General features: G+C 39.4%; 60 protein-coding genes, 1 pseudogene and 1 riboswitch (1 of these 62 running past the window's edge). Of the genes and pseudogenes, 28 read left to right on the forward strand and 33 right to left on the reverse strand.

What is annotated here, in order from left to right; translation table 11 throughout:
* From BFP77_RS14970 to BFP77_RS14980, 3 genes and pseudogenes are all read right to left on the reverse strand, one after another.
* A pseudogene (locus BFP77_RS14970) lies at positions 1-128 on the reverse strand (IS1595 family transposase); the annotation flags it as partial.
* A gap of 59 nt (positions 129-187) precedes the next feature.
* The gene (locus BFP77_RS14975; protein WP_257212985.1) at positions 188-736 is read right to left on the reverse strand and encodes a CIA30 family protein; all 549 of its coding nucleotides are present in this window, start codon (positions 734-736) and stop codon (positions 188-190) included.
* Between the two features lie 109 nt (positions 737-845).
* A complete protein-coding gene (locus tag BFP77_RS14980) occupies positions 846-1553 on the reverse strand; it encodes a class I SAM-dependent methyltransferase (RefSeq protein ID WP_099574862.1) in 708 nt (235 codons plus the stop codon).
* A 450-nt stretch (positions 1554-2003) separates the two neighbouring features.
* Between BFP77_RS14980 and BFP77_RS17410 the strand changes: the two genes are divergently transcribed.
* The 3 genes from BFP77_RS17410 (at position 2004) to BFP77_RS14990 (ending at position 4173) form a co-directional block, all read left to right on the forward strand.
* Positions 2004-2711 (forward strand): hypothetical protein, encoded by a 708-nt coding sequence (locus BFP77_RS17410; RefSeq protein WP_257212986.1) that lies wholly within the window; start codon positions 2004-2006, stop codon positions 2709-2711.
* 66 nt (positions 2712-2777) lie between these two features.
* The gene (locus BFP77_RS17415) at positions 2778-3590 is read left to right on the forward strand and encodes a hypothetical protein (protein ID WP_257212987.1); all 813 of its coding nucleotides are present in this window, start codon (positions 2778-2780) and stop codon (positions 3588-3590) included.
* 199 nt (positions 3591-3789) lie between these two features.
* Positions 3790-4173, forward strand: a complete 384-nt coding sequence (locus BFP77_RS14990) for a winged helix-turn-helix transcriptional regulator (RefSeq protein WP_099574863.1) — start codon at positions 3790-3792, stop codon at positions 4171-4173.
* 10 nt (positions 4174-4183) lie between these two features.
* On the opposite strand, the gene BFP77_RS14995 is transcribed toward BFP77_RS14990, so the two are convergent.
* Positions 4184-5401, reverse strand: a complete 1218-nt coding sequence (locus BFP77_RS14995; RefSeq protein WP_099574864.1) for an RsmB/NOP family class I SAM-dependent RNA methyltransferase — start codon at positions 5399-5401, stop codon at positions 4184-4186.
* A gap of 70 nt (positions 5402-5471) precedes the next feature.
* Here BFP77_RS14995 and BFP77_RS15000 point away from each other — a divergent pair, with 70 nt between their 5' ends.
* On the forward strand, positions 5472-6506 hold the full coding sequence (locus BFP77_RS15000) for a sialidase family protein (RefSeq protein ID WP_099574865.1): 1035 nt from the start codon (positions 5472-5474) through the stop codon (positions 6504-6506).
* Positions 6507-6542: 36 nt separating this feature from the next.
* Here BFP77_RS15000 and BFP77_RS15005 read toward each other — a convergent pair whose 3' ends face one another.
* The 7 genes from BFP77_RS15005 to BFP77_RS15035 form a co-directional block, all read right to left on the reverse strand.
* Complete coding sequence (locus BFP77_RS15005) at positions 6543-6995, reverse strand: hypothetical protein (RefSeq protein WP_099574866.1); 453 nt, start codon at positions 6993-6995, stop codon at positions 6543-6545.
* Positions 6985-7500, reverse strand: coding sequence for a hypothetical protein (locus BFP77_RS15010; RefSeq protein WP_257212989.1), 516 nt, complete (start codon positions 7498-7500; stop codon positions 6985-6987). Before BFP77_RS15010 ends, BFP77_RS15005 begins: the two co-directional genes overlap by 11 nt.
* 126 nt (positions 7501-7626) lie before the next feature.
* Positions 7627-8166, reverse strand: a complete 540-nt coding sequence (locus BFP77_RS15015) for an RNA polymerase sigma factor (protein WP_099574867.1) — start codon at positions 8164-8166, stop codon at positions 7627-7629.
* A 212-nt stretch (positions 8167-8378) separates the two neighbouring features.
* Positions 8379-10205 (reverse strand): ABC transporter ATP-binding protein, encoded by a 1827-nt coding sequence (locus BFP77_RS15020; RefSeq protein WP_099574868.1) that lies wholly within the window; start codon positions 10203-10205, stop codon positions 8379-8381.
* Positions 10205-11914 carry a phospho-sugar mutase gene (locus BFP77_RS15025; protein ID WP_099574869.1) on the reverse strand — a complete coding sequence of 570 codons (1710 nt, stop codon included), beginning with the start codon at positions 11912-11914 and terminating at the stop codon, positions 10205-10207. The genes BFP77_RS15020 and BFP77_RS15025 overlap by 1 nt, the downstream gene beginning before the upstream one ends.
* A gap of 56 nt (positions 11915-11970) precedes the next feature.
* Positions 11971-12918 carry a glycosyltransferase family 2 protein gene (locus BFP77_RS15030; RefSeq protein ID WP_099574870.1) on the reverse strand — a complete coding sequence of 316 codons (948 nt, stop codon included), beginning with the start codon at positions 12916-12918 and terminating at the stop codon, positions 11971-11973.
* Positions 12919-12953: 35 nt separating this feature from the next.
* Entirely contained in the window at positions 12954-13478 is a 525-nt protein-coding gene (locus BFP77_RS15035; RefSeq protein WP_099574871.1) for a DUF4199 domain-containing protein, read from the reverse strand.
* Between the two features lie 181 nt (positions 13479-13659).
* Between BFP77_RS15035 and BFP77_RS15040 the strand changes: the two genes are divergently transcribed.
* The 3 genes from BFP77_RS15040 (at position 13660) to mtaB (ending at position 16611) form a co-directional block, all read left to right on the forward strand.
* The gene (locus tag BFP77_RS15040; protein WP_099575127.1) at positions 13660-13941 is read left to right on the forward strand and encodes a type B 50S ribosomal protein L31; all 282 of its coding nucleotides are present in this window, start codon (positions 13660-13662) and stop codon (positions 13939-13941) included.
* A gap of 138 nt (positions 13942-14079) precedes the next feature.
* Positions 14080-15255 (forward strand): GlmU family protein, encoded by a 1176-nt coding sequence (locus BFP77_RS15045; RefSeq protein WP_099574872.1) that lies wholly within the window; start codon positions 14080-14082, stop codon positions 15253-15255.
* 27 nt (positions 15256-15282) lie between these two features.
* Positions 15283-16611: a tRNA (N(6)-L-threonylcarbamoyladenosine(37)-C(2))-methylthiotransferase MtaB gene (gene mtaB / locus BFP77_RS15050; RefSeq protein ID WP_099574873.1), complete on the forward strand. Its 1329-nt coding sequence runs from the start codon at positions 15283-15285 to the stop codon at positions 16609-16611.
* Positions 16612-16640: 29 nt separating this feature from the next.
* Here the strand turns inward: mtaB and BFP77_RS15055 are convergent, their stop codons facing one another.
* Positions 16641-16934 carry a GNAT family N-acetyltransferase gene (locus BFP77_RS15055; RefSeq protein WP_099574874.1) on the reverse strand — a complete coding sequence of 98 codons (294 nt, stop codon included), beginning with the start codon at positions 16932-16934 and terminating at the stop codon, positions 16641-16643.
* 172 nt (positions 16935-17106) lie between these two features.
* Between BFP77_RS15055 and BFP77_RS15060 the strand changes: the two genes are divergently transcribed.
* Positions 17107-17769 (forward strand): alpha/beta fold hydrolase, encoded by a 663-nt coding sequence (locus BFP77_RS15060; protein ID WP_099574875.1) that lies wholly within the window; start codon positions 17107-17109, stop codon positions 17767-17769.
* Positions 17770-17813: 44 nt separating this feature from the next.
* Positions 17814-18770, forward strand: a complete 957-nt coding sequence (locus tag BFP77_RS15065) for a lytic transglycosylase domain-containing protein (RefSeq protein WP_099574876.1) — start codon at positions 17814-17816, stop codon at positions 18768-18770.
* A 228-nt stretch (positions 18771-18998) separates the two neighbouring features.
* Here BFP77_RS15065 and BFP77_RS15070 read toward each other — a convergent pair whose 3' ends face one another.
* The gene (locus BFP77_RS15070; protein ID WP_099574877.1) at positions 18999-19514 is read right to left on the reverse strand and encodes a hypothetical protein; all 516 of its coding nucleotides are present in this window, start codon (positions 19512-19514) and stop codon (positions 18999-19001) included.
* Between the two features lie 238 nt (positions 19515-19752).
* On the opposite strand from BFP77_RS15070, the gene rpmH reads away from it, so the two are divergent.
* The 4 genes from rpmH (at position 19753) to BFP77_RS15090 (ending at position 25822) form a co-directional block, all read left to right on the forward strand.
* Entirely contained in the window at positions 19753-19920 is a 168-nt protein-coding gene (rpmH, locus tag BFP77_RS15075) for a 50S ribosomal protein L34 (protein WP_027067351.1), read from the forward strand.
* Positions 19921-20009: 89 nt separating this feature from the next.
* On the forward strand, positions 20010-22862 hold the full coding sequence (carB, locus tag BFP77_RS15080; RefSeq protein WP_099574878.1) for a carbamoyl-phosphate synthase large subunit: 2853 nt from the start codon (positions 20010-20012) through the stop codon (positions 22860-22862).
* A 442-nt stretch (positions 22863-23304) separates the two neighbouring features.
* The gene (locus tag BFP77_RS15085) at positions 23305-24081 is read left to right on the forward strand and encodes a helix-turn-helix domain-containing protein (protein ID WP_257212992.1); all 777 of its coding nucleotides are present in this window, start codon (positions 23305-23307) and stop codon (positions 24079-24081) included.
* 100 nt (positions 24082-24181) lie between these two features.
* Positions 24182-25822, forward strand: coding sequence for a serine hydrolase domain-containing protein (locus BFP77_RS15090; RefSeq protein WP_099574880.1), 1641 nt, complete (start codon positions 24182-24184; stop codon positions 25820-25822).
* A 281-nt stretch (positions 25823-26103) separates the two neighbouring features.
* Here BFP77_RS15090 and BFP77_RS15095 read toward each other — a convergent pair whose 3' ends face one another.
* The 3 genes from BFP77_RS15095 to gndA all read right to left on the reverse strand — a co-directional run bounded on the left by BFP77_RS15095 (position 26104) and on the right by gndA (position 28359).
* Positions 26104-26454 carry a ribose-5-phosphate isomerase gene (locus BFP77_RS15095; protein ID WP_099574881.1) on the reverse strand — a complete coding sequence of 117 codons (351 nt, stop codon included), beginning with the start codon at positions 26452-26454 and terminating at the stop codon, positions 26104-26106.
* A gap of 3 nt (positions 26455-26457) precedes the next feature.
* On the reverse strand, positions 26458-26844 hold the full coding sequence (locus tag BFP77_RS15100) for a glyoxalase (protein WP_257212993.1): 387 nt from the start codon (positions 26842-26844) through the stop codon (positions 26458-26460).
* A gap of 105 nt (positions 26845-26949) precedes the next feature.
* Positions 26950-28359, reverse strand: a complete 1410-nt coding sequence (gene gndA, locus BFP77_RS15105) for an NADP-dependent phosphogluconate dehydrogenase (protein ID WP_099574882.1) — start codon at positions 28357-28359, stop codon at positions 26950-26952.
* Between the two features lie 139 nt (positions 28360-28498).
* Between gndA and zwf the strand changes: the two genes are divergently transcribed.
* Both zwf and pgl read left to right on the forward strand, forming a co-directional pair.
* Entirely contained in the window at positions 28499-30031 is a 1533-nt protein-coding gene (gene zwf / locus BFP77_RS15110; protein WP_099574883.1) for a glucose-6-phosphate dehydrogenase, read from the forward strand.
* 92 nt (positions 30032-30123) lie between these two features.
* Entirely contained in the window at positions 30124-30843 is a 720-nt protein-coding gene (pgl, locus tag BFP77_RS15115) for a 6-phosphogluconolactonase (protein ID WP_099574884.1), read from the forward strand.
* On the opposite strand, the gene BFP77_RS15120 is transcribed toward pgl, so the two are convergent.
* The 6 genes from BFP77_RS15120 to BFP77_RS15145 are packed head-to-tail and all read right to left on the reverse strand — an operon-like array spanning position 30830 to position 36111.
* Entirely contained in the window at positions 30830-31375 is a 546-nt protein-coding gene (locus BFP77_RS15120; protein ID WP_099574885.1) for an acyl-CoA thioesterase, read from the reverse strand. The genes pgl and BFP77_RS15120 overlap by 14 nt on opposite strands.
* Positions 31375-31740, reverse strand: coding sequence for a 6-phosphogluconate dehydrogenase (locus BFP77_RS15125; protein ID WP_099574886.1), 366 nt, complete (start codon positions 31738-31740; stop codon positions 31375-31377). The genes BFP77_RS15120 and BFP77_RS15125 overlap by 1 nt, the downstream gene beginning before the upstream one ends.
* Before the next feature lies 1 nt (position 31741).
* A complete protein-coding gene (rmuC, locus tag BFP77_RS15130; protein ID WP_099574887.1) occupies positions 31742-33091 on the reverse strand; it encodes a DNA recombination protein RmuC in 1350 nt (449 codons plus the stop codon).
* 33 nt (positions 33092-33124) lie between these two features.
* Complete coding sequence (locus tag BFP77_RS15135) at positions 33125-33895, reverse strand: ABC transporter ATP-binding protein (RefSeq protein ID WP_257212994.1); 771 nt, start codon at positions 33893-33895, stop codon at positions 33125-33127.
* 41 nt (positions 33896-33936) lie between these two features.
* Complete coding sequence (locus tag BFP77_RS15140) at positions 33937-34968, reverse strand: FecCD family ABC transporter permease (protein WP_099574889.1); 1032 nt, start codon at positions 34966-34968, stop codon at positions 33937-33939.
* Entirely contained in the window at positions 34969-36111 is a 1143-nt protein-coding gene (locus BFP77_RS15145; RefSeq protein ID WP_099574890.1) for an ABC transporter substrate-binding protein, read from the reverse strand.
* Between the two features lie 73 nt (positions 36112-36184).
* Positions 36185-36408: riboswitch (cobalamin riboswitch) on the forward strand.
* A gap of 87 nt (positions 36409-36495) precedes the next feature.
* Between BFP77_RS15145 and BFP77_RS15150 the strand changes: the two genes are divergently transcribed.
* Positions 36496-38382, forward strand: a complete 1887-nt coding sequence (locus BFP77_RS15150) for a TonB-dependent receptor plug domain-containing protein (protein WP_099574891.1) — start codon at positions 36496-36498, stop codon at positions 38380-38382.
* 79 nt (positions 38383-38461) lie between these two features.
* On the opposite strand, the gene BFP77_RS15155 is transcribed toward BFP77_RS15150, so the two are convergent.
* Both BFP77_RS15155 and BFP77_RS15160 read right to left on the reverse strand, forming a co-directional pair.
* Positions 38462-39925, reverse strand: coding sequence for a S41 family peptidase (locus tag BFP77_RS15155; protein WP_099574892.1), 1464 nt, complete (start codon positions 39923-39925; stop codon positions 38462-38464).
* A gap of 52 nt (positions 39926-39977) precedes the next feature.
* Positions 39978-41507: a S41 family peptidase gene (locus tag BFP77_RS15160; RefSeq protein WP_180272369.1), complete on the reverse strand. Its 1530-nt coding sequence runs from the start codon at positions 41505-41507 to the stop codon at positions 39978-39980.
* Positions 41508-41740: 233 nt separating this feature from the next.
* On the opposite strand from BFP77_RS15160, the gene BFP77_RS15165 reads away from it, so the two are divergent.
* From BFP77_RS15165 to BFP77_RS15190, 6 genes are all read left to right on the forward strand, one after another.
* Positions 41741-42250 carry an RNA polymerase sigma factor gene (locus BFP77_RS15165; protein WP_099574894.1) on the forward strand — a complete coding sequence of 170 codons (510 nt, stop codon included), beginning with the start codon at positions 41741-41743 and terminating at the stop codon, positions 42248-42250.
* A 13-nt stretch (positions 42251-42263) separates the two neighbouring features.
* The gene (locus BFP77_RS15170) at positions 42264-42671 is read left to right on the forward strand and encodes a hypothetical protein (RefSeq protein WP_373604840.1); all 408 of its coding nucleotides are present in this window, start codon (positions 42264-42266) and stop codon (positions 42669-42671) included.
* 11 nt (positions 42672-42682) lie between these two features.
* Positions 42683-43228 (forward strand): DUF4252 domain-containing protein, encoded by a 546-nt coding sequence (locus tag BFP77_RS15175; RefSeq protein ID WP_099574896.1) that lies wholly within the window; start codon positions 42683-42685, stop codon positions 43226-43228.
* Between the two features lie 98 nt (positions 43229-43326).
* Complete coding sequence (locus BFP77_RS15180) at positions 43327-43869, forward strand: DUF4252 domain-containing protein (protein WP_099574897.1); 543 nt, start codon at positions 43327-43329, stop codon at positions 43867-43869.
* A gap of 73 nt (positions 43870-43942) precedes the next feature.
* Positions 43943-44485 carry a DUF4252 domain-containing protein gene (locus BFP77_RS15185; protein ID WP_099575129.1) on the forward strand — a complete coding sequence of 181 codons (543 nt, stop codon included), beginning with the start codon at positions 43943-43945 and terminating at the stop codon, positions 44483-44485.
* A gap of 156 nt (positions 44486-44641) precedes the next feature.
* Positions 44642-45451 carry a mechanosensitive ion channel family protein gene (locus BFP77_RS15190; RefSeq protein ID WP_099574898.1) on the forward strand — a complete coding sequence of 270 codons (810 nt, stop codon included), beginning with the start codon at positions 44642-44644 and terminating at the stop codon, positions 45449-45451.
* A gap of 67 nt (positions 45452-45518) precedes the next feature.
* On the opposite strand, the gene purB is transcribed toward BFP77_RS15190, so the two are convergent.
* The 3 genes from purB to BFP77_RS15205 form a co-directional block, all read right to left on the reverse strand.
* Complete coding sequence (gene purB / locus BFP77_RS15195) at positions 45519-46865, reverse strand: adenylosuccinate lyase (protein WP_099574899.1); 1347 nt, start codon at positions 46863-46865, stop codon at positions 45519-45521.
* A gap of 90 nt (positions 46866-46955) precedes the next feature.
* Positions 46956-47519, reverse strand: a complete 564-nt coding sequence (locus BFP77_RS15200) for a hypothetical protein (protein ID WP_099574900.1) — start codon at positions 47517-47519, stop codon at positions 46956-46958.
* Positions 47516-48205: an SIR2 family NAD-dependent protein deacylase gene (locus tag BFP77_RS15205; RefSeq protein ID WP_099574901.1), complete on the reverse strand. Its 690-nt coding sequence runs from the start codon at positions 48203-48205 to the stop codon at positions 47516-47518. Before BFP77_RS15205 ends, BFP77_RS15200 begins: the two co-directional genes overlap by 4 nt.
* Positions 48206-48250: 45 nt before the next feature.
* Here BFP77_RS15205 and BFP77_RS15210 point away from each other — a divergent pair, with 45 nt between their 5' ends.
* The 3 genes from BFP77_RS15210 to BFP77_RS15220 are packed head-to-tail and all read left to right on the forward strand — an operon-like array spanning position 48251 to position 49860.
* Positions 48251-48907 (forward strand): TrmH family RNA methyltransferase, encoded by a 657-nt coding sequence (locus BFP77_RS15210; protein WP_099574902.1) that lies wholly within the window; start codon positions 48251-48253, stop codon positions 48905-48907.
* A 44-nt stretch (positions 48908-48951) separates the two neighbouring features.
* On the forward strand, positions 48952-49479 hold the full coding sequence (locus BFP77_RS15215) for an SRPBCC family protein (RefSeq protein ID WP_099574903.1): 528 nt from the start codon (positions 48952-48954) through the stop codon (positions 49477-49479).
* 3 nt (positions 49480-49482) lie between these two features.
* The gene (locus BFP77_RS15220; RefSeq protein WP_099574904.1) at positions 49483-49860 is read left to right on the forward strand and encodes a VOC family protein; all 378 of its coding nucleotides are present in this window, start codon (positions 49483-49485) and stop codon (positions 49858-49860) included.
* A gap of 181 nt (positions 49861-50041) precedes the next feature.
* On the opposite strand, the gene BFP77_RS15225 is transcribed toward BFP77_RS15220, so the two are convergent.
* The 6 genes from BFP77_RS15225 to BFP77_RS15245 all read right to left on the reverse strand — a co-directional run bounded on the left by BFP77_RS15225 (position 50042) and on the right by BFP77_RS15245 (position 55814).
* Positions 50042-51736, reverse strand: a complete 1695-nt coding sequence (locus BFP77_RS15225; protein WP_099574905.1) for an alpha-amylase family glycosyl hydrolase — start codon at positions 51734-51736, stop codon at positions 50042-50044.
* Between the two features lie 51 nt (positions 51737-51787).
* On the reverse strand, positions 51788-52558 hold the full coding sequence (locus BFP77_RS15230; protein WP_099574906.1) for a carboxypeptidase-like regulatory domain-containing protein: 771 nt from the start codon (positions 52556-52558) through the stop codon (positions 51788-51790).
* Positions 52559-52635: 77 nt separating this feature from the next.
* Positions 52636-54435: a DEAD/DEAH box helicase gene (locus BFP77_RS15235; protein WP_099574907.1), complete on the reverse strand. Its 1800-nt coding sequence runs from the start codon at positions 54433-54435 to the stop codon at positions 52636-52638.
* 160 nt (positions 54436-54595) lie between these two features.
* Positions 54596-55039, reverse strand: coding sequence for a DUF4337 family protein (locus tag BFP77_RS15240; RefSeq protein WP_373604845.1), 444 nt, complete (start codon positions 55037-55039; stop codon positions 54596-54598).
* Positions 55040-55054: 15 nt separating this feature from the next.
* The gene (locus BFP77_RS17540; protein WP_373604842.1) at positions 55055-55240 is read right to left on the reverse strand and encodes a hypothetical protein; all 186 of its coding nucleotides are present in this window, start codon (positions 55238-55240) and stop codon (positions 55055-55057) included.
* Entirely contained in the window at positions 55227-55814 is a 588-nt protein-coding gene (locus tag BFP77_RS15245) for a non-canonical purine NTP diphosphatase (protein ID WP_099574908.1), read from the reverse strand. The genes BFP77_RS17540 and BFP77_RS15245 overlap by 14 nt, the downstream gene beginning before the upstream one ends.
* A 61-nt stretch (positions 55815-55875) precedes the next feature.
* Here BFP77_RS15245 and BFP77_RS15250 point away from each other — a divergent pair, with 61 nt between their 5' ends.
* The 3 genes from BFP77_RS15250 to BFP77_RS15260 form a co-directional block, all read left to right on the forward strand.
* Positions 55876-56328, forward strand: coding sequence for a methyltransferase family protein (locus BFP77_RS15250; RefSeq protein WP_099574909.1), 453 nt, complete (start codon positions 55876-55878; stop codon positions 56326-56328).
* A gap of 88 nt (positions 56329-56416) precedes the next feature.
* Complete coding sequence (locus BFP77_RS15255; RefSeq protein ID WP_099574910.1) at positions 56417-57025, forward strand: SatD family protein; 609 nt, start codon at positions 56417-56419, stop codon at positions 57023-57025.
* Positions 57025-57338 carry the 5' end (the start) of a DUF3307 domain-containing protein gene (locus BFP77_RS15260; protein WP_099574911.1) on the forward strand. It continues 388 nt past the right edge of the window, so the window shows 314 of its 702 coding nt (coding positions 1-314); its start codon is at positions 57025-57027; its stop codon lies off the right edge, out of view. The genes BFP77_RS15255 and BFP77_RS15260 overlap by 1 nt, the downstream gene beginning before the upstream one ends.

Here is a 57338-nt window from a genome sequence, read left to right on the forward strand (position 1 = left end):
ACATGGTTACATTTGACGCATTTGAAACCCTCTTTCCATTTGATCCCGGCGAGATACTCCTTGCAGTCCAGATCCGTTTTGAAGCGATCGGAGAACTCTAGAAGGTTTTGACCCTTGAAAATATCCATATAAACCCTATATTTATTGAATTCAAAAGTATGAATTTATCTACTGACCTCTATAACACTTATTTACCGGCATCAAGAAATACAATAGACTCCACCAACAACTCAAAGTCCTGTGGCTTTTTATTCCCAATCAAAAAGCGCAATTCTTCAATTGTTTTTTGGTCAAAATTGGGGAGGTCAACTTTTCTACCACGAAAGGTAGGGCGGAGGTCGGCCAAGGTAAATTCTAGGGTTTGCCAGTCGCCCGTAGTATCAAATTCCGTGATATAACTGTAATAGGCCTTGCGGTCATGTTTTACCCGAAACTGGTAGGACTTGCCATCACCCTTTAGGCGTATACGAATTTTACTTTCAGGACTAACGCTTAGGGTTTCCATAGCGTAACGTACGGAGGAGAATCCGCCGTTATTTTCTAGGGAAACTTCTCCTGAGAATTTGCCATAACCTTCGCTGGTCAGGGAAAACGAACCTGAAGAAAGGCCGCCCATGACCACATCGTCTACGACCTTCCAGTTATTCGTGGTTGGGTTTTCTTTAAAGTTTACGATGGTCTGTGCGGTCATAGGAATGGAAATTAAAAAAGTAAGTAGTAGTAATTTAGTTAACATACGGCATCCCAAGGATACAATATTAATTCGTGTTATTTTAATGCAATCACACTTTTGAAGTGTTCTAATTTTTTTGGCTGTTAGTTACTGGCTACTGGCTTTTGTTCTTTCACTCTTTCACAAACACCATACAATGTTGCCAGGGCAGGTTGTCCTTATTCTCTTTGAGTATCAGTCCCACCGCCTTTAGTTCCTTTACCGCTTGAGTTTCGGTCATTTTATGTAATTTTTTAATGGGGACATTCGGGTCTTCGGCGCGGTATTCAATGAGATACAGTTTGCCATTAGGTCTCATGGCTTTTTTAATGGAGGCCATCATCTCATAGGGAAAGCTCATTTCGTGGTACACATCCACAATGAGCACCTTATCTACCGAATTGGGTTTGAGGTTGATGCTTTTTTCACTGCCTTTGACCAGGGTCACGTTTGCGAATTTACCGTCGGATTTTTTATTCCGCATGGCGGTCAGCATCTCCTCTTGAATATCTACCGCGTAGATGGTTCCTTGCGTAGCTCTGGTTGCCATTCGAAATACATGATAACCGGAGCCGGCCCCAATGTCCGCAATGTCATCGGTCTTGGAGATATTCATGTTTTCTAATAGCGTAGTGGTGTTTTCTTCGGTCTCACGTTCATCGCGTTCTAACCAGGACATGCCTTGGTAGCCCATGACCTGCGCAATCTCCCGGTCCATATACCATTTTCCGATACCGCTGCGGTCACCGTCCTTAAGCGTATAGCGATTTTCTTGAGCGGCTAGGGAACTTGTAGTCAATAAAAGGAACAGACCCAGAAGTTGTGAAATTCTTTTTTTCATTTAAATGAGATTTTCTTTTACGCGATAATCGATATTTATAGAGATCCGACACTTGCGTCGAAATAAATGTTGACTTTCCTTAAAATGCCTCATTCGCTTGCCCCCGAGGTAATTTACTGTAGTTGTCTAAAGGTACAAATTAGGGGATTGTTGAAGCCTTAAGGAAAGTTTAAAGTTATTAGATTTTACATGTCCTTTAATCCCTCGCTGCGGCTCTGCTCAGCACATGCTTATTAGAGCGAGGGCTGATACTCTTGAAAACAAAACCGTTTCCCTCCTAGTAAGGAGGGATTAAGGGAGGTGTTCTAATAGTATAAAAAGGAACCCTATAAGTCCACAAAATCCTAATTCGTCGACCCTATGATTTCAAATTTGGCAAAAACATGGGTGTTTTCCTTTATTCATAGACTTTTTCCGTATCTTTTTGAGGACCAATTTCAAAGAACCCTTATGAAACAAAAGACAATTCTAGTTGTACTTGCCCTATGCGGCATGACGAGTGCCTTCGCACAAAAAAAAATATCCAAAAAACAAATTGAGAAGCTTAAGACCGAAGCTGCAGCCATAGTGGAGACCAACAAAAAGCAGTCCCAGGTAATGGTAGATAAAATTTTCAGTTTTGCCGAACTGGGTTTTCAAGAAGTAGAATCTTCAAAATACCTTACAGGAATTTTATCGGACAACGGTTTTGAAATCGAAAACTCCATTTCGGGTATTCCTACAGCCTGGTTCGCTACTTGGAGCAACGGCAAAGGTCCAACGATTGCTTTGGGCAGCGATGTCGATTGCATACCCAAAGCGTCACAATATCCGGGAGTGGCCTATCATAAACCTATCGTGGCAGGTGCGCCAGGTCATGGTGAGGGACATAATGCTGGCATTCCCATGAACATTTCCGCAGCATTAGCCGTAAAACAAATTATGGAACGGGAAAATATTGGAGGAACTTTACTGGTCTGGCCCGGTATTGCCGAGGAACTCGTAGCGGCTAAAGCGTGGTATGTTAGAGACGGACTTTTTGATGATATAGATATGTGCATTTTTACGCACGTAAGTAGCAACCTCAGTGTTTCTTACGGCCCAACGAGGGGAACGGGTTTAATCTCCGTAGAGTATGCTTTTGAGGGGGAATCCGCTCACTCCGCCGGCTCCCCATAGCGTGGTAAAAGTGCGCTGGACGCGGCCGAGTTGATGAATATAGCGTGGAATTATAAAAGAGAGCATTTGCACCCGCTAAGACGCTCACATTCCATCTTTACGGATGCCGGAGACCAACCTAATGTAGTGCCTTCCAAGGCGGCCATTTGGTTTTATTTTAGGGATATTAAGTACGATGGGATTATGGAAATGTACGAGGAAGCGAACAAAATGGCCGAAGGTGCCGCCATGATGACCGGAACAACCGTAAAGCATAAAGTACTCGGAGCGGCATGGCCAAGGCATTACAATAAGGTCATTGCAGAAACCATGTACGAGAATATAAAAAAGGTAGGACTACCCACTTGGTCCGAAGCCGACCAAACATTGGCCAAGGCGGTACAGACCGAGGTCAATTCCAAAAAAATAGAAGGCTTAAGTACTGAGCTTTCTCCATTAGGATTACCGGTAATAGAACCTATAAGCGGGGGTTCTGATGATATTGGGGATATTTCCTGGAAAGTACCCACGGTAACCATGCGCTTTCCTTCTAACATTCCTGGTTTGCAAGGGCACCACTGGAGTAACGCCATTACCATGGCAACACCTATTGCACATAAAGGAGTGTTGGCAGGAGCCAAGGCCGAAGCCATGACCATCCTAGATTTTCTACTGAAACCAGAACTGCTAACGGGTGCTTGGGACTATTTTAATAACGAACAGACCAAAGAGACCAAGTTTATTCCCATGATTTCTGAAAGTGATATGCCGCCTATTTACTTGAATTCGGATAAACAAGGACAGTTTCGTTCTCAACTAGAAAAATTCTACTATGACGAAACCAAGTACGACACTTATTTAGAACAGTTAGGTCTGGAATACCCTACCTTAAAGGAATAAGTTCCGCCTAATTCATAATATGATATACCCCTATGAGTTATTTAGTATGTAGGGGTATTTTTTTGTCTCTATTTGGAGTTATAACACTATCGCATTTTAGTTTGATTTCTAGACCAACCTTTAATAGTTGTAATAGTATGAAAATTAAACCAGGTATGTTATCTTGGTAAATTTATACTACGAAACAGCATATTAACTTATGAAGTCTACAACACCGGAAAATACGAAAGAAAAAACGGACTGTGCCGTAACCTTTTGCATGGCTCAAATAGGAGGGAAGTGGAAACCTATTATTCTATTTAGAATCTCTAAGGGAACTAATAGATTTACAGGGCTTTTAAAGGAGATTAGCGGTATTAATCGGCAAATGCTCAGTAAACAGCTAAAAGAGTTGGAGAAATCTGGAATATTGGAGCGGAAACTATTTCCAGAGATTCCGCCGCGGGTAGAGTATTCTTTAACTCCGTTCGGGAAGTCTTTACTATCGGTAATTCAATCCATGAATCGATGGGGTATTAAACATCAAACTAAGAAAAAAACTAAATCCGCTCAAAGCACGAATCAATTGCCCTTGTTTGATTGAACAGGAAACGCTATACCAATCTTCTTTCCAACAGCGCCATATAGAAGCCGTCAAAACCACTTTTTGAGGCATAGATTTTCTTGTCATTTATCAGGGAAAATTCTTTTCCTTCGTCACTCGATAAAAAGGATTTTACCTGGTCTAAATTCTCTTGTGGCAAAATGGAACATGTGGCGTAGACCATTTTTCCTCCGGGCTTTAGGATTTTACTGTAGCTTCTAAGGATTTCTTGTTGTGTCTTGGTGATTTTATCCAAGAATTCTGGCTGCATTTTCCATTTGGTATCCGGATTTCTTCGGATTACCCCTAAACCGGTACAAGGCGCATCAATCAATACCCGGTCAGCACTACCGTATAGTTTTTTGAACACTTTGGTAGAATCTATCTCCCGTGGCTCTATATTGTGCGCACCGTTTCTCCTTGCTCTTCTTTTCAGTTCCTTTAGTTTACTACCGTAGATATCCATTGCAATCAACTGACCCTTGTTCTCCATTAAGGCCGCTAAGTGAAGCGATTTACCTCCGGCACCCGCACAAGTGTCTACGACACGTTGCCCCGGTTTTACATCCAACATAGCCGCCACCAATTGCGAGGAAGCATCTTGGACTTCAAAAAAGCCGTTTTTAAAACTCTGGGTAATGAAAACATTAGCTCGCTCGGGTAAACGCAAAGCCGAGGCGTATCCTTTAATAGGTTCCGTGACAATACCCTCATCTAATAAAGCTTTACGAAGTTTTTCTTTGGTGGTCTTTAAGGTGTTGGTACGGAGAATTACTTCTGCCGGCTCGTTAAGTTTCGCAATTTCGGCGGTCCAGAGCTTTTCTCCGAGCGATTTCTCGCAAAGTTCATCAATCCAATCGGGCACTGCTTCCCGATATTTCCTAATTTTGGAAAGCTCGTCGAACTTCCCTTTAATTCGTCGTTCGGGAGTGGGTTCAATCTGCTTCCAGTCCGGTAGTTTAATTCCCTTAAGAACCGCCCAAACCGCCCACATACGAAACAGGTCCGGCCTACTAAAGGGTGCTTTGGTCGCTGCGATTTCAGTATACAGTCGCTTGTAACGTACCATTTCATAGGTGGTTTCAGCAATAAAACCCCTGTCTCTAGAACCCCAGCGTTTATCATACTTCAACACTTTTTGAACCACCTTGTCCGCATATTCGTTTTCATTGAATATTAAGTTCAAGGCATCGATAACGGCAAATACTAGATTTCTATGGAGTTTCATCTCGGAAATTTAAGGTTGCAAAGGTATTGTTTTAGAAGCGATTCCATTTATTTTTGAAAAAAATTATATCATGCGGTATGTTCTTATTCTACTAATTCTCTTTTCAATAATCTCTTGTTCTGAAAGTAAGAATCAAAAGAATTTTAGTTCCGTGGAGATTGAGAGCGTATACGAAGATTCCTTAAGTATACGAGCTATTGAAATAATGGGAAATAGTTTGGGCTTTGCGGCCAACAAAGGTACGTTTGGCACGTTGGAGTTAAATACGGGAACGGTCAGGACCAATATTGAGAAATACCATACGTATATTCCAGAATTTAGGGCGGTCGCATTTAATGCTACCGATTTTTTTATGCTCTCGGTCGGAAATCCTGCACTATTATACAAGACTGGAGAAGATGGTAAGATGGATTTGGTCTACAAAGAAGAAGGTGAGGGCGTTTTCTACGATGCGATGACCTTTTGGAACAACCGCGAAGGCATTGCCATAGGTGATAGTGTAAACGGATGCTTGTCCATCATTATCACAAGAGACGGTGGACATCATTGGATGAAAATCCCATGTTCCGAACTACCGGCGGGAATTAAAGGAGAAGGTGCCTTTGCAGCTAGCAACACCAATATTAAAACAATTGGAGGTAAAACTTGGATAGCTACTACAAGTAGCCGTATTCTTTTTTCTCCTAATAAAGGAAAAACCTGGAAATCCTTTCGAACACCTATCATAAATGAGGGCGATGCGGAAGGTATTTATTCAATTGATTTTTGGGATGAAAATTTAGGCGTTGCCATAGGTGGTGATTATACGAAACCAGAGGTGAGTACGGCCAACAAGGCCATCACAAAAGATGGTGGAAAAACTTGGGAACTACTGGCGGATGGACAACATCCTGAATACAAAAGTTGTATTCGTTTTGTTCCCGGTAGTAAGGGTCAAGAAATAGTAGCACTTGGTTTTAACGGTATTTCGTATTCTAGTGACATGGGTTCAACTTGGAAAAAGTTGTCCGATGCACCGTTTTACACCATTCGCTTTCAGAACGATTCTGTTGCCTATGCGGCTGGTAAAAACAACATTGCTAAATTGACTTTTAAAAGAGATTAATTAAGCGACCAGCTTTTAAAACCGGGAGTTATAAATTTATCTAGGACGGCCGCCACCGCCTTTATTGTGCCGGTATTGCTTGATGAGCTGTCGCTTAAATTCTTCCTCCGAACGCAGCAACAACAAGGTTTTTTTAGCTGAGATAACTTTGCTTATGTCCTTTAGGAAAGATTTGTCCAGTTCTTCTTCTTCCTCTTCAAAACTCAAATATTGTGTAAGCAGATTGGCCGCTTCTTTTTCCGTAAGGTTAGCTGCATCCCTAATTTTACTCCGTATCTGGGTGCGTTCTTTTTTGCGCAGTGCATCTCTTTTATTTTCGTAGTCATTATAAACAGGCCAGAATTGCTGCGCTTCTTTAGCGCTCAACTCCAAACGTTCCGTTAAGAAGGCCACTTTTAAAGATTTTATTTTGTCACGTCTCTCCTTACTCTGTGCAAAAGAGCAGGTTATGGAGAATACCAGTAGTATTAATAATAAGTTATTCCTCATCTTCTAAATTTAAATCGTCAAAATCATCAATATTTTCATCCAAGTAATCTACAATATGTGCATCATTTAACTGCGTATTTAAAAAATCACTTATCTCCATTCCGTCGACAGGTATTTCCTCGGCTATTTCGTAGGAAGGGAGTTCAAAGTCGTTGTTTTCAAAATAAGAATCTATCTCGGAATTTGCCAAATCATCCCAGGAGGGTTGTTGTTCCGTATTCCAATTTAAACCTAACACCAAAAGAAATAGCGCAGCTACGGACGCAGCAGCCATATAGTATTTTTTGAAAGGATGTAGCTGAACTACTTTCGTTTCTTTTACGTTTAATTTGTGCCGAATATTCGAATGCAAGTTTTCAAAATAACCATCGGGTAGGGCAAAGCCATCCTCTTTTGGTAGCTTTGGCGCTTCATGGCCTACAGCATCCTTAAGTGATTCCGACAACTTTTCAAAATAGCCGTCGGGAGTTTTAAAAGGATTATTTTTATTGAATTCGTTCATCATTATTGTTTGACTGTCAATCTTTTAAAAGGTTTAATCTTCACTCGCTAATCGAGATTTAAAATGAGCCAAAGCTTACGGCTAAATCAATAGTAATTTTCTTCTTTGTGCTCATGGCTTGCTCCAAGGTTATTTCTTTAAATGTACTTTAATTTTTTTCACCGCTAAATGATAGGATGCTTTTAGTCCGCCAACCGAAGTGTCCAATATTTCCGAAATTTCCTCGTATTTCAATTCTTCAAAATACTTCATGTTAAAGACTAATTTTTGCTTTTCTGGCAAGGTAGCAATAGCTTTTTGTAGCTGAAGCTGAATGGCATCTCCTTCAAAATAGACATCGGCCGCTAAACTTTCCACCAATCGGTCCTGATATGCTCCATCGTTCAAACCTAACTTTCTTGATTTATGCTTTAGAAAACTTAAGGATTCGTTCGTTGCAATACGATACATCCACGAAAACAACTTACTATCTCCTTTAAACCCATTAATATTGCGGTACACTTTTATGAACGTGTTTTGCAATACATCATCTGCATCATCATGATTCAGTACAATTCTACGAATATGCCAATACAGTCGTTCCTTATGCGTGTTTACTAACAGCTCAAAGGCCTTTTCTTGGGTCGCTTTATGCTGTAATTCGTTGACTAAAGTTTCTTCTGCAATCAAAAGAGGGCTTATTTCTTATTTGGACTACTAAATTGATAATTAGTTTAATTTCATTTGTTTCTTTTTTGGCAAAAAGGTCTATTTACGGAGCAATAACGTCGAAAAATGATATTAGGGAAAGCTCTCAAGCCTTAACAAGCTCAACATTAATTGCTACACAAGCGTCAGAAAGTTATAAATCTCGATTATCAAGTAAGCTGTAATAAAATGGGCTATGCGTCAAGAGATTGCATGGTGACCAACTTTTTATAGGTGCCGTTCTTTTCTATGAGTTCTAGATGCGTACCTTGCTCTACGATTTCTCCTTTCTGAAGTACCACTATATTGTCCGCATTCTGAATGGTAGATAAGCGATGGGCGATTACAATGGAGGTACGGTTCTTCATCATTTTTTCTAACGCGTCCTGTACCAATCGTTCACTTTCTGTATCCAAGGCTGAGGTGGCCTCATCCAAAATCATGATTGGGGGATTCTTTAAGACCGCCCGTGCTATGGATAAACGCTGTTTTTGACCACCGCTTAGTTTATTACCGCTATCGCCAATATTGGTGTCGTAACCTTTTGGCAGGTCCATTATAAAATCATGGGCATTGGCAATTTTAGCGGCCTCCTGTATTTCCTCCAAAGATGCGCCCTCTTTTCCCAGACCAATATTGTTCTGAACGGAATCATTGAATAGAATGGAGTCTTGGGTAACCAAACCCAATAAACCTCGAAGCGATTTTTTTGAAAGGTCTTTTATATTGACGCCATCAATTTTGATGGTACCCTTGTTTACATCATAAAACCGTGTCACCAGATTGGCAATAGTACTTTTACCACTACCGGACTGCCCAACCAATGCCACCGTACCTCCCTTAGGAGCATTTAGGCTAAAATCCTTTAGTACATAATCGTCTTCATACTTAAAGGAGATGTTTTCTAGAGTGATATTGTTGTCAAAGGCTGTTTTCTCAATTGCATTATCAATTTCAGCAATAGGATTATTGGTCTCTAATATTTCCAGCACCCGTTCTGCCGCAGCGTTTCCTTTTTTTACGCCGTAAGACGCTTTACTAATGGCTTTGGCAGGTGTAAGGATATTATAGGCCAAGCCCATGTAGGCGATAAAAGAGGCGGGGTCTAGTGTTTCATCGACCAAAACCATTTTTCCGCCGAACCACAATAACACCCCTATGACTAAAATACCTAAAAACTCACCTGTAGGAGAAGCAAGGTTTTGACGATTTAGAAGGGTATTGCTGAAATTGAAAAAACGTTGAGTAGAGGCACTGAAAGTTTGGTAAAAACGGGATTCGGAATTAAATGCCTTTATAACTCGCAGTCCACTCAGTGTTTCTTCTATGACCGATAAAAATTCGCCTTGCTCTCTTTGAACATCATCAGATTTCTTTTTAAGGGATTTTCCTATTCTCGATATTACCATACCAGCAAGAGGAATGAAAATAAATACGAATAGTGTTAGTTTTCCACTGATTCCGAACATAATTAGAATGGTGAACAAGATGGTCAACGGTTCACGTACTATAAGTTCTAGAATAGAGAGGAAAGAATGCTGAATTTCCAATACGTCAGAAGATATTCTAGCGATAACGTCACCTTTTCGTTTTTCTGAATAATAAGAAATAGGGAGTTCGGTTATTTTTTGATACATGCTATTCCTGATGTCTTTTAGTACACCATTCCTTAAAAAGGTGATAAAATACATGGCCAAGTAATTGAAAAGATTTTTCAGTAGAAAGAGGACTAAGATTAATCCAATGACCAGTATAAGTGCTTTCATTTTGTCTTCTCCTGCATATTGCGTAACATGGTAACCCAAATAGTCTATAAAATAGTCTTTAGCGTTACTGATACCTTCAAAAACAGGAAGTTCAGTGACTGGCTCTGTTTGCTCAAACAGCACATTAAGCATTGGTATCAATGCTGCAAAGGAAAGTGCACTGAACAGCGCATAAAGGATATTAAAGAAAATATTTAGATAGCCATAACGGCTGTAAGGCCTCGCAAAGCGAAGAATCTTCTTGAAATAATCCATTAACTCAATTTAAGCTCGCTCAAAATGCGCTCTATTTTTGCATCTAGCGTAGCGGCTACAGCCTTATAATTTGAGGCCATATCCAAGTTAGTATTGGTGCTAATGTAGAATTTAACTTTAGGTTCCGTACCACTTGGTCTTGCTGCAACACGTGTACCATCCTCTGTTTCATAAATCAAAACATTGGATTTTGGAATATTTATAGCTTTTTCTTCTCCGGTAAGGACATTCTTGGCAGTAGAAGTATTGTAATCCTCTATCCACTTTACCTTAGAACCCGCAACGGAGCTTACAGGATTTTCCTTAAAGTCTTTTAGCATCTGCTTAATTTCTTCCGCACCACTAATGCCCTTTTTAGTTATGGAAACCAAGTGTTCTTTGTAAAAACCGTAGTCAACATAGCAATCGATTAAATCCTTGTAGAAAGAACTTCCATTTGCCTTCGCCTGAGCCGCAATTTCGCAAGCGAGTAGGGTAGAAGTTACGGCATCTTTATCGCGGACAAAGTCGCCCACCATGTACCCGAAACTTTCCTCACCACCACCGATAAAATCCGATTCGGGAAAGTCTTTTATCATTTTTCCAATCCATTTGAATCCGGTCAAAGCAGTTTTGAATTCCACACCATAGGCTTTTGCCATCGCCTCCATCATAGGCGTAGAAACAATGGTGGTAGCAATAAATTCGTTCCCTTTAAAACCTTTTTCTTTTCTTTTTTCCAATAGGAATTTAGTCATCAGCACCATAGCTTGGTTTCCGTTGACAATTTCCATTTCCCCGTCTAGATTTCTAACGGCAATACCCAACCGGTCACTATCCGGGTCGGTACCTACAACCATATCCGCACCAATTTCTTCCGCTTTTTTAACGGCCATGGACAAGGCTTCCGATTCTTCTGGGTTTGGTGATTTTACCGTTGGGAAGTTTCCGTCTGGTTTAGCCTGTTCTTCTATGATGGTGACATTTTTGTAGCCCGCGCGTTTCAAAACTTCCGGTATGGCGGTAATTGAGGTTCCATGTAGGGAAGTAAAAGCTATTTTGAAATCATCCTTTCCGGCAGCACTGAAATTCCCGTTTGCTACGGATGCTTCAATAAAGGCCTCGTCTACCTCTTTATCAATTACTTCGATTAAATCATCGTTGGATTGAAACTTGATATCTTCTACGCTAAGGGAGTTGATCTCGGAAATGATTTCACCATCTTGTGGAGGTACAATTTGTCCGCCGTCTGTCCAGTATACCTTATAACCGTTATATTCCGGAGGGTTGTGTGATGCCGTTAATACAATTCCCGCATGGCAATTTAAATGACGTACCGCAAAAGAAAGTTCCGGAGTAGTGCGCAGTTCCGAAAAGAGGAATACTTTAATTCCGTTCGCGGAAAAGACTTCGGCCACGGTTCTAGCCAGTGTATCGCTGTTATGTCGACAATCAAAAGCAATTACCACTTTTATATCCTCGCCGGCATATGTTTTATTGAGGTAATTACTTAAACCTTGCGTACTCTTACCCAAGGTATATTTGTTGATTCTATTGGTGCCAACGCCCATGACTCCGCGCATACCGCCCGTTCCAAATTCCATGTTTTTGTAGAACCTATCCTTTAGCTCATCGGTGTCATTTTCAATTAAATGCTGAATTTCTTTTTTAATGGCTGGGTCAAAAAAATCGGTCATCCAGCTTTTGGCGGTATCAAGGAAGTTATCCATGTAATCTGTTTTTGTTTAGTATTTAAATTTACAAAGAAAATTATATTCAAGAAGCGCTATAGGGCTATCTTAGCGGCAATAACATATCTTTTTTCCTCTCGCTTGGAGCGTATCATGATTTCGCCTAAAAATCCGGCCAAAAATAACTGGGTACCCATAACCATTGATGTCAAAGCAATGTAGAATTGTGGTCTATCCGTAATCAACCTTCCAAAAGGATTTAGGAATAGTTTATCAATACCTAAATAAAGGGCAAAACCAAATCCAATAAGAAACATGACAACTCCCAAAGCACCGAACAAGTGCATGGGTCTTTTTCCGAATTTAGAAACGAACCAAATGGTTATCAAATCCAGAAAACCGTTTATAAAACGGTCCATACCAAATTTTGTTTTTCCGTATTTTCTTGATTGATGTTGTACTACTTTCTCTCCGATTTTAGAGAAACCGGCATTTTTTGCCAAAACGGGGATGTAGCGGTGCATCTCTCCAGAAACTTCAATTGTTTTTATCACAGAACGGTCATAGGCTTTAAGACCGCAATTGAAGTCGTTCAATTTAACTCCAGAAGTACGGCGTGCGGCCCAATTAAAAAGTTTAGAAGGGAGGTTTTTAAAAATGATAGAGTCGTATCTTTTTTTCTTCCACCCCGATATAAGGTCATACCCCTCTGATCTGATTAAACTGTAAAGGGCAGGAATTTCCTCTGGATTATCTTGAAGGTCCGCATCCATAGTGATGACCACATCACCTGTAGCAGCGTTAAAACCTGCATGTAATGCTTGTGATTTTCCGAAATTACGAAGGAAACGAATACCTTTTACATTCGTATTCTCCTTTGAAAGTTTAGAAATGGTAGCCCAGGAAGCATCGGTACTCCCATCGTCTACGAATATGATTTCGTATAAAAAATGATTGGATTGCATCACGGATACAATCCAATCATAAAGCTCTTTGAGCGATTCTTCTTCGTTTAATAAAGGAATTACAATAGATAGCTGCATTGGTTGCTTCAGAAATTCCTATCAAAAGTACAAACTTAGTCTAGATTTTCCTGTTTTTTTAGTACCAAGGCCGGAATAAGTGATACCAAGAAGCCAATTATTATCGTAAATATGAGGCCAAAAATAATCTGCATGGACGGCGTAGTAAACTTTTTTTGCATTTCAAGCTGCTGTTCAATTTGATCAGGTGTAAGGGAGGTGGTTTCCATTAATTGACCTTTTTGGTACTCCATCGCCTTGGTCATCATTTCCGGGTCAATTACGTTCGCCATAAGTTGATTGAATATAATACCGATGACACCGCCGACTAAACAAACGCCAACTCCAATTTTTAGCGCTTGTCCAAAGGACATAAATCCATTATTCGCTTTTTTAAATTGAATCATAGCAAATACGACTGCTGCTAACATCAAGGCAACACTAATGAGCATAATTGCTGCGCCACCCTGATAGTGCATATCTGCAGTGTAAAGCATAAATGCAAAAACGACATTAACTGCTCCCAGTATAAGTCCGTAATTAAGTGCGTATTTTCCTGTTTTAGGTTGATTTTCTTCCATAATTGTGTTTATTTAAGGTTGATTTATGTAGTTGGTATGTTTTTCTAATAAAATGTTACGATTAATGTACAAAATTATTTCATCTTTTTTGAATTAATAAATTGCCTATTTCTAGAAAATAACTAAATTTGCAGCTTTAAAGCCAGTGCCCGTCGGAATGGGTGCGTTAAAGTTTGAAACAATGCAAAAAGGAATACACCCAGAAAATTATAGATTAGTTGCCTTCAAGGACATGTCTAACGATGAAGTGTTTTTAACCAAATCCACTGCGGATACCAAGGAAACGGTAGAAGTGGATGGCGTAGAATACCCTTTGGTTAAATTGGAGATTTCTAGAACATCTCACCCGTTTTACACTGGTAAGGCTAAATTCTTGGATACGGCAGGACGTATTGATAAATTTAAGAACAAGTACAAGAAATTTGCTAAACCTGAAGCTGACAAGGCAAAAGAGGACGAGTAAAATTTTCTTACGGATAAATAAACGCCCTTGATTATATATCGAGGGCGTTTTTTGTTTTAGAACAACTAAGTTTCTTGCCCTTGGTCAAGAATTCTTTAAAGAAGCTTCAGAATAGTTAATTTTGCAAAAAAATATTTCATGAACTATATTCTTTTTGATGGCTCGGTAAGGAATAATCTATTGCCTTTCACTTTTACGAGACCAGTAGGGGAAATCAGGATAGGGATTATGACCATAAAAGAAAAATGGGAGGCTTATCTAAAAGCTGGTTTTTCATATGATACGGAGGACTATTTGCGCGTAAAATATCCTTTGATCTTAGAAAAGGATAACGTGTTTGTAAATGCGTCTTTTTTACCTAATGAGCAACTAGTTACTGCAGTTAAAGAAATCAAAGAGAATCAGGCGCTATTTTCTAATGAAGGGTTGGTAGCCTATCGTTCCAGTGCGGTATTACAAGAAGAAGCTATTGACGCTATGGATAAAGTTGTATTCGAGGCTGCTATTCTAAATATAGAGCACACTTGGGATATCTTTTCCAAAAATGGTGTGGCACTACAGGCAGATTTTGAGTTTCTGACCAAGGGTAGGTTATCTCAACCTATTTCAAGAACGAATAGTCTTATTCACCCAGAGCGTATTTTTTTAGAAGAAGGTGCAAAGGTGGAGTACAGTATTCTTAATGCCACCGATGGGCCCATTTACATAGGTAAAAACGCGGAAATTTGGGAAGGAAGTCTCGTCAGGGGAGGTTTGGCTTTATGTGCCAATGCTATCATTAAAATGGGTGGTAAACTTTATGGACCAACAACCATTGGGCCACATTCTAAAGTTTGTGGCGAGGTAAGCAATTCGGTCATTTTTGGTTACTCCAGTAAAGGTCACGAAGGATATCTGGGAAATGCGGTACTTGGGGAATGGTGTAATATTGGCGCGGATTCCAATAATTCCAACCTGAAGAATAATTATGCCAAAGTACGTTTGTGGAATTACGCTACGGAGAAATTTGAACAGACAGGCCTGCAATTTTGTGGCCTCATGATGGGCGACCATAGTAAGACGGCTATCAATACCATGTTGAATACGGGTACGGTAGTAGGGGTGAACGTTAACGTGTATACGCCAGGCTTTCCCAGGAATTTTATACCCAGTTTCAGTTGGGGAGGAGCCTCCGGCTTTTCTACCTATATGCCGAACAAAGCCTTTGAGGCGGCAAAGGTGATGATGGCAAGAAGGGGAGTAGCGTTTAATGAGATTCAAGCGGCTATATTAAATCATGTATTTGAAGAAACCAAGAAATGGCGTAAGTACTAGTTCTCTTTCAAATATGAGGTAAAAGACATGAGCAAGAAAGTAGCATTTTATACATTGGGCTGTAAGCTTAATTTTTCCGAAACTTCCACGATAGGAAGGAATTTGGTGAAAGATGGTTTTGAGCGTGTAGACTTTTCCGAGAGAGCGGACATGTATGTTATTAATACTTGCTCCGTAACCGATAATGCGGACAAAAAGTTTAAAACGATTGTAAAACAAGCGCAGAAGGGAAATCCGGAAGCCTTTATTGCTGCGGTAGGGTGTTACGCACAACTAAAACCCGAAGAGCTTGCTGCCGTAGATGGTGTTGACCTCGTATTGGGTGCGACGGAAAAATTTAAAATCGGGGATTACATTAATGACCTTTCTAAAAATGATTTTGGAGAAGTTCATTCTTGTGAGATAGCCGATGCCGATTTTTACGTAGGTAGTTATGCCATAGGAGACAGAACTAGGGCTTTTTTAAAGGTACAGGACGGATGCGATTATAAATGTACTTATTGCACCATACCCTTGGCAAGAGGCATCTCTAGAAGTGATGCTTTAGCGAATGTCCTACACAATGCTGCTGAGATAGCTAGTCAAGGAATTAAGGAAATTGTGCTGACCGGGGTAAACATTGGGGACTATGGTAAAGGCGAATTTGGAAACAAAAAACACGAGCATACTTTTTTAGACCTAGTTAAAGCTTTAGATCAAGTAAAAGGAATCAGCAGGCTTCGTATTTCTTCTATAGAACCGAACTTGCTTAAGAATGAAACCATCGACTTTGTGGCCAACAGCAAGACTTTTGTACCACATTTTCACATTCCATTGCAGAGTGGAAGCGATGCGCTTCTAAAACTGATGAAACGTAGGTATTTAACGACATTGTATACAGAACGCATCCAAAGAATAAAACAAGCAATGCCCCATTGCTGTATAGGTGTGGATGTAATCGTCGGGTTTCCCGGAGAAACAGAAGCACACTTTCTGGAAACCTACCACTTTTTGAACGCGTTAGACATTTCTTACCTACATGTTTTTACGTATTCCGAAAGAGACAATACGGAGGCCGCCACGATGGATGGGGTCGTTCCTAAAAACGTACGGAATAAAAGGAGTAAAATGTTAAGGGCTTTATCCGTTAAAAAACGAAGGGCTTTTTATGAAAGTCAAGTTGGTTCGGAATTAGAGGTTTTGTTTGAAGGTGAAAATAGGGGAGGCTATATCCAAGGATTCACAGAAAATTACGTCAAAGTAAAAACGCCTTGGAATCCGTCTCTTGTCAATACACTGCATAAGGTAAAGCTAAAAGAAATAACAGCGGACGGGTTAGTAGCTATTGAATTTTTAAATAGTGAAGTAATACTATAAAAAAAGCCTCTCGGATGAGAGGCTTTTTGTTAGATTCTAATGCCGACGGGCAACATTTCTTTGTACTGTCTGTTCTTCCTTAAGAACCCAGCAATAGAAGGGCTAGTAGGAACCACTCTTAAGTTTTTTTCCTGAATGTGATGAAGAACGGATTTGATGAAATTTTCTTTGAAACCTTCTTTGGTAATTCCCTCGGGAACTACGAGTTTGGTCAAAAACACTTTTCTTTCCTGAGAAGAATACTCAATTTTTGCGAGCTGACCTTCTACAGTGGTCTCGAATTGACGCAAGAAAGCATTGTCCTTAATAATAACATCGTTCATATAGTTTATTTTAGTGTTGGTATAAGACAAAAAAATTACGATGTTCTCCAATCGTAATTTTCCTTGTTATGATTAAATTAGATTTAAAATCCTATAAAAGGCCTTTAAACTATAGTTTTCAAAGTTAGTAAAAAAATACCTAAATTCCTAGTTTTTACGGTGTTCGCATATTATGGTCAATTCCAAAATACATATTTACCTTATGCCCGGGATGGCCGCCAGCGGTAAGATTTTTGAATATATTAGGTTGCCTGAGGACCAATTTGAGCTGCATATCCTAGAATGGACTATACCTCTTAAAGGGCAGTCTCTTTCACAGTATGCCCAAGAAATGTGCAAATTAGTACGACACCAACGTCCTGTTCTAATTGGGGTTTCCTTTGGAGGTTTACTGGTGCAGGAAATGGCCAAAATAATTTCCGTGTTAAAAGTAATTATCATTTCTAGCATTAAGCAAAAATCGGAATTACCTAAGCGAATGTTATTTGCACGCTATACAAGCGTACATAAACTACTGCCAACAGGATTGGTGAACAACGTTGAACTACTGGTCAAATACGCATTTGGCGAAACAGTTACGAAAAGATTGGAGCTATATGAAAAGTACCTGTCCGTGCGGGACAAATACTATATAGATTGGTGCATACATGAAATGGTAAATTGGCAGCAAACGGCTTATGACAAAAATCTTGTGCATATTCACGGCGATAAGGATACCGTCTTTCCTGTGAAGCATATCAAACAGTGCATAATCGTTAAAAACGGAACACACACCATGGTAATTCATAGGGCAAAATGGTTTAATGAGCACCTACCTACAATTATTTTGGAATAAGACTGTTCTATTGATACCTTTGAGTGTAATTAAAAGCAAGATAGATGAAGATTTTAAAGAATGTTTTAATGATTTTGGGAGTGGTCTTTGTTATGGGCACACTAATCTTTGCCGTAAAATCCAATACTGTTGGGAGTAAAGAAACCAAGAGTATTGTTAACGATAGTATAGAAAAAAATGTTGCTTCATCCTACCGGATTTCATCTATTGATATTCCAGAAGATTTAAACTTTGCCGGAGAAATAGTTCCGCAGGAAGACCCGGAAATAATGGAACGCGTGGATAGGGAGTTCTTGGTGAATACCTATTGGCAGTCCAACGCTTTGCTTTTAATGAAGCGGGCCCACAAATATTTTCCTGTTATAGAACCTATTTTGGCTAAAAACGGAATTCCTGATGACTTTAAATATTTAGCGGTTGCTGAAAGTGGTTTAACCAATGTGGTGTCCCATGCCGGTGCCACCGGTTTTTGGCAGATTATGAAGGAAACAGGTCGTGAGTATGGTCTGGAGGTCAATTCCAACGTAGATGAAAGGTACCACTTGGAAAAGTCTACAGAGGTCGCTTGTGAATACCTTAACAAATGGAAGAATAAATACGGGAGTTGGACGCTTACGGCAGCAGCCTATAATGCAGGACCGGGCGGAATCAATAAATACATGAGAATTCAGAAAGTTGATAATTACTATGATTTGCTGTTAGGACAGGAAACAGGTAGATACGTGTTTAGGATTATGGCAATAAAGGAGATACTTTCCAATCCGGAAAAATATGGCTTTCAAATAGAAAAGGAAGACATGTACAATGCCGTACCTACGTTCACGGTTGAAATCGATGAGCCCGTAGCAAGCTTTGCGGATTTTGCAAAGGAATACGAGATAACCTACAAGATTTTAAAAAGGCACAATCCTTGGTTGCGGGAGCCACACCTCAATAACAACTCTAGAAAGAAATACACCATCGAGATTCCGAACAAGGGATATTATATGGAGTCTAAGTAGTAGTTCGTTTACCGAGATTATTCAATTTTTCCTTTTGCTCAAGGATATAGCGTAAGAATTCCTGAGAGCATTTTTGCTTCTAAAGGTAAAGCAACAGCGTGCCATTTTGATTAGTATAGATTTCCGAAATAGGAAACCCGCCTTGTTGTCAACAAGAAAGCAACCACAGCTAAGGAAAAATAGTATTTTACCAACCGCCAACTGCCTACTCACAACCGCCTACTGCAACTATATCTTCTTCATTTGCTGCTGCATCATTCTAATCTGCTCGGTCAGCATATTGTTTTTATCCAATTTCTTTGCTTCGTTGAGTAACATGGCAGCCTCTCTTTTACGTCTTTTTTGCATAGCTATACCCGCCAAACTTAATTTTGCCATCGCTACATCATAGTCCATCGTAAGACCAAGTTTCAAGGCTTTTTTAAAGTACTTTTCCGCTTGGGTTAGATTGGTCTGTGAAAAGATAATACCATGCAGATAATTGTAGTAACCCTGTTGTTTCGTGGTAAGCGCTCCTTCTGGGTTCTTAATTTTATTCAGCCAATTTTGGGTACCCGTCAAGTCTTGCTTCCGCATTCTTAGAAAGGCCAAAAGTATAATCTCGTTTCTGAAATAGAGGAATACAAAGATGAGTGATAACAAAATTAGGAATATTCCATTTCCTATATAACCTTCAATCATTTGATAAACGGCAAAGGCAATGATTAATCCTGCTATTACAAGTTTTATATTTTTGTTGAACATGATGCTGTTTTTGTTACGTCCTTTAAATTAATTCGGAATTGAAAATGACGTATAATTTGTGTACTTTGGTTACTTTAAATCGGTTCGGGCAAAATTAGGGAAAAGCTTGGTTTTGAAGTGTAAAGAATTAATAAAAAATTTTTTTCATAACGACTTGTCAAAGAAAAAACTCTTTGTATATTTGCGCGCAGTTTTGCAGATGATTCTGTGAAGTATCAACAACGAAAAGGTTTAAAAAATGCCCGGACAAAAAAGAACATATCAGCCATCAAAGAGAAAGAGAAAGAATAAACACGGTTTTCGTGAGCGTATGGCTTCCGTAAATGGTAGAAAAGTTCTTGCTAGGAGAAGAGCAAAAGGAAGAAAGAAGTTAACCGTATCTTCTGAAACAAGACACAAGAAATAAATGATTTCAATTTTTTAAAATATTGAAGGTGTTACTTTTTTAAAAGTAGCACCTTTTTTTTGTCCAATAACTACACACTATATCATAACATGCCGAAAAGAAAAGATTTAAACTCGATTTTAATTATTGGTTCAGGACCCATAATCATTGGTCAGGCTTGCGAATTTGATTACGCCGGATCACAATCCCTGCGTTCCTTGAAGGAAGACGGAATTGAAACTATTTTAATAAATAGCAATCCTGCTACAATTATGACGGACCCTTCTATGGCCGATCATATTTATTTAAAACCATTGACTACTAAATCGATTATAGAAATCTTAAAAGAGCATCCACAAATCGATGCCGTTTTGCCTACCATGGGTGGCCAGACAGCGTTGAATTTGTGTATAGAAGCCGATAAAAAGGGAATCTGGGAGGATTTTGATGTACAAATGATAGGTGTGGATATTGATGCCATTAATATAACCGAAGACAGGGAGCAGTTCCGCGAACTAATGCTGAAAATTGGTGTGGGTATGGCACCGCAGGCAACAGCGACCTCGTTCTTAAAAGGAAAGGAAATTGCTCAGGAATTTGGTTTTCCTTTAGTGATTAGAGCATCCTATACCCTTGGTGGTGCGGGTGCTTCAATTGTTCATAAGCCCGAGGATTTTGATGCGCTGTTGAGTCATGGTCTGGAGATTTCCCCGATACATGAGGTTATGATAGATAAGGCCCTAATGGGTTGGAAAGAGTACGAATTAGAATTACTAAGGGATAAAAATGACAATGTAGTCATCATCTGTGCTATTGAGAATATGGACCCAATGGGAATCCATACGGGGGATTCCATTACGGTGGCACCCGCAATGACACTTTCGGATAAGACCTATCAAAAAATGCGTGATATGGCCATTCATATGATGCGTAGCATTGGTGATTTTGAAGGTGGTTGTAACGTTCAGTTTGCGGTGAGCCCCGATGAAAATGAAGATATCATAGCTATTGAGATAAATCCTAGAGTATCGAGATCATCGGCCTTGGCGTCCAAAGCAACGGGTTATCCTATCGCCAAGGTGGCCACCAAGCTAGCTATAGGTTATTCGTTGGATGAGTTGGAAAATCAGATTACAAAATCTACTTCGGCCCTCTTTGAACCTACCTTGGATTATGTCATTGTAAAGATACCCCGTTGGAACTTTGATAAGTTTGAAGGGTCTGACCGTACCTTGGGACTACAGATGAAAGCCGTGGGAGAAGTAATGGGCATAGGCAGGTCTTTCCAAGAAGCACTGCACAAAGCTACACAGTCTTTAGAAATCAAGAGAAACGGATTGGGAGCTGATGGAAAAGGGTATAAAGATTACGACCAAATTATAAGCAAGCTAACCATACCTAGTTGGGACAGGGTTTTTGTGATTTATGATGCCATTCAAATGGGAATCCCGTTGAGTAGAATTTATGAAATCACAAAAATTGATATGTGGTTCTTGAAGCAGTATGAAGAACTGTTCCAATTGGAGAAAGAGATTTCTAAATTCACGATAGCCACCTTGACCAAAGACCTCTTATTAGAGGCCAAGCAAAAAGGCTTTGCGGATAGGCAAATAGCGCATATGCTAGACTGCTATGAGAGTGAAGTCTACAACAAACGAACAGAATTAAACATTAATAGGGTTTATAAACTGGTGGATACCTGTGCGGCAGAGTTTAAAGCAATGACCCCTTATTACTATTCTACTTTTGAAGAAGAAATAGAAACACCGGACGGTACCAGATATGTTGAGAACGATAGTATCGTTACCGATAAGAAGAAAATAGTTGTACTAGGTTCTGGCCCAAACAGGATAGGGCAGGGTATTGAGTTTGATTACTGTTGTGTGCACGGTGTATTGGCCGCGGCGGAATGCGGTTATGAAACCATAATGATTAACTGTAATCCAGAAACGGTTTCCACAGATTTTGATACGGCGGATAAATTGTATTTTGAGCCGGTTTTCTGGGAACATATTTACGATATCATCCGTCATGAGAAACCTGAAGGAGTAATCGTTCAATTGGGTGGACAGACCGCTCTAAAGCTTGCCGAAAAACTATCCAAATACGGAATTAAGATTATTGGCACCAGCTTTGAGTCGCTCGATTTAGCTGAGGATAGAGGAAGTTTCTCCACCTTGTTAAAGGAGAATAATATTCCTTTTCCAGAATTTGGTGTGGCAGAAACCGCGGATGAGGCCCTACAGCTCGCCGATAAGCTCAACTTTCCCTTATTGGTAAGACCTTCGTACGTATTGGGAGGTCAAGGAATGAAAATTGTAATCAATAAGGAAGAGTTGGAAGAACACGTGGTGGATTTATTGCGTAAGATTCCAAATAACAAACTACTATTGGATCATTATCTAGATGGCGCCATCGAAGCAGAAGCAGATGCTATTTGTGACGGCAAGGATGTTTACATCATTGGTATCATGGAGCATATTGAGCCTTGCGGTATTCATTCCGGAGATTCCAACGCTACCTTACCACCATTTAACTTAGGGGAGTTTGTGATGCAGCAGATTAAGGATCATACTAGAAAAATTGCCTTGGCTCTTAATACGGTAGGTTTGATAAATATTCAATTTGCGATTAAGGATGACATGGTCTATATCATTGAGGCCAATCCTCGTGCATCAAGAACGGTTCCGTTTATTGCAAAGGCATATAAGGAACCCTATGTAAACTATGCCACTAAAGTGATGTTAGGAGAGAAAAAAATCAAGGATTTTGATTTTAATCCGCAATTAGAGGGTTATGCCATTAAACAACCGGTTTTCTCTTTCAACAAATTTCCTAACGTAAATAAGAATTTAGGTCCGGAAATGAAGAGTACAGGAGAAAGTATTCTTTTCATTGACAGTTTAAAGGATGATGAATTCTATAACCTTTACGCGAGAAGAAAAATGTATTTGAGTAAGTAACATTTAATTTAAGTAAATATAAATCCCCGATAGATTGCCGATAGCGGCTACTGTCGGGGATTCACTATTTTTACTTGTTGTATAACGTTATCATATATTGGATTTTCAAATAAACATATTTAACCTGCTTATTCTGGCCTCCGTATTTATAGGTCTTACCTTTAGTCTCTTGCTAATATTTTCTAAGCGCATAAACCAAAGAGCTAATCGGTTTTTAGGCTTCGCTTCATTAGTTATAGTTTCATGGAATATTTGGGTATTAAGCCATGATTTGGATTTTTTTAGATACGCACCTAAATTCTATTTGATTCCTTTGAATTTTTCACTGGCCCTGGGTCCGTTGTTTTATTTTTATACTAAAAATATCACCGACGTTAATTTCGCGTTTACCCGCAAAAATTGGCTTCATTTTATTCCTGTTCTATTAGAGTTGGTAGTTCATATGATGGTTTCCTCTGAGGCTATAGCAAAAAACATCTTGGCAACCTCCACCAACACTTTCTTTACATTTGTACCTATAGTTCAATTACTTGCTATTTGTTCTGTTGTCACCTACAGTATTCTGGCTTTAAAAGAAATCAAAAAGTACCATACTTGGTTACAGAATAACTATAGTAATGATTCTGAATATAGTTTAAGCTGGTTGTATAGACTGTTGTTCATTTTCACCTTATTATGGTTACTTTGGATTCCTTATACGCTGGTAGATTTTCTTCTGTTCAATTTTACCCTAGATATTCCAGATTATTATCCAATTTATATTCTAATGTCCGTCATTACTATATGGATAAGTGTAGAGGCTTATTTAAAACCTGAAGTAATTTTGTTGGAACAAAAATCGCAACCAAAAATAACGAAGGTAGCGCCAACCGAGGATATTGTGAATAAGGCTAATTGGCTTATTGCCCAAATGGAGCTAAATCTATATTACTTGAATCCGGAGCTAACCTTAACTTCTTTGGCAGATAGTTTGGGAATACATCCAAATAAGCTATCTAAAATTATTAATGAAGGCACTGGAAAAAGCTTTTCTGATTTTGTAAACGATTATCGCATCAATGCAGTGATTAAGCGCCTTGGGAATCCTGAATATAATCATATTACCCTCTTGGGAATTTCCTTCGAATGCGGTTTCAACTCAAAAACCACATTTAATAGGGTTTTCAAAGAAGCAAAAGGCGTAACCCCGTTTGAGTATAAAAAATCACTTCTAAGATAGCTTTATCACTCTAAAACTAGTGCCAGATTATAGTTTGGCACGTTTGACTTGGCTTATATTTCTAAGTTTGACGCACCAGTCATCAATCAAAAACAAAAACATGTCAAACATCATCAAACTTTTAATTTCATCAATAATTGTTTCCTTCTGTTCTTGTCAAAATAAGGCAAAACTATCCGCTAAGCAGTCTGATGAAGTTGCTACAATCCATTTCTCTACCCAATCCTTTCTGGACACAACAGCGGAGAACTTAGAATATACTTCAGAACTGGATATGCCAGATAATCAAAACTTGAGTATTAGTTTTGAACTTTCGGCACCGCTCTTAAAAAGTCTACAAAAACTAGAACCGACTTGGTCTCAAGAGCAACTTTTGCAAAGCGGTAATTTTCAGTTTGTAATCTATGTGGACGATGAATTGGCCTACACGCAAAATTTACAGTCAGGGGCAGGAACAGTGTTGTCTAAAACGAAGCAACTGGAGCATCGTATACCTCTGATGCACCCTGAAAGAATAGATTTCTGGGGTTGGTATTTATGGCTTCGGTTTATGAAAATGTCAGGTGGCGAGGATTTATTATCAGAAGGTGAGCACCGTTTAAAAATTGAAGTCAGGCCCTATGTACAATCATCGGAATTAAAAATCGGTTCATTACTGGCTCAAGGAGAACTAAAAGTCCATGTTCATGAAATTCCAGTAGATGAGAATTTGGTTGCCATTCAACCTATTGAAGCAAACAGCGGTTGGCCATTGTCTAGGAGTAATTTCGATAGCAAGAAGATTGAAGATTTAAATAAAAAAATTGCTCAGAACAAATTTGAAGCAATAACTAGTTTGGTAGCCATTAAAGATGGGAAGTTGTTATTGGAAGAATACTTCAATGGTGCTGAAAGGGATACGCTACATAATACTCGCTCGGTAGGTAAATCGTTTGCATCAGCAATTATGGGAATAGCCATAGAAGAAGGTTATATAAAAGATGAGCAGATGAAACTTGGAGAATTTTATAACCTAAAGGACTATAAAAACTATAGTAAAGCAAAAGAGAACGTCACCTTAAAATCACTTTTGACCATGAGTTCGGGTTTTACAGGGGACGATGACGATTATGATTCTCCAGGGAATGAGGAAAACATGTATCCTACAGAAGATTGGGTGAAATTCGCCCTGAACCTTCCTATGGACCATAAAAAGGAAATAGGGAAAGACTATGATTATTTTACCGCAGGAGTTGTTGTTTTAGGAGACATAATTCATAAATCCGTTCCAAAAGGATTGGTCTCTTATAGTGATAAGAAACTCTTTGCCCCTTTGGGAATTGAAAATTATAGATGGCAGTATACGCCTACGAAAGTTGGAAACACAGCAGGAGGCTTGCAGCTACGCTCTTTGGATTATGCCAAATTTGGACAATTGTACAAGAATAAGGGCCTATGGAATTCCGAACAACTACTTCCCGAGCTATGGGTTGAGAAAAGCCTTTCAAAACAAGTGAAACAACCCTATGACGAATCTAGTTTTTACGGTTATTTATTCTGGAATAGGGTTTATACTGTAAACAATAAAGACTACGAAGTTGCTTTCTGTACGGGCTACGGCGGCAATAAAATATTTATTTTCAAAGATATACCGTTTGTAATCGTAATTACTGCACAAGCTTTTGGCATACCTTATGCACATGCTCAGGTAGATACAATGCTCGTCAACTACATTTTACCGGCGCTCTTGCAAACGGAATGATTCTTTTAATTCCTAACTAATACATACCCTCTTTTTGTTTTAGTATAGTTTTTGCCATTCCATCGGTAATACCGTTTCCCGTTCACTTTAATAAGGGTATAATTTACAGGTCTTTTTTGGACGGTAACCACGCGTGTAGGCGCTGTAGTTCTAATTCTTGTGGCACACGAGCTAAGACCACACATTGACATAACGATTAGTAAAATAAGGGACTTTTTCATAATCTTAGATTTTATATTTTCAATAGGACTACGAAAATTGGTAAAGGTTTAAGATAGGGGTTAATTGAACCAGACGGCATATTTTTTGCGTCGTAGTTCCAAGGCTAAGGTTTCTTCCATTTTTAAGGCCGCTGCCCTATTGGATAATGGAGCTATGTGGTTGTATAAACTACCACGAAGGTATAGTCCATATTTTTGAACGATATTGGCGGATAATTTATGTCCTTTTGAGTTTCTATAACCTGTTTTATGTTGCTCAAAACGTTCCTTGGGACTTTTACTGGTCATACCGACATATAAACATTCCAGTACGCCATTAAATTGCGGATTGGCTTCTCTGAACTTTCTATTTTCGGTAAAAACCTTTTTAGAGAGTTCTATAACATATATGTAGTACTGTATTTTTGGCAACGATCAGTGGGCTTTGAATTTTCCAAAATGCCATAAGATACCGCTAGGGTCGTGGAGAAAGAACTCGCTTCCCCAATCGTTATGAACAATTTTCGATAAGCGAACCTTATCGTATTTTTCCGTTAGATTTAGGCTTTTGATGTGCGTTAAGGTGCTTGTTAAATCAGTAACCTCAAAGAAAACCATGGAATTATCTACCCAATCCTTTACATAAGCGTCTTGTAAGTAGAACCCGAAATCCCCACTAAAGAAATAGGACATGTTTTCAGAGGTTACGATTTCCTGAAACCCTAAATCGTTATAGAAATTTCTGGAAATAGTATAATCCTTAGCGCCAATAAAAGTTCTAATGGATTTTCCGGAAAGTTTCATTTTGATTTTTTTACTCATTCAAAGCCTCATTAATGTTACAAGGTGAAAATTTCAACTTTATACTTTCCAACTGATAACCTTTTGTGAAAAATAGTAATACGCTCAACTAAATGACATATTCTTCTAATCCTCCCATTCTGTATGAAAAACACCTTCTTTGTCCAAACGCTCATAGGTATGCGAGCCAAAATAATCGCGTTGTGCTTGTATAAGGTTCAACGGTAGTCTGGAAGACGTATAGGCATCAAAATACGTAAGTGAATTGGAAAGTCCCGGTAAGGGTATTCCGTTCGTTGCGCCATAAGCGACCAGTTCCCGAGCCGCGTCAACGGTACCTTGAACCTTCTTAACAAAGGTAGGGGAAAGCAACAGGTTAGGTAATTTGGCATCTGCTTTAAATGCTTCGGTGATATCTGCTAAAAGTCCGGCACGGATAATACAACCTGCCCGCCATATTTTGGCAATTACCGCAATATCCAGTTCGTACCCGTATTCTTTGGAAGCATCTGCAAGTTGGTGAAGGCCTTGCGCATAAGTAATTATAAAAGAAAAGTAAAGTGCCTCTTCACTTAATTTCTCCAGTTTGGCTTTATCCATATGCGCCACTTTGGGGCAGTCATACAACGCATCCGCTTTAATGCGTTCATCCTTAAGAGCGGAAATTTCACGCATGCTTACCGCCACATCTATAGAGGGTACGGGGATACCTAAATCCATCGCGTTTTGGCTGGTCCACTTTCCAGTTCCCTTTTGCTTCGCCTTATCCAGTATTTTATCAACGAGTCGTCCATCGCCCAAATCATCTTCCTGTTCAAATATTTCAGAGGTTATTTCTACCAGAAAAGACTGTAGGCGGCCTTCGTTCCATTTGGCATAGGTAGCGTGCAATTCATCATTGGAAAAGTCACCTCCTTTTTTGAGTACATCATAAATTTCCGAGGTCAGCTGCATTAATCCGTATTCAATACCATTATGCACCATCTTCACGTAGTTTCCCGCAGATTTTGGCCCTAGATAGGCCACACAAGGCTCATCTTTGTACTTGGCGGATACGGCCTCAAAAATAGGTTTTACATGCTGATAAGCTTCTTTATTGCCCCCGGGCATGATGCTAGGTCCTTTTCTGGCCCCTTTTGCACCACCGGACACGCCAGCCCCAAAAAAGTTAATTCCTTTTTGGGATAAATACGCTTCGCGTCTGTCCGTATCGGTAAAGAAAGAATTGCCACCGTCTATAATAATATCGCCTTCCTCCAAATCTGGAAGCAGGTTTTCTATAACAATATCCACCACCTTCCCAGCAGGGACTAGAAGCATAATTTTACGGGGTTTGGACAGTGCATTGATGAAAACCTTGGCATCGGTCGTGGCGTCCACTTTAGTTTTGTCTCCTCCTTCTTCAATAAGCGCACTTACTTTTTCCGTATCCAAATCATTACCAAAGGCGGTAAAACCGTTATCTGCAACGTTGAGGATAAAGTTTCTGCCCATTACACCCAATCCTACCAATCCAAAATCATATTTCTGCTCCATATTTTACTACTTGTTTAAAATAAAATTCTATTCAATCAAAAATAAACGAAAATATCTTTACAAGGGATTATCTTACCATAAACTCGTTGCTATTGCCTTTTCTTTTCGATACTTTTATACACGATTAAGATGTTCCTTTATGAAAAAAAATCAAAACCAAATGTTGGTTATTTTTGGCGCTTCGGGCGATTTAACGGCCAGAAAATTAGTACCTGCGCTTTTTAACCTTTTCAAGGCCGACCAACTACCAAAAAATTTTGTGGTTCTAGGAGCGAGCCGTAGTAATATGAGCGATGAAGCGTTTCGAGATAAGGTAGTCCTAGAAAGTGAATACCTCAAAGAAAAGAGTAAGGATGTTTCTGAAAAGAAGATGAAGACTTTTGCTTCTAAATTCTTTTATGAGGATTTGGGTGACACTTATGACGGAGATTATTCAGGTCTGAAAAAGCGTATTCATGAGCTGAACGATAATAAAAAGACGGAAGGCAACATTATGTATTACCTGTCCACACCTCCAACCTTGTACGAATCCATTGCCAAGAGTCTCTCCGATGCCGGTTTAAGTACTCAAAACAACGGTTGGAAACGACTAATCGTTGAAAAACCTTTTGGCTATAGCCTAGAGACGGCCCAACAACTGAACAATGGTCTGCAGCAGTATTTTAACGAAAATCAGATTTACAGGATTGATCATTATTTGGGCAAGGAGACCGTTCAAAACCTGTTAGTTACACGTTTTGCGAATAGTATTTTTGAGCCCTTGTGGAACAGGAACTATATACACCATGTGGAGATAACCAATGCGGAAAGTGTGGGTGTTGAGAAAAGAGGTGGTTACTATGACAAGTCCGGTGCATTACGGGATATGTTTCAAAACCACCTGTTACAAATAGTATCGTTGGTGGTCATGGAACCACCGATAGGCGATCAGCCAGAGGAAATACGCAATGAGAAAGTAAAGGCATTAAAGTCCTTACGAAAAATGAAGGATGCTAAAACCCTGCACGACCATACCATTAGAGCCCAATATATGGCATCGAACATAGATGGTAAGGCGGTCAAGGGATATCGGGAAGAAGAAGGTGTAGCGGAAGATTCCTTAACGGAGACCTATGCGGCCATTAAATTTTATGTGGATAATTGGCGTTGGAAAGATGTTCCGTTCTATGTACGTACCGCCAAAAGAATGCCCACTAAAGCCACAGAGGTGGTCATCCATTTTAAGACGCCGCATCATCAAATTTTTCAGGATACCGGTATGCACAACAAGGATAATAAACTAATCATACGCATACAGCCAGATGAAGGTATTTTGGTAAAGTTCGGGGTGAAAGTTCCGGGACAAGGTTTCAAGGTGGAGCGCGCCAATCTTGATTTTTATTATGATAGCCTGGCAGAAACAAAAGTTATGGAGGCCTATGAACGCTTGCTTTTGGATGCCATGCAAGGAGATGCGACCTTGTATGCCAGAGCAGATGAAGTAGAGGCGGCTTGGGAATTCGTAGACCCTATTCTGGACTACTGGAAAACCGGAAAGGACGTACGTATGTACGGTTATGCTGCCGGTGTTTGGGGACCTGAAAATGCGGATGAACTCATTGACGGAATAGGTTCATGGAGAAATCCAGGCCCTAATTTAACGGATGACCCTGGTTTCTGCGTGCTTTGCTAATTTAAGGAGTAAAGAGATAGGAGTCTCCACAGATTAGTTAAGTTGAATTGCTGGTTTGGCGGAGTCGAAACCTGATTTTTAAAAAGTTTGAAATGGAATTAAAGATTTACAAGGATAAAAACGAAGTCGCGAAAGAATTTTCCAGCTACTTAGCGGATTTTGTGGCTACGAAAGAAACGGTGCATATTGCATTATCAGGAGGAAGTACACCAAAGATTGTCTTTCATAGGTTAGCTTCCGATTATGCAGCTAAGATTGATTGGAGTAAAATCCATTTTTATTGGGGTGATGAGCGTTGTGTACCACCCACGGATGAACAGAGCAATTATAAAATGACGGTAGACCATCTTTTTTCTAAGATTACTATGCCAGAAGAAAATATTCATCGTGTTTTGGGAGAGAATAATCCAACGGGAGAGGCGATGCGCTATGCAAATCTTTTGGAGATTAACTTGGATAGGGTAGATGGGATACCTCAGTTTGACCTGGTGATTTTGGGCATGGGTGATGACGGACATACAGCTTCTATCTTTCCGCATGAAATAGCGTTATGGCATGCTGAGGATCATTGTGTTGTGGCTATGCATCCAGATTCTGGTCAAGAGCGTGTTTCCATTAATGGGAAAGTGATCAATAAATCCAAGGAAGTCGCTTTTTTGGTCACAGGCGAAAGTAAAGCCGATAAAGTAACCGAAATCATAAACAAAACTGGGGACCATAAGAGTTATCCGGCAAGTCTCGTAAACCCTGAGTCGGGAAATTTGGTATGGTTTTTAGACCATAGTGCAGCTTCAGGAGTTAGGGGAGATTAAGTTTGCAATTTTCAGAAGCTAACACGGCAAGAAATTCATCAACTTTAAAATTGTTTTCATCAAACTTGGTATCTCTTTTAAAGGCAGATTCTTTTCGGAATTTACTTCTAGCAAAACGTCGTACACCTTGCGCGTCGGTTACCAATAGTCCAGGAATGGCTACACTATTGCCTTCTTCATCTTTGGCTACCATAGTGAAGTAAGAGGAATTGCAGTGTTTCTTTTTGCCCGTAGTAATGTTTTCCGATTCTACACGTACACCTACGACCATAGAGGTCTTTCCGGTATAATTAATAGATGCCCTGAGGGTGACCAGCTCTCCAACTTCGATAGGGTTAAGGAAATCTACGCGATTTACGGAAGCCGTTACGCAATAACGCCTAGAATGCTTGGAGGCACAGGCAAAGGCAATTTGGTCCATAAGATTCAGAATATGTCCGCCGTGTACTTTCCCGCCAAAGTTGGAATGGGAGGGTAGCATTAATTCGGTAATTGAAACCCTAGATGCCTTTGCGCTTTTAAATTGTTCCATTAGTTATTAAAATGAGGTGAATTTTCGGGTACCACGTCGGTAATAAAATATTTGGTATCTCCTAACCACATAAAAGTAGCAAAGCGTTCTGTATAGTTTACTTTAACGTATTGTCCTTGATACTTCTTTAGCTTTTCAATAACTTTTTTATCCTTATCCAAGACGGAGAACGCAAAAATCTGGGCTCCAGAGATACCCTGACTAATTTCTCCCTCCCAGGTCTTAACAAGAACGCCTTTATGACTTATTTTAATCAATTCTCCAGAACGTACCCCTTCGCTATAGGGCACAAAATAAATAAATGCGTAGTATGCGGCTAGCAGCACAAAGAGTCCGCCTATAAATAGGAATAGTATTTTTTTCATATTATAATTTTAGTTTCGGCTCTTCTTCCCCAAAATCATCTTCTTGGGCACGTTTCAAAATAGGGTCTGGAATGGATTTTTTTGCCTTGGCGCCCATTTTTTTAAGTTTTTCAATACTCGTAACGATGTTTCCACGACCTTCGACCAGTTTGTTCATGGCACCTTTATATTCCGCTTTGGCATCGTCCATTTTTTTACCAACTTTGGTTAGGTCCCCTACAAAGCCTTCAAACTTATCATAGAGGGCTCCGGCCTGTCTTGCAATTTCAATAGCGTTACGTTGCTGTTTTTCATTGTTCCACATGCTATCTATGGTACGCAAGGTAGCGAGTAGGGTAGATGGAGTAACGATGACAATGTTTTGTTCAAAAGCCTTGTTATACAGGCTATTATCATTGTTAATCGCAATAGCGAATGCAGGCTCTATAGGAACGAACATTAACACAAAATCCGGACTCTCCATTTCATACAAATCCTCATACTTTTTGGCGGACAATTGGTCCACATGTCTTCGTAATGAATTGATGTGGTCTTTTAGATATTTCTCCTGTAAATCGTCCTCCGCATTAATGTATCGCTCATAGTCCGTTAGGGAAACCTTGGAATCCACAATCATTTTCTTACCATCTGGCAGGTTAATGATAACGTCTGGAAGTACGCGGGAGCCGTCTTCTCTGGTAAAACTTTGCTGCACGGTGTATTCCCTGTCTTTCTCCAAACCGGATTTTTCTAACACCCGTTCCAACACCAGTTCGCCCCAATTTCCTTGCATTTTACTATCGCCTTTGAGGGCTTTGGTCAAGTTTTCCGCCTCTTGGGTAATTTTCAGGTTTTGGGTCTGAAGGTTCAAGAGTTGCTCTTTGAGCGCGGAGTGAATGCTGATGTTCTCTTTTTGACTTTCCTCTACCTTTTTTTCAAAGAGTTGAATCTTCTCATTAAGAGGGGTTAAGATGTCTTTTATATTTTTTTCGTTTCGCGCTGTAAATTTTAAACTTTTCTCTTCCAATATTTTATTGGCTAGATTCTCAAATTCCTTGGTAAACTTTTCCTGCAGTTTTTCTACCTCTTCTTTTTGCTCTCTGTTCTTGAGCTGAAGGTTTTCCATATCGGCCTGATACCGCACTAATTGATTGCCGAGCTGTTCTTTCTCGTTCTGTAAATGTATTTTATGTTCTTCCGTATCTCGTAAACGCTGCTCTAAGACGGTAAGATTATTATGCATTTGCTGCTCCCGTTCCTCTAGGGCACTCTGGCTAGATTTAGTCTTTAAATTTTGGATGTAATTTCCAAGAAAATAACCTATTCCGAGGAAAACAAGGGCAATTAGTATATAAAGCAATGTCTCGTTCATGGTGTGTTCTAAAAACCGTAGTAAAGATACAGGTTACTTCTGAATACGAAAAGCTCCCATAGCGGAATCAAAAGTTACGGTATCTGAAGGAAAAAGACGCTCAAAAGCCTTGTTTTTGATAAGTGTACAAGGTTGTTCAAAAGGGTTTTTAGCACCATCCAGAATTACCATTTTATCACAGAGCTGTATGGCCATTTCTATTTCATGGCTTGTGAACAGGATAGTTTTTTGAGTGTGATGCGCAATGGATTGTAACAATTTCAAGATTTGAACTTTGTGGTACAAGTCTAAATGGGAGGTGGGCTCGTCCAGCAGTATCATATCCGTATCTTGGGCAAAAGCTCTGGCAATGAGCACGCGTTGCAATTGTCCATCGCTTAGCTCATGGCACTTTTGGTGTTTCAAATTTGTAAGCTCCAACATCTCAATAGCCGCTGTAATTTTCAGAAGATCGTTGGAGGATAGCTTGCCCAGCCAATTGGTATAGGGATGTCTCCCTAACGCTATGATTTCCTGTACCGTAAGATTCTTTGAGGCAATCGGTTCTGTCAGGACCACACTGATTTTAGAGGCCAAAGTTAACGGGTCGTAATCTTCTAAATCCTTGCTATTTATTTTGATGCTTCCTGAAATTTTAGGTTGAAAATTGCCAAGGGTCCGCAACAAGGTAGATTTACCAATACCGTTAATCCCAACGATTGCGGTAAGCTCTCCTTTTTGAAGTTGAAAGTTAATATTATCGCAAATGGATATGGATTTATATCCAATGGACAAATCGCTAACATCTAAGGCGCTATGTTTCACTTTTGTTTTAATGAATTATATTTTCAGCAACTAACAACTATTTAAAATACCATTTTTCGACTACGCAATAATAACCAGATAACCACTGGCGCACCGATGATACTGGTTATAGCGTTTATAGGTAGTACATTTACCGAACCGGGAATTTGTGCAACCAAATCACAAATTAATAAAATGATTCCTCCATAAACGAGCACGGCGGGCACCAATATTCTATGGTCGGTTGTATCAAAAATTTGTCGTGTTAAATGAGGTACAGCTAAACCTATAAAGGCTATGGGACCCGCAAAGGCCGTTATACTTCCTGCTAACAATCCTGTAGCGATGATGATGATATAACGTGACTTTTTAAGGTTAATACCTAGACTTTGTGCATAATGCTCTCCCAGCAAATATCCGTTTAAGGATTTAATAGACAGTACACTTAACAGTACGCCCAAACAAACAAAGCCCAGCAACAGCGCCAATTGCGACCAGGTCAGGTTGCCGACACTACCATAGGACCAATAGATAAACTGTTGTAATTTTTCCGCATTGCTAAAATAGGAAAGTACACTCACGATAGCCGCAGTGATACTTCCGAACATAAGACCGATAATGAGTAATGCCATGGTATCCTTTATTTTCAAGGCTACGACCAACACGGCCAACAGCACTAAGAAACTACCCACACTAGAGGCGATTGCCAACGCAACATCGTTGGCAAGGCCAAGTGTCGCCAATCCGGAAAAAAAGGAGGCACCCATAATGAGAAGGGCCGCCCCTAAACTGGCTCCTGAACTAATTCCTAGAACAAAAGGTCCGGCCAATGGATTTCTGAAAAGTGTTTGCATCAAAAGCCCGCTTAGTGCCAAGCCCCCACCAACTAAAATGGCAGTACAGGCTTTGGGAATACGATAATTCCAAATGATGTATGCGGAGGAAGCGTCCTCTAATTCCCCTCCAAAAATCGCATTTACTGTATCCGATAAAGAAATAGAAACAGAGCCCAAGCTAAGATTTAGTATAAAACAAAGCCCTAATAACAGGATTAAAAAGAGGAATGAAAAACGATATGTTCTTTGATACTCCAATTATTCAAGCGGTTTAAAAAAGAAGGGTTGATGTTCCGGTAACAATTCTGGATGAAAAATATGTATCAAATCTTTTAGAACCAAATCCGGTCTTTGAGGAGCCAATTCATAATACAGCAAACCTCCGGTTGCTCCAAGCGTGTTTGCAAAAGTATAAATATGTCTTTCTTTAAAAGGTTTAAACTGGGGGTAGTGTAGGCTAGCATCCTTCATGTCCTTATATGCTGTAAATTGAGCAGGTGCCACCCAAAAATCGGCCAACTCCGCTTGCTGGAGTACGCTTTCCCAACTTAGGGAATGGCTGCCCGTCTCAGGTGTTCCTTGCCAAAGATAGTTGGCATTCGCATCTTTTATAAACTGTGCGGCCCAGCTATTGCCACCAGGAAGGTACCAAACGTCTTTATACATGGCTCCGCTCATCACCGTTGGCACGCTGGTAGCCTTTTTAGCTATTTGTTTTGCTGTCGAATACGCTGTCTCAATTTCTTTGAAAATACCTTCTGCCTCTTTTTCTTTTTGAAAGAAAGGGGCAAAGAACTTTATCCATTCCGCTTTGCCCAAGGGAGTATTTTCTGTCCAGTCTCCGTTGTAAACGACTGGAATGTTAGAACGCGAAATTGTTTCATAAGCCATGTTCTGGGCATTTATTCCAAAACCGACAACAAGTTCCGGATTCAGGGCAATGACCATTTCGGTATTTAGGGATTCGTTGTTGCCTAATTCCTTAATAGCTCCATTATCAATTCGTTTACGAGCTTCCTCAGAGGAAATGTACTGTGTGTCTGGAAACCCTAATAACTTATTCAATACTCCCAAAGCCTCTAGTGCGGGTATATGCGTAGTGGACGTGACAACTATATTGTCTATAGGAACGGCAACAATTGCGTCGTAGGCTTCTTTGTTTAAGGTCATTGCGGCCAATTTGTCCTTTGGAATCAACGCATACGTAAATACCGATTCCGCATCTGGCCACGGGGATGTTATTTTAATGAGTGTTAGGTCTCCTGATTTTTCAATGTTAAAACCGTTAGCATGGGTTACGGAAACTTCCTCTACCGTAGTTTGTGTGGGGAATTGGCCCTTTTGAACATCCTTACAACCAAAATGTAAGAGAAGAAGGAGCAAAAATAGGTTTTGTTTCAAAGAATAAATTTTAATTGATTTTTCAAAAGTAGTATTATTTCATCGTTGCTTAGAAAGATTAAACAAAATGTTTACTTTCACTCTGAATTTTGGTGTTCGTTATTTTTTAATGATGGACTTAAAAGGGAATCCGGTGCAATTCCGGAGCTGTTCCCGCAACTGTAAGTATATGCCAAATCCGTTTTGGCACCTCCTTTAAAGAGGGAGTTATTTACTTCTAAAGCCACTGCCGATAAAGGTGGGAAGGCAAAATAACTTTAGACAAGTCAGGAGACCTGCCAGAAATAAGTCTGCCGATGGCAGCGAAAAACTATTGTTAAACTTTCGGGATAAAGGTTTACGTATGGGTACAGACATACTATTCGCTCGAACAAGAGATTAAAAATGAATAAAAGATTATTAGGCTTTGGCGCTCTGGCTTTGCTATGCGCTAGCATGTTCTCACAAGAACAAAGACAAGAGAAACATCAAGACTCCATGAAACTTCAAGAGTTGGATGAAGTTGTGGTAAGTGATTCCCGTTTTGCATTAAAACGTGAGAACTCCGGTAAAACCGTCGTAAGAATATCGGCCGAGGAACTGGAACGAAATCAGGGTAGAACCCTTGCAGAAATCATCAACACTAGAAGTGGTATTGAAGTAAACGGTAGTAGAAGCTTTGCAGGCCAAAATATCTCCGTTTTTGCCCGTGGAGGAAATAATAGACAGGTATTGGTCGTAATTGACGGTATCCAGGTCTCTGACCCATCTAATGTAAATGGCGAGTATGACTTGCGATTGCTCAATCCTTCACAAATAGAACGTATTGAAATATTAAAGGGAGCTGCCAGTACTTTATACGGAAACTCGGCCGCTACCGCCGTCATCAACATTACCACTAAAAAAGTAGTGAACGAGGGTGTCGCTCTAGAGGTGTTGTCAAATTTTGGTACAAATCAATCTTCCAGCGAACAGAATACTAATATTTCTGATTTTTCGAATACGGTAAACTTAAGGGCAAAGCATGATAAACTATCTGTCCTTGCGTCTGGAGGGCATCAATTTACGGACGGACTTTCCGCTGCCATAGGAGAGGAGCCCGATGATTTTTCTAGAATAGACGGTAACTTTTTCGTAGGCTATCAATTCTCGGAAAAATTCGATATCACCGCATCGGCCTTTTACAATAAACTAAATTCAGACTTTGATAATGGTTTTCCTGTAGAAGATGCGGATTTTAGTTTTAGAAGTGAGCAATCTCGTTTTGGCCTTGCATCAAAGTATAAATATAACAACGGAAGCATTCAAGTAAATGGTGCTTTTAACCAGATAACAAGGAGTTTCAAGTCCAGCTTTCCGTCGGCTTTTGATTCAGAGTCGTTTGTTCTGGATATATTCAATAAATATACTTTTAGCGATAGATTTTATACCATTGTAGGCCTTAATATCATTGAAAATACTACGGTCTTTACAGAAGAAGAAAATACCACCAGCACAGATCCTTACGCCAATGCCGTTTTTGTCAGTGACTTTGGATTGAACCTGAATGTTGGAGCGCGTTTAAACAATCATAGCGATTACGGGAGTAACTTTATTTATAATTTTAATCCGTCCTATACTATCAAAACCACAGATGGATACATCAAATTCCTAGGTTCCTATGCTACCTCGTTTATTGCACCCAACCTATCGCAATTGTACGGACCTTTTGGGGCTAATCCTGAGTTGGGGCCAGAGGAGAATATAACTTTGGAAGGTGGTATAGAGTATAGACCTTCTGATAATTTTAGGATTAGTGCGCTCTATTTTGATAGACAAGAAGACGGAAGAATTCAGTTTGTTACCATTGACCCAACTACTTTTGAAAGTCAGTACAGGAATGCAGCGGAGACTGCAAATTTTAATGGTCTGGAAGTGGAGTTGCAGGTGCAACCTTTAGAGAAGTTGAATATAAGCGCAAATTACACCTATACGGACGCCGATAACGGTTTAGCTTTGCGAAATCCTAAAACCAAAATTAACGCCAATGTGGGATATGATTTCAGCGAGCGTACTTTCTTCTCACTAGCGTACCAATATGTTTCTGAGCGTTCCGATACCGATTTTGCCACCTTTACCACGGTGGATTTAGAATCTTTTGGTCTTTTGGATTTCAATATGAAACATGATTTGAACAGTAAGATAAGCTTCTTTTTCTCTATCAGTAATCTTCTCAATGAAGAATATGTTGAGGTCATAGATTTTACCACCAAAGGACGAAATCTGCGGTTGGGAATGCGCTTAAGATTATAATTTCAAAACTTTTTTAATACAAAGAGAGCGGGCTTTGGCCGCTCTCTTTGTATTTTGAATCCGTTAGTAGATGTCCCGACTAATTTAAGTTATAGTGGGTATCGTCTATCATTTTATTGTGAAGCGGCTCCGTCATTTGTGAACTACCCATTATATCTATCGGTGTCTTTACCGTAAAGCTGCGCTTACCTGATAATCCTGTTATTTCTTGAATGGCTCTGGCCAATAAAGGTTCGTTCTGGTCACCAAGTGCACCAAGATTACTTAAATCCTCTTTTTGCTCAATATCCGGAACCAAACCACTTGTAAAATCAGAGAACCCTTCTGCATTCTCATTTCTGCCCAGTAAGGGTTGAATGGCCCACTGATTATTAGGGTTTATTTTATTTACTCTGGACGGATTATACAAATAAGAGTTTTCGCGGTCGTCTACCAAGGTTGTCGAAAATTCATTTTTTCCTCTGGTAACATCGCCAATTTGAACAACATCCGTATAGGGTTCCAAACTATTTATAAGCAGCTCACTTGCAGATGCGGAACTTCTTGTAGTCAGAACATACACTTTAGGCAATTCTAAGGAATTGATGGTTCTGCTGCCGACGCGGTCTGCGAAATAAACCTCTAGCTGACTTGTTGAACGCTGTGCTTGAATCTTATCGTTATAGCGTTTTCTAAGGAACAAATCTGAGGTATTCGTCCCATAAATCATACTCGCTAGTAAACGTGTTGTATTCACCGAACCACCGGGATTATATCGTAGATCTACAATAAGATTATTGACTCCGGAGGATTCAAAGGCAACAAAAGCATCATACAGATTATCATCATATTCGTTGGTGAACTTGTTGTACATTAAATAGCCTATTTTCTCATTGCCGATCTCGAAAGTTTTGGCAATGAAAACAGGGTTTTCTGCGAATGCCTCTTGTTTTGTAAGCGTAACCTCTTCATCGTTGGGCGTAACCTCGCCATTAACAAATGTTGCCATATTTAGAGTGTAGGTGCTGTTATCACCGAACAAAAGATTAATATAGTTGTCTTCTGTCAAAGGCTGGCCGTCTACTCCGATAAATAAGTCCCCTCGTTGAATGTCTTTGGTAGCACCGTCCGAGTTTGGGAGAATATAGCGTACATACCCAAAAAGGTTCTGACGGTCCGCAAACCGTACCAGGCCAAACTGCACTCCGTTACTTCTGGAGATACCGGCCAGGGAGTTTGTAAGCTCACGATAATCCGAATTGTAGAAGCTAAATCGATCCTCTATAAATTTTAATTTCCTATCGAAGAAATCTGCTGGATTTTCCTCGGAGGCTAAAAAAGAAGTGTATGCTTCCCGGCCCTCATTGGTATTCTCGAATCTATCATCTGCCAAATCAGGAACTTCATCTTGCCAGAAATACCAAAAGTTCATGGCTTTCCACATAAAATCCTGGACGGCCACTTCCTCTGAAATTGGGTCTACAGTATTCGGTATTTCAAATTCATCGGTCTTGGAACAAGATAGTGCAACGAATACCAGTAAAACGAAATAATATTTTTTCATGAAAAATCCCACCTAAATTATCCTGTACAAAAGTAACGTCTAGAACAGATTATTATTTTCTATTGGGCATATCTAAGTGCATGAGACCGTCCATAAGTGAAACATTGGTATTTTCTTTAAGGTCATAGGACCCAAATAAGGTATTCGCGGTCATGGCAGGTGTCAAATCAATTTTACCGCTTTCTCCAGTTATTTGACTTATGGTCAAAGCAAGTAAGGGTTCTGAAGGGTCTCCTAAAACACCAAGATTAGAAATATCTTCTTCTAATTCAAAATTGGGTACTAGGCCAGAGGTATAATCGGAAAAACCATCAGCATTCTCGTTTCTTCCCAAAAGGGGTTGTATTCCCCATTGGTTATTAGGGTTTATGTTAGCTTCTCTATCAGGATCGTAGAAATAACTATTTTCTAAATCATCTACAAAGGTTATCGAGAATTCGTTCTTACCTGTAGTCGTTGTTCCTATTTGAACGACATCCACGTACGGTGCAAGACCGTTGATTACGAGCTCGCTTGCAGAGGCCGTGCGGTCCGTTGTTATCACGTATACCCGTTGCAGATTTAATGCATTTATAGGGGAACCATCTATGGTAGTGCTGGAAAAGTTTGTTTCTCCGTCTCCTGGGTCAAAAGTGGATTGAATCTTATTATTATACCTCGCCTTTAAGAAAAGGTCATTCGTGTTTGTGCCATAAACAGAACTTGCGATTTGTACTGCCGTACTGACCCTACCGCCACCATTGTATCTAAAGTCTAACACGAGTTCCTGAACACCTTCTGACTTAAAGTTCCCAAAGACATTGTTCAGTTCTTCGTCAAAAGCGGCTAAGAAACCATTGTACATAAGGTAACCGATCTTAATTCCGCTTTGTTCCAATACGTTGGATACAAGAATAGGATTTTCTGAAAAATTGTCCACTTTAGTTAGAGTAACTTCTTTGTTGTTCTCGGTAATACTGTTGTCTACGATTTCAGCCATATCCAAAGTATAAGTGGTATTCTCACCGAACAACAAATCTCTAAAATTAGTTCTATTGAGTCTTTGACCATCAACCCCGATAAAAATATCACCTCTTTTGATGTCTTTCGTTGAGGCATCTGAATCTCTAGCGATATAGGTAACTACGCCATATACATCATCACTACCTTGAAATAGATAGAGTTGAAATTCCAAACCATTGCTTCTAGATACTCCCTGAAGTCTACTCACCAAATCCTTATAATCTTCCGCCGCAAAGGAGAAACGGTCTATGGCAGCAGCTTCACCGACCACGCGTTCATGATTATAACATATTTGATAGAAAAAATCTTCTGGATTAGGCTCATCCTCTAAGAAATCTTCGTAGGCCACTTGTGTCGCAAAGCGATCATCTGCCAGATCAGGAACGTCTTCTTGCCAGAAATAAAATGCATTCATGGCCTGCCACATAAAGTTTTGGGCCTCAATATTGACCACCTGGGGATTTTCTTCAACAACTTCCTCCTCCTCAATGACTTCTTCCACTAATGGAGCATCATCATTTTTATTACAGGCAGTGAAACAAACTCCGAGTACAAGGAGTGATAAAAAGTACTTTTTCATAAATCTCTTTTTTAAGCAATATAAATATTTTAAGCAACAATTATTCCAGAATACAGAAATGGTAAAATTCATTGCTCCGTCACAATCTTACGATAGATACGTAATTCTTTAGTGTAAGGATGTTAAATTTACTTACATGTGGTATTAAAAAAAATTTATTGTAACAAAATTCGTTGAATGTCGTCTTCCTTTTGTAGACCAATGAATGGGTTTGCGAGCAACTGAACCAACAAATGAAACAAACGGAGTTTTTAAATGTGGTAATGCCTTTTAAGGATAAGCTGTACAGAATGGCAAAACGCTTATTAGTGTCCAGCGAAGAGGCAGAGGATGCTACGCAAGAAATTCTTTTAAAGTTATGGTCCAAGAAAAAAGCAATGGGTAGCTATAAGAATGTAGAAGCCTTTGCGATGACAATGACAAAGAACTTTTGTTTAGATCGATTAAAATCTAAGCAAGCAGGGAACCTTAAATTGGTACACAGCAATTATAGTGATGATAATTCCTCTTTACAAAAACAGGTAGAGGCCAGGGATAGTATCAGCTGGGTAGAGCGGATAATGGAAGAATTACCCGAACAACAGAAGATGGTATTGCAGTTAAGGGATGTTGAGCAATACGATTATGACGAAATAGAAGCGCTTTTAGACATGAAACCAACGGCAATACGAGTGGCCTTGTCAAGAGCAAGAAAAACAGTAAGAGAAAAACTAATTCAAAAACATAGTTATGGAATTGGATAACATAGAGAAATTATTGGAAAAGTATTTTGAAGCAACTACCACAGTTGCAGAAGAAGAAACTCTTAGGGACTATTTTTCTAAAGAAAGTGTAGCAACGCATCTAGAGCAGTATGCTCCCATGTTTCAATACTTTTCAAGAGCCAAAGAAGAACGATTTACAAGGCAAGTCCCATTAAAAGCTAAAAATAATATATATAAGTGGGCATCCGTTGCTGCGGCAGTAGTTCTTGCATTTGGACTTTATTTTGGTAATGACTACCGAGAACAACAAATTGCGGATCAAGAAAAAGCTTTGTTGGCTTACAATCAAACAAAAAAAGCCTTTGCACTCTTGGCCGTTAATTTTAATAAGGGCACTGAAAAAGTAGCTTATTTAAATGAATTCGAAGAAACAAAACAAAAAATTTATAACAACAATTAATAGTAAATATAATGAAGAAAATAATAGTTACAATAGTAATGGCAATGGCGTGCTATACCGGATTCTCACAATCCATGTTCGATAAATACGAAGATTTGGATAATGTAAGTGCGGTAGTGGTAAACTCTAGTATGTTCAGGTTATTATCCAATATCGATGTAGAGGTAGATGATCCGGAAGCACAAGACTTTATGGATATCGCCAAAAGTTTGAAGAACTTAAAGGTTTTTATTACCGAGGACAAAAGTATCTCTGCAGATATGATGAGTACAATGAACAAGTACTTAAAATCCAATTCGCTTGAAGAGCTAATGCGAGTGAAGGATAAAGAAGCCAATGTAAAGTTCTACATTAAACAAGGTAAGGACGAAGATCACGTTAGCGAACTTTTAATGTTCGTAACCGGAATGAAAAACGTGGATATGGACGTTAACGGAAGAAAGTTTGAAACCGTATTACTTTCCCTTACAGGAGATATCGACTTAAATAAAATAGGCTCCCTAACAAGGAAAATGAACTTACCCGAAGAATTGAATAAAGCGGGTAAAAAGCAATAACAAGCAGAACGTATGGGTCTTGCTGATCGTAAAACAACAGTATTGGCAGGACTCTTTTTTATTAATAATTCATCAATAACAAATCAAAAAACAACATCATGAAAAAAGTAGTAGTAGTATTTTTAATAGCCCTTTTGCCAACATTTGGTTTTTCTCAATCCATCTTTGATAAATATGAAGATATGGATCAAGTGGGTTCGGTAATCGTAAATAAAGGGATGATAGATCTAGTCTCCAAGTTAGGAGCGATGAGTGACGATGCTGAAGCTAAGGAATTTATGGAAGCGGCAAGCGGTTTAAATCGGGTCAAGGTCTTTATGACAGAAGATGCAGCGGTATCTGCGGATATGTCCAAAACCGTGAATAAGTATTTAAAATCTTCTAAGCTAGAAGAGTTAATGCGCGTTAAGGACAAGGATGTGAACGTGAAGTTTTACATAAAGGAAGGAAAGAAGAAGGATTACGTGTCAGAACTATTAATGTTCGTTTCAGGATTGGATAATGTTGAGATGGGACATAATGGTAGAAAATTAGAAACTGTCTTAGTAAGTTTAACCGGCGATATTGATTTGAATAAAATTGGCACCATCACCAACAAAATGGATTTGCCCAAAGATTTGAACAAGGCAGGCAGAAAATAAATAAAAATTGACCGTCCCGTTTAAGAAAACTTACTTAAACGGGACGGTTTAATGAATTGTAAAGCTAATGGATATGAAAAAAATAATTAGAATCTGTCTTTTGTTAATACTGGTCATCGTATCATCTTGTTCTTCAACACAGAGCTTACAGGAATACTATGTTGACAACTCCGAAAATCCAAATTTTTTGTCTTTTGATATTCCTACCAGTCTTTTGAATTTAGAAGAAGCGGAACTAACCTCAGAACAGAAAAATGCTTTTGAGTCCTTGAAAAAACTTAATATTCTAGCCTTTAAAAAAACCTTGGACAATGTTGCTGCTTACAAAACGGAGAAAGCTAATGTAAAGGCCATCTTGGCAAATGACGATTATACCGAATTAATGAAAATGAACACGGAGTTCGGTAAGGCCGCTATTCGTTATAAAGGAGAAGAGGATGCCATAGACGAGGTTATTATATTTGGTGATAACAAGGAAAAAGGTTTTGCTCTTGTACGTGTATTGGGAAAAGAAATGAATCCAGCACATTTTGTTCAATTATTACAAGCTTTACAGAAATCTGATTTCAATGGCGAGGGTCTTGGAGATTTAGGTAATTTTTTCGATGGTAAATAGTGCTACAGGTTTTTAAAGAATCCTGCTTCGTTCTAAACGGAGCGGGATTTTTTAATTTGTACGGTAATTGACACATTAATTTTGTGACCTTCTAGATATTTTTGTTTCTTACTAATTATAAAAATCATATGAACACTAAAACAACAGAAAACTATCATGGAAGACGCAAAAGTATGGATTGATAAAGGAATTGAATTTATCACCGAATTCGGCCCAAAGCTAATTGGAGCTGTAGTAATTTACATTATCGGCTCGTGGATAATTAAAAAGATAATGAAGCTGCTGCGGGGCACGATGTCCAAAGCTGACTACGATAAATCCCTTCAGAAATTTCTTTTGAGTCTTGCCAAATGGGCACTGACGATATTCTTGATCATTACCGTTATCTCTACGTTAGGCGTTGAGACAACAAGTTTAGCAGCTGTAATAGCGGCCGCAGGTTTAGCCATTGGTCTAGCGCTTCAAGGTTCGCTCTCGAATTTTGCGGGTGGCGTTTTAATCATCATTTTTAAACCATACAAAATTGGTGATTTGGTAGAAGCTCAAGGTGTATTGGGTAGCGTTAAGGAAATCGAGATTTTCACTACAAAATTGATAACGCCACAAAACAAACTTGCCATTGTTCCAAATGGTGCCATGGCCAACGGAAATATAATTAACTATACCGCAGAAGGTAAAATGCGTGTAGATACGACTGTCGGCGTGGATTACGGTTCCGATATCAAAAAAACAAAAGAGGTACTTTTAGCAATGTTAGAGGCAAATCCTTTAGTACTTAAGGATCCAGCACCAAGTGTGAACGTAGAGGAGCTAGCGGATAGTTCGGTAAATCTTGCCGTAAGACCTTTCTGTAAGCCAGAAGATTACTGGGACGTTTATTTTGGAACAATCGAGGGTACGAAAGAAGCCTTGGATAAAGCGGGAATAGAAATTCCTTATCCACACGAGGTTCAAATCAACAAATAAGAAAAGTTTTTGCAACTAAAAAGACCGCTAATTAGCGGTCTTTTTTTGTTTCTAGTACATATAGGGACTATATACCTGTATAGTTACTTGGCGTAATCTGTTTCAGTTCTTTTTTAATGGTTTCAGAAACTTTGAGCGTATCTATAAAGTTCCCTATCGATTCTTGGTTGATTTTCTCGTTCGTTCGGGTAAGACCTTTTAACGCTTCATATGGATTAGGATATCCTTCACGTCGAAGAATAGTCTGAATCGCCTCGGCAACTACAGCCCAATTATTTTCAAGATCCTGCTCAAACTTATCTTTGTTCAACAGTAATTTATTCAATCCCTTTAAAGTAGCTTGAAAAGCGATTATAGTATGTGCAAATGGCACGCCCACATTTCTTAAAACGGTACTATCCGTAAGATCGCGCTGTAATCTAGATACGGGTAATTTGATTGATAAATGTTCAAAAATGGCATTGGCCAGACCCAAGTTTCCTTCAGAATTTTCAAAGTCTATCGGATTTACTTTATGCGGCATTGCAGAAGAACCAACTTCACCGGCTTTTATTTTCTGTTTAAAATAATCCATGGACACGTAGGTCCAAAAGTCACGATCTAGGTCTAATACAATCGTATTAATTCTTTTCATCGTATCAAATAGTGCCGCCACGTGGTCATAATGCTCTATTTGGGTGGTAGGGAAGGAGTGGTGAAGCCCTAGTTTTTCCTGAACAAAAGTGCTACCAAAATTTTTCCAATCAATAGTTGGGTAGGCTACTTTATGGGCATTAAAATTTCCTGTGGCACCACCGAATTTAGCCGCACTGGGAATATCGTTCAAGAGGTTGAACTGTTCTTTTAGGCGTTTTACGTAAACCGATATTTCTTTTCCTAAACGTGTGGGAGAAGCTGGTTGCCCATGTGTTCGTGCCAGCATGGGAATAGCGGCCCATTCTGCGGTTAATTCCTCTAACTTCTCGAGTAGTTGAAAATATTGAGGAACGTAAACCTCGTTCATGGCTTCTTTTATGGAGAGCGGAATAGCCGTATTATTTATGTCTTGAGAGGTTAGACCAAAATGAATAAATTCCTTAAAGGCGGAAAGCCCAAGTTTGTCGAACGCCTTTTTTATGAAATACTCAACGGCTTTTACATCGTGATTCGTGGTCTTTTCAATCTCTTTGATATCCTCGGCATCCTTGGTGTCAAAGTTGCTATAGATTTCACGGAGAACACTAAATTTGGAATTATCAAAATGGGCAAGTTGTGGCAACGGAATCTCACAAAGCGCTATAAAATATTCGATTTCAACCCGTACCCTATATTTAATAAGGGCTGCTTCAGAGAAGTAGGGCGCTAGACTCACCGTTTTATTTCTATAACGACCATCTATTGGAGAAATGGCATTTAATTCATCGAGAGCTGTCATGTAAATGGCTTGTTTGTATTAAAAAGGCCAAAGATACCTATAACTGCTAGAGTTTAAAAATGGACTTCAGCTATACTTCAGCACATTTAATTACTTTATTCTGTTGAGAATCATCCTTGCCCGTGCCCTGTAGCCAGCGCTACCTGAGGCATAACTTTGTTCTAAAACCTTTTTTAGTTCAGGTCGTATCCAGTCAAATCGTTCACCTAAATAAAATAGATTGGTCATGGCAAAAACCTTAGCAGCTACTTTATGTTGGCCAATAAGCCAATCAAAACAGACTTCGGCCATAATTTCTTGTTGTTTAAAAGTAATGGCTTTTATGTAGGCAGCATCTTTTTTTACAAAGTATCGTTCATTGACCATTTCTAGAACATGGCTCATAGGACGAAGGGTCGATTCCCAATTAATAACGGTTAAACCTTCAATGAATATATTTATATTGGGCAATATGTAATCTAGTTTTTTGCGCATTAAATGGTCAAAGACCCAGCACGCGTTGAAGTTTTTTCTGAGTTTATCCTGTTCATAAATGACCTTTAACACAACCGCTGTAAGTTCTGGTCTCGCTCTTAAGTCATCGACCAATTGCATTATTTGATTCTTGTTCAATCTAGAACCATTCAATTTTTCAGTAAGTGTATCGGCCGTCATTGATGGTCTATTAATTGCACCACCAATCCAGGCACACCAATGGTAGCAGTTTTGGCTATGATGGTCAAATTTTCAAAATCAGTTTCGTTTACATTGGGTTTGGGATCTATAAGATAAACAGGCGTTCCTAATTTTGTATAGTTCACTAAACTTGCTGCGGGATACACCTGCATAGAAGTGCCGATAATAATAACAATGTCCGCTTGTGCTACAATTTCTATGGCAGGTTCCAGCATAGGCACCATTTCACCGAACCAAACAATATGAGGGCGTAATTGATGGCCGTTTTCGTCAAAATCACCAAGTACAAGGTCTTTTTTCCAGTCAAGTACATGATTTTCATCCGCCGTGCTGCGAACTTTAAAAAGCTCGCCGTGTAGGTGCAGAACGTTACTGCTGCCCGCCTTTTCATGAAGGTTATCTACGTTTTGGGTAATGATGTCTACTTTAAATTTTTCTTCAAGCTGTACCAAAGCCTTGTGTCCTGCATTGGGAGTAACCTTCAACAATTGCCTTCGGCGTTGATTGTAGAATTCTAATACCAGTTCAGGATTTCTGTCAAATCCTTGTAGTGAGGCAACTTCCATGACATCATGTCCTTCCCAAAGTCCATCGGCATCCCTAAAGGTTTTTAATCCGCTTTCGGCGCTGATTCCTGCTCCTGTTAGAACTACAATTTGCTTCACATTTCTATTTTATGTTAAAAATATACTTTTTATTATCTTGGTTTTATGATAGATGAAAATCTTTTGTCGTATTTAGAAAATTTTATTTCAGAAGAAAGACTAGAGCGTTTTATTTCTGTACTCGAACAGCGCACCAAGCACATCACTGTGGCAATCGAAGATGTATTTCAACTTCATAATACCAGTGCCGTTATCAGAAGTTGTGAGGTTTTTGGAATACAAGATGCCCATGTGATAGAGCATAAGTTCGGAAAACGGCTGGATAAAAATATAGCTATGGGAGCCCAACAATGGGTAGATGTGTATCGCTATGCGAATACGGCAGACTGTATTGGGAAGTTAAAATCTAACGGATATAAAATTGTTGCCACGACACCACATCATGATGCTGTTCTTTTGGATGATTTTAAGATGGATGGCAAAGTAGCCCTTTTTTTTGGTACCGAAAGAGATGGCCTTAGCGAAGAGGTTATGGAAAGCGCCGATGAATTTTTAAAAATACCGATGTTGGGATTTACGGAAAGTCTTAATATTTCTGTTGCCGCTGCCATCATACTTCAAAATTTAGGAGATAAACTTAGAAAAACGAATCTACCGTGGGCTCTTACGAATGATGAAAAAAACGAAAAACGATTAGATTGGACCAAGAAATCCATTAAGAGTATTTCGGAAATTCTTATAAGGTATTACGCAATGAAATAAAAAATTCACTATCTTACCCTAACAACTAACTAATTGATAAACAAATGACTACAGTAATTTATATTTTATTGGGCATCGTTGTGCTTGTTGTTTTTTTAGCGCTGATAGCCCCAAAGACCTACAATGTTTCTAGAACAATTGAAATAGATAGCCCTAAAGCTAATGTCTTTCCGTATTTGAAGTTTCTTAATAAACAAAGCGAATGGTCTCCATGGGCCAAAAAAGACCCGGATATGGAACGAAAATTAACTGGAACAGATGGTGAAGTAGGTGCAATAAGTTGTTGGAACGGAAATAAAGATGTAGGTGAGGGCGAACAAGAGATTACCAAGATTGTGGACGGCGAACGCGTTGAAGGTAGACTACGTTTTTTTAAACCATGGAAGTCAGAATCTAATTGTTACATGGATTTAGAGGAAACTGCTTCAGGAAAGAGCAAGGTAACTTGGGGTTTTTCGGGGAAGAATAAATTTCCGTTTAGTATTATGATGCTTTTCATGAGCATGGATAAAATGGTAGGTAAAGATTTTGAAGAAGGCCTAGAGAGCCTAAAAACCCAACTGGAAAATTAGCCTATGCAAACAAATATGGTAGGATGGTTTGAAATTCCGGTGAGAGATATGGACCGTGCAAAGAAATTTTACGAGACGGTATTCGATGTTGCTATTGCCGTTCATGAGCTGGGCGACTTTATCATGGGTTGGTTTCCTATGTCTCCAGAAAAAACGGGTGCTTCTGGTTCGTTGGTGCAGCACGACATGTATTCTCCCAGTGAAACTCATGGTCCATTGATTTATTTTACCTGTTTAGATGTGTCTCAAGAACTTGGTAGGGTGGTCGAAGCTGGTGGTACCGTCTTAAAGCAAAAAACGGAAATCGGAGACGGACATGGTTTTATGGGCTTATTTAAAGATTCTGAAGGGAATAGGATTGCATTACATTCTAACAAATAGGGCACTTAAGTAAGCGGTACTTTGGTATAGTTCTACTGAAAGTCATTCTTCATCTTTAAGCGATGATCGAGATTAAAAATGCTCCGACACTTAGGTTGAAATATCTGTTGGCTTTTCTTCCAAACCCTGGTGGTTTCGTTCAGAGGTCGTTTATTAGGCTAATTATTGGTTTCTTGGTGTTTCAGGGTTGTAACAGTTCCAGAAGAGCAATATCGTTATCGTTTTCCAACAATACCTTGCCATTTTTGACCATAACCTCCGTTTCGGAATAGGTATCGTAAAGTTTAGTACCATCCCCAAAAAATCCTTTAACCCAAAGTGATTTTTTCCCTTTAGGCAAGTCCAGACCTATAACTACCTTATCCTTAAAATCTCCGTTGGTATACGTTCTACTAAAGACATAGGGTTTTTTACCTAATCTTTTATGTTTTCCTGCGCCTACCGACGGATGTGCATTTCTAAACTGTCCTAATTTTCTCCAATGCGCAAGGGTGCGCTGTATTTTTGGAATGCTATCCAGTTCGTCCCAATTCATAAAAGAACGTAATGTGGCATCTCCTTGGGTACTATCAATGACTAAATTTCTAGCCGTCTCGTCACCATAATACACTTGTGATGCCCCTGGTGTTAACAGTAAAACGTTTGCTGCCCGTACGGCTTCTTTCCGTTCTTGGTCAAAAGGTTGTCCGTCGTCATGTGATGCCAAGTAATTGACGACACTTTTGTTTTTTAGTTTAGTATGCAACAGTTTGCTGTATTTAGCGAAAATGGTTTCATAGTCTTTTGCAGCGTCATATTTAAGCTCAAAGTTAATGAGGCTATGGAATCCGTTACTGAAAAAATCTACCTTTTTATCACCAAAATCAAAGGCTCTTCCTCCGGATATTCCATAATTGTATACCTCACCGACCATGTAGAAAGGATTATTGTCCAAAACAGCGTTCGGATGTTTTCGTTTCCACGTATCAAAGGCATAGGAAGCTTCTTTATAAAGTTCGCCCCATACATTTTCGTTGACGTGTTTAACCGTATCTACCCTAAAACCGTCTATACCATATTCATGTACGTAATCCGTAAGCCATTTCATAATATAAAACCTTGGCGCTCTCGGATAGCCCGTACGGTCAAAAAATAACTGTAGCTCATCTAACTCGGCACTTAACCGACCTTCATTTTTCCATTTTGCTAAGAGCGCATCCGGAAGTTCAACGGCTTCATCCGATAAGGTATTCACATCCGGTAGATTATCTACCAGAGTACAATTGGTAGTGTTCTCATAGGTGGTAAATTCACAAGTGGGATCCGTAATAACCCATTCTTCGGGCCACACGGGGTCCTTATCGGTAACAGGTCCGGTATGGTTAAGAACCACATCCATTAGTACACGGATACCTTTCTTGTGTGCGGTTTTTACAAGCATACCCAAATCTTCTTTCGTGCCAAAATTTGGGTCCAAGGCTGTCCAGTCTTTTGCCCAGTATCCGTGGTATCCATAGGTATTACCAGTGCCTTCATCCGTATCTCCGTGAATTTGTTCTATTACCGGGGTAAACCAAATGGAGTTGATGCCTAGCTTTGTAAAATAGCCTTCATTTAGTTTTTGCGTGATTCCTTGAATATCGCCACCCATAAACCCGCGTAGTTTTCCGCTAGGATTGGTTCTGTCAAAATTGATGTCGTTTTCCGGGTTTCCATTATAAAACCTATCGGTGAGAAGAAAGTAAATATTAGCGCCGTCCCAGACAAAAGGAATCGTTGGTTCTGTTATGGCCACGGTATCCGTCTTGATAGACGTTTTATTGACTACTTCTTTGTTCTCTGTTTTGCATGAGGAAAGCATCGCGAGAAGCGTCGCAACGATAAGTAGGTATTTCATGTGCATTCTATTTTGCTTAAAGCTATAAAATGCAGACGGAACAGAAAAATTTTATTTCTTTCGGTTTAGCACTTTGAACTCTTCATAACAGCTGCTAATAGCATCAAGAATCTGAAGGTCGTTGGCGGTAGTGATGAATGAATTGGAATAATTACAGTTGTTCAAAATATCCTGGATGTCCATTTTATCCAGTTGCAGCAGTTCCATTAAGGTCTCCCGGTCAAATTTAGATGCCAACAAATCACGAATTCTGTCGTCTTCTTTGATTTGACGAAGTTTACGCATTTGGTTAGGCTTTTTCCCGAAGAGGTTCCGTAATAGATCTGCAGGATTCAGAATTGCTCCTAAAACTTTGGTAACCGCGCTAGGATTCTTATTTCCGCCTTCATATCCCACGGAAAGTCCAGAAATACTATATTGATAGGCGTTATTTACGGGTAAATTCTTTACATCTATTTCTAAGTATCCCGTAAGCTGGTAAGGGCGAACAATGACCTCTTCCAAGGCGTAGGCGAGCTCTGTTAGGGCAATCTTGGTATCCTTGAACTTGAACATATCATTGGTTATCCTAATTTTTTGGGATTTATAGCCCAAGAAAGAAAAATATAGGGTGTCATTTACGGCCGCAGTAATTGAAAACTCACCTTTTTCGTTGGTAATGGTCCCTAAGACTTGGTTTAAGTTGACGACATGGACACTTTCCATAGGTTCGTCTGTCTGTGCATTTACGACAAGTGCGCTTATGATACTGCTTTCGGTCTCGTCTTGAGCGTAACCCAAGAAACCATACAAACAAAAGATAACCAGTACATATTTTACCATAAACGTATGCTGAGATAATTAAAGGTACAAACAAAACAAAAAAATACGCCGAAGCGTATTTTTTAATATAGAATTAACTAAAAGAAATCACCTTTTCTTTTGTTGCTTCTTCTTTTACCGGAGTTGGGACTAGAAGAATTTCTTCGTTCCCTTCCTTTACTTCGCGATCTATCGCCACTTCTGTTTCCGTCACGATTTCCTCTACTTTTGCCTTTATCCCTGAAGCCGCCGCCTCCGCTTCTGCGTCTTCCGCCACCGCCTCCGGGATTTTTGGAAACTTCTACGTTTACAAATCTACCATCGACCTTAAATTCTGTAAAGGTGGATAAAATCCTATCAGTGACCTCTGCATCGGTGTTAAAGAAAGAAAAGCTGTCTTTTACATCGACTTTAAAAACGTCTTCTCTTCCAAGATTTACGGTATCCTTGATGAAGTCCTTGAGAGACATCCAATCGTATCCGTCTTTTTCACCCACATTTATGAAATAACGCACCGAACCAGAAGTAGGTGCGTCACCTCTATTGTTTCTATCGCGACCCCTTTCTCCAGAATCTGAAGTATTCAGGTCTTTTGATTTGTTGTAATAGTTATAAAAACGTGTAAACTCGACCGACACGATTTTTTTGATGAGTTCTTCGCGATCTACATCCTTTAACACATCGTTAATCGCTGGTAGATAGCTTTCAACATCTTCGTTGATTTCGGTATCCTTTATTTTGTTGGCCAGATGATACAGTTGAATCTCACAAATCTCCATTCCCGTTGGAATCTTTTTAGAGATGAAATTCTGCTTTATCTTATTCTCGATAGCCTTAATCTTACGCATTTCGCTACGCGTAACGATGACCATGGAAATACCGGATTTACCGGCCCTTCCCGTTCTACCACTACGGTGTGTGTAGGTTTCTATTTCATCTGGCAATTGGTAATTGATAACATGGGTAATGTCGTCCACATCTATACCTCTCGCGGCTACATCGGTAGCGACTAACATTTGTATTTGTTTTTTACGGAACGAGTTCATTACCAAATCGCGTTGGTTTTGGCTCAAATCCCCATGTAGTGCCCCGGCATTATAACCGTCTTCAATAAGTTTTTCCGCTACCCTCTGTGTATCTCTTTTTGTTCTGCAAAAAACGACCGAAAAAATATCGGGATTGGTATCCGCCAATCTTTTTAAAGCCGGGTATCTATCTCTACCACCAACAACATAATATTCATGCTGAACGGTTGAAGCCCCAGAGTTTTTAGCACCCACGGTAATTTCTTGTGGGGAATGCATAAACTTCTTGGCGATTATGGAAACCTCCTTGGGCATTGTAGCCGAAAACAACCAGGTAGACTTCTCATCCGGGGTATTCGAAAGGATATCCTTGATATCTTCAAAAAAGCCCATGTTGAGCATTTCATCCGCCTCGTCCAAAATACAGTAGTCAATTTTAGAAATATCGACCAATTTACGATTGATCATATCTTTCATACGTCCGGGAGTGGCCACCACTATTTGGGCACCTCTCTTAATCTGTCTTGCTTGTTCCGTAATACTGGCTCCGCCATAAATAGCGACTACATTTATATTTTTCTCGTATTTGGAGTATAATTTTAGCTCATTGGTAATCTGCAAACACAATTCCCTGGTAGGGGAGAGGATTAAACCCTGTGTAGTTCTACTATCACGGTCTATCTTTTGGATGAGCGGAAAGCCAAAAGCAGCGGTTTTACCGGTTCCTGTTTGTGCAAGCGCAACCAAATCGGTCTCACTTTCCAATAAAATCGGGATTGCTTTTTCCTGTACTTCAGAAGGTTTTTCAAAACCCAAATCCGAGACAGCATCAATTAAGGACTTTTGCAGTCCTAGTGCTTCAAAATTTGTCATACTATTATGTTTCTTAATCGCAAATATGAATGTTGCATAGAGCGATTATCGAACATAACCTGTTGACTCCGAACAACACGTGCTATACCAGCGGCGTTTTATAAAGCGGCAAAGGTACTGTTAATTAATGAGATGGTATAATTTGATGGTAATACAAAAATTAAGGCGCGATACTATAACCATAGACGGACATGATTATTCCGATTATGCCACAGACCACCATTAAGATAATAAACCCTTTTTGAAGTTTAGGATTATCATATATGATGATACAAACTGCGCCCAAAACAATACAGATTTGAAAGAAGAGCATGCCGAGGTCAAATTTTTTAGTAGCCTCGTCATATTGCTCCGCCAGTTGTTCCCATTCCTTTACCCCTACTATAATACCCAGTTTACCATCTAGGTCATGAATCCAATCTTCTTTAGGAATGTTAGAGGAGCCTATTAAAATTTCTTTCTTCTCGTTACCATATTTGGTGATTTGATTTTTGACAACCTCTATTTTTCTATTTACGGGGACTACCTTATCTTCAGGAATGATACCGCTGGTAACCAGTACGTTTAAATAATCTAGTTCACTTTCTTTAAGACTTTCTTTAATGCTTTTGGATTGGTACTAGCTAGAATAATTGACTACCTTATTATGGGCTATCATCATTTCTTCCTCCAGTTCTCCGTTGACCATCTGGGAAATTGCCATTAGCGCGGCAAAAAATGCAATAAGAACCCCACCAACGGCTTCGGCTCTTTCTGAAGCTACAGAAACCTCAACGGTATCCAAACTATTTTTAGATTGTAGCATAATGTGTATTTAAATAGTTAATGAGCTTTATGGTAGCTTTTCCTCGGTGACCTATTTTGTTCTTAATTTCCAACGGTAATTCCGCAAAGGTCTTGTCATAACCTTCGGGTTTAAATATAGGGTCGTAACCAAAACCATCTTGCCCTCTCTTTTGCGTTAGGATTTCTCCGGCTACGGTTCCGTCAAAAAAATAGGTCTTACCGTTTAAGTTCAATGCGATGACCGTTTTAAATATGGCGGACCGGTCAGCTTTGTTCTTTAGATTATGAAGGAGCTTGTCCATATTGGCCTGAGCATTATTTTCTGGCCCTGCATACCGGGCAGAGAATACGCCCGGAGCATCGTTTAGGCTGGTTACCAGAAGGCCGGTATCGTCTGCAAAGCATGATAAACCATAATTCTCAGTAACATAATCTGCTTTTAATTTTGCATTACCTTCCAAAGTGTCCTTGGTCTCAGGGATAGGCTCATGGCAATGAATGTCCGTTAAGGAAAGTATTTCTATATGTTTAGGAACCAAGGATTGAATTTCCTTTAGTTTGTTTTCATTATGAGTAGCAAAAACAAGTTGCATGTAAAATAATTAATTCTTTGATTTAAGATTTTGACAAATTCAAAAATACTAATTTTATAAAATGGAGTTAAAACTACCCCCTGTTATCGTGTTTTTTGTTTTTGGACTGCTCATGTTCTTGTTGAACAAGTTTTTACCTTTTGGCTTTTTTGACTTCTTCGGACGCCTGGTCTTGGTCAAAGTATTGGCAGGAATGGCAGTAGGTATATTAACGATATCCATTGTTCAATTTTTTAGAACAAAAACTACGGTTGACCCGGGCAAACCGTCAAAAACGACACAATTGGTTACTAATGGCCTCTATAAGTTCTCTAGAAACCCTATGTATTTGGGGATGTTGTTAATGCTTCTTGCTTGGGGTTTAAAGCTGGGTAATGCCTTTAACGTGCTGTTGGCCTCCGGGTTTGTGTTTTACATGAATCGGTTTCAAATCATTCCAGAAGAGAAAATTCTTGGGAATAAGTTCGGAAAGGAATATGCGCGGTACGTTACAAAGACCAGGAGGTGGTTTTAGTGCGGTGATAATTATTGAAAAAAGTAATATTACTAAATATTATCAAAAAAGCTTATTAATTTATATATTAGCCATTTAGTTAATACTTATGATTGCAATAATTACAGGTGATATTATCAATTCAGAGAATTATCCCTCTTCGGAATGGATTCCTATTTTAAAAGAATATTTTTCTCGTTTTGGCACCAGTCCAATGGTCTGGGAAATTTATCGTGGTGATGAATTTCAACTAAAGGTCAATCAAGAAAATGCTCTGTTCTCGGCTATTCAAATCAAAGCGATTTTAAAATCCATAAAGGGTCTAGATGTCCGCATGGGTATAGGAATAGGCCTAGAAACGTTTACGGGTTCAGGTGTTAGTGAATCCAATGGACCGGCATATCAGCGTTCTGGTCGTAAATTTGACTCCCTTAAAGAGAGCAAAGTAAATCTAAGTATAGCTACGGGAGACGAAAGCCATGACAAGACCATAAACCTTATGCTAAAGCTTGCTTTGGATTTTATGGACAATTGGAGCGTGGTTTCCGCGGAAATAGTAACTATGATCTTGGATAATTTAGAGGCATCTCAGAAGGAGTTGGCCCTAAAACTAGGAATTAAGCAATCTGCGGTAAGTCAAAGACTCAAAAGAGCACGCATAGACCTGGTCTTAGAGCTGTTGGCCTACTATGAAAATCTATTTAAATTACCGCAATAATGATTTTATTCGCCAAGTTGCTTTTAGCACATCTGGTTGGGGACTTTATGCTGCAGCCCCTGAAATGGGTAATTCATAAAGAAGCCAATAAAGCAGGTTCTAAATACTTATATTTTCATGTAATCATCCACTTGTTTTTATATATGCTGGTTCTCTGGGACATTTTGCTTTGGTGGATAGCCCTGATAATTGCAGGTAGTCATCTTCTCATAGATATTTTTAAACTTTATATAAATCCTTTATTTAAGAATAAGAACATTCCCTTTTTCTTGGATCAGGCACTGCATATTTTGGTTTTATACCTCTGTTGCTT

The sequence above is a fragment of the Maribacter sp. 4U21 genome (genome assembly GCF_002742365.1).
GTDB lineage: Bacteria > Bacteroidota > Bacteroidia > Flavobacteriales > Flavobacteriaceae > Maribacter.

Excerpts from the sequence above, each read along its gene's own strand:
- gndA (WP_099574882.1), bottom strand. The coding sequence starts at position 28,359 with ATGGAGCAGAAATATGATTTTGGATTGGTAGGATTGGGTGTAATGGGC.
- BFP77_RS15000 (WP_099574865.1), top strand. The coding sequence starts at position 5,472 with ATGCGGTATGTTCTTATTCTACTAATTCTCTTTTCAATAATCTCTTGT.
- pgl (WP_099574884.1), top strand. The coding sequence starts at position 30,124 with ATGGAATTAAAGATTTACAAGGATAAAAACGAAGTCGCGAAAGAATTT.
- BFP77_RS15155 (WP_099574892.1), bottom strand. The coding sequence starts at position 39,925 with ATGAAAAAATATTATTTCGTTTTACTGGTATTCGTTGCACTATCTTGT.
- BFP77_RS15090 (WP_099574880.1), top strand. The coding sequence starts at position 24,182 with ATGTCAAACATCATCAAACTTTTAATTTCATCAATAATTGTTTCCTTC.
- BFP77_RS15010 (WP_257212989.1), bottom strand. The coding sequence starts at position 7,500 with ATGATGAACGAATTCAATAAAAATAATCCTTTTAAAACTCCCGACGGC.
- BFP77_RS15120 (WP_099574885.1), bottom strand. The coding sequence starts at position 31,375 with ATGGAACAATTTAAAAGCGCAAAGGCATCTAGGGTTTCAATTACCGAA.
- BFP77_RS17540 (WP_373604842.1), bottom strand. The coding sequence starts at position 55,240 with ATGCTACAATCTAAAAATAGTTTGGATACCGTTGAGGTTTCTGTAGCT.
- BFP77_RS15020 (WP_099574868.1), bottom strand. The coding sequence starts at position 10,205 with ATGGATTATTTCAAGAAGATTCTTCGCTTTGCGAGGCCTTACAGCCGT.
- BFP77_RS15045 (WP_099574872.1), top strand. The coding sequence starts at position 14,080 with ATGAACTATATTCTTTTTGATGGCTCGGTAAGGAATAATCTATTGCCT.
- BFP77_RS15085 (WP_257212992.1), top strand. The coding sequence starts at position 23,305 with ATGATGGTTTCCTCTGAGGCTATAGCAAAAAACATCTTGGCAACCTCC.
- purB (WP_099574899.1), bottom strand. The coding sequence starts at position 46,865 with ATGACAGCTCTCGATGAATTAAATGCCATTTCTCCAATAGATGGTCGT.
- zwf (WP_099574883.1), top strand. The coding sequence starts at position 28,499 with ATGAAAAAAAATCAAAACCAAATGTTGGTTATTTTTGGCGCTTCGGGC.
- BFP77_RS15255 (WP_099574910.1), top strand. The coding sequence starts at position 56,417 with ATGATTGCAATAATTACAGGTGATATTATCAATTCAGAGAATTATCCC.
- BFP77_RS14980 (WP_099574862.1), bottom strand. The coding sequence starts at position 1,553 with ATGAAAAAAAGAATTTCACAACTTCTGGGTCTGTTCCTTTTATTGACT.
- BFP77_RS15035 (WP_099574871.1), bottom strand. The coding sequence starts at position 13,478 with ATGGAAGAAAATCAACCTAAAACAGGAAAATACGCACTTAATTACGGA.
- BFP77_RS14995 (WP_099574864.1), bottom strand. The coding sequence starts at position 5,401 with ATGAAACTCCATAGAAATCTAGTATTTGCCGTTATCGATGCCTTGAAC.
- rmuC (WP_099574887.1), bottom strand. The coding sequence starts at position 33,091 with ATGAACGAGACATTGCTTTATATACTAATTGCCCTTGTTTTCCTCGGA.
- BFP77_RS15210 (WP_099574902.1), top strand. The coding sequence starts at position 48,251 with ATGATAGATGAAAATCTTTTGTCGTATTTAGAAAATTTTATTTCAGAA.
- rpmH (WP_027067351.1), top strand. The coding sequence starts at position 19,753 with ATGCCCGGACAAAAAAGAACATATCAGCCATCAAAGAGAAAGAGAAAG.
- BFP77_RS15180 (WP_099574897.1), top strand. The coding sequence starts at position 43,327 with ATGAAAAAAGTAGTAGTAGTATTTTTAATAGCCCTTTTGCCAACATTT.
- BFP77_RS15165 (WP_099574894.1), top strand. The coding sequence starts at position 41,741 with ATGAAACAAACGGAGTTTTTAAATGTGGTAATGCCTTTTAAGGATAAG.
- BFP77_RS15005 (WP_099574866.1), bottom strand. The coding sequence starts at position 6,995 with ATGAGGAATAACTTATTATTAATACTACTGGTATTCTCCATAACCTGC.
- BFP77_RS15125 (WP_099574886.1), bottom strand. The coding sequence starts at position 31,740 with ATGAAAAAAATACTATTCCTATTTATAGGCGGACTCTTTGTGCTGCTA.
- BFP77_RS14990 (WP_099574863.1), top strand. The coding sequence starts at position 3,790 with ATGAAGTCTACAACACCGGAAAATACGAAAGAAAAAACGGACTGTGCC.
- BFP77_RS15025 (WP_099574869.1), bottom strand. The coding sequence starts at position 11,914 with ATGGATAACTTCCTTGATACCGCCAAAAGCTGGATGACCGATTTTTTT.
- BFP77_RS15065 (WP_099574876.1), top strand. The coding sequence starts at position 17,814 with ATGAAGATTTTAAAGAATGTTTTAATGATTTTGGGAGTGGTCTTTGTT.
- BFP77_RS15245 (WP_099574908.1), bottom strand. The coding sequence starts at position 55,814 with ATGCAACTTGTTTTTGCTACTCATAATGAAAACAAACTAAAGGAAATT.
- BFP77_RS15225 (WP_099574905.1), bottom strand. The coding sequence starts at position 51,736 with ATGAAATACCTACTTATCGTTGCGACGCTTCTCGCGATGCTTTCCTCA.
- BFP77_RS15100 (WP_257212993.1), bottom strand. The coding sequence starts at position 26,844 with ATGAGTAAAAAAATCAAAATGAAACTTTCCGGAAAATCCATTAGAACT.
- BFP77_RS15055 (WP_099574874.1), bottom strand. The coding sequence starts at position 16,934 with ATGAACGATGTTATTATTAAGGACAATGCTTTCTTGCGTCAATTCGAG.
- BFP77_RS15175 (WP_099574896.1), top strand. The coding sequence starts at position 42,683 with ATGAAGAAAATAATAGTTACAATAGTAATGGCAATGGCGTGCTATACC.
- BFP77_RS14975 (WP_257212985.1), bottom strand. The coding sequence starts at position 736 with ATGTTAACTAAATTACTACTACTTACTTTTTTAATTTCCATTCCTATG.
- BFP77_RS15230 (WP_099574906.1), bottom strand. The coding sequence starts at position 52,558 with ATGGTAAAATATGTACTGGTTATCTTTTGTTTGTATGGTTTCTTGGGT.
- mtaB (WP_099574873.1), top strand. The coding sequence starts at position 15,283 with ATGAGCAAGAAAGTAGCATTTTATACATTGGGCTGTAAGCTTAATTTT.
- BFP77_RS15150 (WP_099574891.1), top strand. The coding sequence starts at position 36,496 with ATGAATAAAAGATTATTAGGCTTTGGCGCTCTGGCTTTGCTATGCGCT.
- BFP77_RS15185 (WP_099575129.1), top strand. The coding sequence starts at position 43,943 with ATGAAAAAAATAATTAGAATCTGTCTTTTGTTAATACTGGTCATCGTA.
- carB (WP_099574878.1), top strand. The coding sequence starts at position 20,010 with ATGCCGAAAAGAAAAGATTTAAACTCGATTTTAATTATTGGTTCAGGA.
- BFP77_RS15060 (WP_099574875.1), top strand. The coding sequence starts at position 17,107 with ATGGTCAATTCCAAAATACATATTTACCTTATGCCCGGGATGGCCGCC.
- BFP77_RS15070 (WP_099574877.1), bottom strand. The coding sequence starts at position 19,514 with ATGTTCAACAAAAATATAAAACTTGTAATAGCAGGATTAATCATTGCC.
- BFP77_RS15215 (WP_099574903.1), top strand. The coding sequence starts at position 48,952 with ATGACTACAGTAATTTATATTTTATTGGGCATCGTTGTGCTTGTTGTT.
- BFP77_RS15160 (WP_180272369.1), bottom strand. The coding sequence starts at position 41,507 with ATGAAAAAGTACTTTTTATCACTCCTTGTACTCGGAGTTTGTTTCACT.
- BFP77_RS15040 (WP_099575127.1), top strand. The coding sequence starts at position 13,660 with ATGCAAAAAGGAATACACCCAGAAAATTATAGATTAGTTGCCTTCAAG.
- BFP77_RS15250 (WP_099574909.1), top strand. The coding sequence starts at position 55,876 with ATGGAGTTAAAACTACCCCCTGTTATCGTGTTTTTTGTTTTTGGACTG.
- BFP77_RS15190 (WP_099574898.1), top strand. The coding sequence starts at position 44,642 with ATGGAAGACGCAAAAGTATGGATTGATAAAGGAATTGAATTTATCACC.
- BFP77_RS15220 (WP_099574904.1), top strand. The coding sequence starts at position 49,483 with ATGCAAACAAATATGGTAGGATGGTTTGAAATTCCGGTGAGAGATATG.
- BFP77_RS15235 (WP_099574907.1), bottom strand. The coding sequence starts at position 54,435 with ATGACAAATTTTGAAGCACTAGGACTGCAAAAGTCCTTAATTGATGCT.
- BFP77_RS15200 (WP_099574900.1), bottom strand. The coding sequence starts at position 47,519 with ATGACGGCCGATACACTTACTGAAAAATTGAATGGTTCTAGATTGAAC.
- BFP77_RS17410 (WP_257212986.1), top strand. The coding sequence starts at position 2,004 with ATGAAACAAAAGACAATTCTAGTTGTACTTGCCCTATGCGGCATGACG.
- BFP77_RS15030 (WP_099574870.1), bottom strand. The coding sequence starts at position 12,918 with ATGCAGCTATCTATTGTAATTCCTTTATTAAACGAAGAAGAATCGCTC.